Annotated in this window: 39 protein-coding genes and 2 pseudogenes (2 of these 41 only partly in view); 15 read left to right on the plus strand and 26 right to left on the minus strand. The window is 65.5% G+C overall.

Features of this window, described 5'->3' with window-relative positions; all coding sequences use genetic code 11:
* From FUT88_RS12050 to FUT88_RS12080, 7 genes are all read right to left on the minus strand, one after another.
* Positions 1 to 1,362 carry the 5' portion of a DUF2334 domain-containing protein gene (locus FUT88_RS12050; RefSeq protein ID WP_147215356.1) on the minus strand. It extends 354 nt beyond the left edge of the window, so the window shows 1,362 of its 1,716 coding nt (coding positions 1-1,362); it begins with the start codon at positions 1,360 to 1,362; the stop codon falls past the left edge of the window.
* Positions 1,363 to 1,385: 23 nt separating this feature from the next.
* Positions 1,386 to 1,838, minus strand: coding sequence for a hypothetical protein (locus FUT88_RS12055; protein ID WP_147215358.1), 453 nt, complete (start codon positions 1,836 to 1,838; stop codon positions 1,386 to 1,388).
* Positions 1,839 to 1,847: 9 nt separating this feature from the next.
* A complete protein-coding gene (wecB, locus tag FUT88_RS12060) occupies positions 1,848 to 3,107 on the minus strand; it encodes a non-hydrolyzing UDP-N-acetylglucosamine 2-epimerase (RefSeq protein WP_147215360.1) in 1,260 nt (419 codons plus the stop codon).
* A 247-nt stretch (positions 3,108 to 3,354) separates the two neighbouring features.
* Positions 3,355 to 5,088: an NfrA family protein gene (locus FUT88_RS12065; protein WP_147215362.1), complete on the minus strand. Its 1,734-nt coding sequence runs from the start codon at positions 5,086 to 5,088 to the stop codon at positions 3,355 to 3,357.
* Positions 5,085 to 7,196 (minus strand): glycosyl transferase family protein, encoded by a 2,112-nt coding sequence (locus FUT88_RS12070; RefSeq protein WP_147215364.1) that lies wholly within the window; start codon positions 7,194 to 7,196, stop codon positions 5,085 to 5,087. The genes FUT88_RS12065 and FUT88_RS12070 overlap by 4 nt, the downstream gene beginning before the upstream one ends.
* Before the next feature lie 740 nt (positions 7,197 to 7,936).
* On the minus strand, positions 7,937 to 9,775 hold the full coding sequence (locus tag FUT88_RS12075) for a methyl-accepting chemotaxis protein (protein ID WP_147215365.1): 1,839 nt from the start codon (positions 9,773 to 9,775) through the stop codon (positions 7,937 to 7,939).
* A 90-nt stretch (positions 9,776 to 9,865) separates the two neighbouring features.
* On the minus strand, positions 9,866 to 10,555 hold the full coding sequence (locus FUT88_RS12080) for a glycine zipper 2TM domain-containing protein (protein ID WP_147215367.1): 690 nt from the start codon (positions 10,553 to 10,555) through the stop codon (positions 9,866 to 9,868).
* Between the two features lie 269 nt (positions 10,556 to 10,824).
* Between FUT88_RS12080 and FUT88_RS12085 the strand changes: the two genes are divergently transcribed.
* On the plus strand, positions 10,825 to 11,757 hold the full coding sequence (locus FUT88_RS12085) for a 2-hydroxyacid dehydrogenase (RefSeq protein ID WP_147215369.1): 933 nt from the start codon (positions 10,825 to 10,827) through the stop codon (positions 11,755 to 11,757).
* Positions 11,758 to 11,789: 32 nt separating this feature from the next.
* Here FUT88_RS12085 and FUT88_RS12090 read toward each other — a convergent pair whose 3' ends face one another.
* The gene (locus tag FUT88_RS12090) at positions 11,790 to 13,046 is read right to left on the minus strand and encodes a branched-chain amino acid ABC transporter substrate-binding protein (RefSeq protein WP_147215371.1); all 1,257 of its coding nucleotides are present in this window, start codon (positions 13,044 to 13,046) and stop codon (positions 11,790 to 11,792) included.
* Positions 13,047 to 13,275: 229 nt separating this feature from the next.
* Between FUT88_RS12090 and FUT88_RS12095 the strand changes: the two genes are divergently transcribed.
* The 4 genes from FUT88_RS12095 (at position 13,276) to FUT88_RS12110 (ending at position 16,741) form a co-directional block, all read left to right on the plus strand.
* On the plus strand, positions 13,276 to 13,941 hold the full coding sequence (locus FUT88_RS12095; RefSeq protein WP_147215373.1) for a TetR/AcrR family transcriptional regulator: 666 nt from the start codon (positions 13,276 to 13,278) through the stop codon (positions 13,939 to 13,941).
* Between the two features lie 41 nt (positions 13,942 to 13,982).
* A complete protein-coding gene (locus FUT88_RS12100) occupies positions 13,983 to 15,428 on the plus strand; it encodes an MFS transporter (protein ID WP_147215375.1) in 1,446 nt (481 codons plus the stop codon).
* A gap of 95 nt (positions 15,429 to 15,523) precedes the next feature.
* Entirely contained in the window at positions 15,524 to 15,958 is a 435-nt protein-coding gene (locus FUT88_RS12105) for an HIT family protein (protein WP_027679964.1), read from the plus strand.
* Between the two features lie 153 nt (positions 15,959 to 16,111).
* Complete coding sequence (locus tag FUT88_RS12110) at positions 16,112 to 16,741, plus strand: PadR family transcriptional regulator (protein WP_051530934.1); 630 nt, start codon at positions 16,112 to 16,114, stop codon at positions 16,739 to 16,741.
* A gap of 251 nt (positions 16,742 to 16,992) precedes the next feature.
* On the opposite strand, the gene FUT88_RS12115 is transcribed toward FUT88_RS12110, so the two are convergent.
* The 4 genes and pseudogenes from FUT88_RS12115 to FUT88_RS12130 all read right to left on the minus strand — a co-directional run bounded on the left by FUT88_RS12115 (position 16,993) and on the right by FUT88_RS12130 (position 23,010).
* Positions 16,993 to 20,163 (minus strand): efflux RND transporter permease subunit, encoded by a 3,171-nt coding sequence (locus FUT88_RS12115; RefSeq protein WP_147215377.1) that lies wholly within the window; start codon positions 20,161 to 20,163, stop codon positions 16,993 to 16,995.
* Positions 20,164 to 20,174: 11 nt separating this feature from the next.
* Positions 20,175 to 21,362, minus strand: a complete 1,188-nt coding sequence (locus tag FUT88_RS12120; RefSeq protein WP_147215379.1) for an efflux RND transporter periplasmic adaptor subunit — start codon at positions 21,360 to 21,362, stop codon at positions 20,175 to 20,177.
* Positions 21,363 to 21,386: 24 nt separating this feature from the next.
* Positions 21,387 to 22,624, minus strand: a pseudogene (locus FUT88_RS27155) (TolC family protein).
* 32 nt (positions 22,625 to 22,656) lie between these two features.
* The gene (locus tag FUT88_RS12130) at positions 22,657 to 23,010 is read right to left on the minus strand and encodes a hypothetical protein (RefSeq protein WP_147215380.1); all 354 of its coding nucleotides are present in this window, start codon (positions 23,008 to 23,010) and stop codon (positions 22,657 to 22,659) included.
* A gap of 196 nt (positions 23,011 to 23,206) precedes the next feature.
* On the opposite strand from FUT88_RS12130, the gene FUT88_RS12135 reads away from it, so the two are divergent.
* Together FUT88_RS12135 and FUT88_RS12140 are read left to right on the plus strand one after the other, a co-directional pair.
* Positions 23,207 to 23,881 (plus strand): heavy metal response regulator transcription factor, encoded by a 675-nt coding sequence (locus FUT88_RS12135; protein ID WP_102065339.1) that lies wholly within the window; start codon positions 23,207 to 23,209, stop codon positions 23,879 to 23,881.
* Entirely contained in the window at positions 23,881 to 25,311 is a 1,431-nt protein-coding gene (locus FUT88_RS12140; RefSeq protein WP_261797126.1) for a heavy metal sensor histidine kinase, read from the plus strand. Before FUT88_RS12135 ends, FUT88_RS12140 begins: the two co-directional genes overlap by 1 nt.
* Positions 25,312 to 25,320: 9 nt before the next feature.
* Here the strand turns inward: FUT88_RS12140 and FUT88_RS12145 are convergent, their stop codons facing one another.
* Positions 25,321 to 25,683 carry a DUF2917 domain-containing protein gene (locus tag FUT88_RS12145; protein WP_147215384.1) on the minus strand — a complete coding sequence of 121 codons (363 nt, stop codon included), beginning with the start codon at positions 25,681 to 25,683 and terminating at the stop codon, positions 25,321 to 25,323.
* A gap of 253 nt (positions 25,684 to 25,936) precedes the next feature.
* On the opposite strand from FUT88_RS12145, the gene FUT88_RS12150 reads away from it, so the two are divergent.
* Complete coding sequence (locus tag FUT88_RS12150; protein ID WP_147215386.1) at positions 25,937 to 26,893, plus strand: TauD/TfdA dioxygenase family protein; 957 nt, start codon at positions 25,937 to 25,939, stop codon at positions 26,891 to 26,893.
* Positions 26,894 to 26,903: 10 nt separating this feature from the next.
* On the opposite strand, the gene FUT88_RS12155 is transcribed toward FUT88_RS12150, so the two are convergent.
* The gene (locus tag FUT88_RS12155; RefSeq protein ID WP_147215388.1) at positions 26,904 to 28,430 is read right to left on the minus strand and encodes a M20 family peptidase; all 1,527 of its coding nucleotides are present in this window, start codon (positions 28,428 to 28,430) and stop codon (positions 26,904 to 26,906) included.
* A 180-nt stretch (positions 28,431 to 28,610) separates the two neighbouring features.
* On the opposite strand from FUT88_RS12155, the pseudogene FUT88_RS12160 reads away from it, so the two are divergent.
* The 6 genes and pseudogenes from FUT88_RS12160 to FUT88_RS12185 all read left to right on the plus strand — a co-directional run bounded on the left by FUT88_RS12160 (position 28,611) and on the right by FUT88_RS12185 (position 33,400).
* A pseudogene (locus tag FUT88_RS12160) lies at positions 28,611 to 30,028 on the plus strand (PLP-dependent aminotransferase family protein).
* A gap of 71 nt (positions 30,029 to 30,099) precedes the next feature.
* The gene (locus FUT88_RS12165) at positions 30,100 to 30,555 is read left to right on the plus strand and encodes a DUF3005 domain-containing protein (protein WP_147215390.1); all 456 of its coding nucleotides are present in this window, start codon (positions 30,100 to 30,102) and stop codon (positions 30,553 to 30,555) included.
* 109 nt (positions 30,556 to 30,664) lie between these two features.
* Positions 30,665 to 31,876 (plus strand): type II secretion system inner membrane protein GspF, encoded by a 1,212-nt coding sequence (gene gspF, locus FUT88_RS12170; RefSeq protein WP_147215392.1) that lies wholly within the window; start codon positions 30,665 to 30,667, stop codon positions 31,874 to 31,876.
* Between the two features lie 3 nt (positions 31,877 to 31,879).
* Positions 31,880 to 32,386, plus strand: coding sequence for a GspH/FimT family pseudopilin (locus FUT88_RS12175; RefSeq protein ID WP_147215394.1), 507 nt, complete (start codon positions 31,880 to 31,882; stop codon positions 32,384 to 32,386).
* A complete protein-coding gene (gspI, locus tag FUT88_RS12180; protein ID WP_147215395.1) occupies positions 32,373 to 32,777 on the plus strand; it encodes a type II secretion system minor pseudopilin GspI in 405 nt (134 codons plus the stop codon). Before FUT88_RS12175 ends, gspI begins: the two co-directional genes overlap by 14 nt.
* Positions 32,777 to 33,400, plus strand: coding sequence for a type II secretion system protein J (locus FUT88_RS12185; protein WP_147215397.1), 624 nt, complete (start codon positions 32,777 to 32,779; stop codon positions 33,398 to 33,400). The genes gspI and FUT88_RS12185 overlap by 1 nt, the downstream gene beginning before the upstream one ends.
* Positions 33,401 to 33,409: 9 nt before the next feature.
* Here the strand turns inward: FUT88_RS12185 and gspK are convergent, their stop codons facing one another.
* Together gspK and FUT88_RS12195 are read right to left on the minus strand one after the other, a co-directional pair.
* The gene (gene gspK, locus FUT88_RS12190; protein ID WP_147215402.1) at positions 33,410 to 34,384 is read right to left on the minus strand and encodes a type II secretion system minor pseudopilin GspK; all 975 of its coding nucleotides are present in this window, start codon (positions 34,382 to 34,384) and stop codon (positions 33,410 to 33,412) included.
* Positions 34,381 to 35,124, minus strand: a complete 744-nt coding sequence (locus FUT88_RS12195; RefSeq protein WP_147215404.1) for a hypothetical protein — start codon at positions 35,122 to 35,124, stop codon at positions 34,381 to 34,383. Before FUT88_RS12195 ends, gspK begins: the two co-directional genes overlap by 4 nt.
* Before the next feature lie 508 nt (positions 35,125 to 35,632).
* Here FUT88_RS12195 and FUT88_RS12200 point away from each other — a divergent pair.
* The gene (locus FUT88_RS12200) at positions 35,633 to 36,868 is read left to right on the plus strand and encodes a substrate-binding domain-containing protein (protein ID WP_186829293.1); all 1,236 of its coding nucleotides are present in this window, start codon (positions 35,633 to 35,635) and stop codon (positions 36,866 to 36,868) included.
* A 112-nt stretch (positions 36,869 to 36,980) separates the two neighbouring features.
* On the opposite strand, the gene FUT88_RS12205 is transcribed toward FUT88_RS12200, so the two are convergent.
* The 10 genes from FUT88_RS12205 to FUT88_RS12245 all read right to left on the minus strand — a co-directional run.
* Positions 36,981 to 37,466 (minus strand): YbjN domain-containing protein, encoded by a 486-nt coding sequence (locus FUT88_RS12205; RefSeq protein ID WP_147215408.1) that lies wholly within the window; start codon positions 37,464 to 37,466, stop codon positions 36,981 to 36,983.
* Between the two features lie 32 nt (positions 37,467 to 37,498).
* The gene (locus tag FUT88_RS12210) at positions 37,499 to 38,203 is read right to left on the minus strand and encodes a hypothetical protein (RefSeq protein ID WP_147215410.1); all 705 of its coding nucleotides are present in this window, start codon (positions 38,201 to 38,203) and stop codon (positions 37,499 to 37,501) included.
* 11 nt (positions 38,204 to 38,214) lie between these two features.
* Positions 38,215 to 39,972, minus strand: a complete 1,758-nt coding sequence (locus FUT88_RS12215) for a putative porin (RefSeq protein ID WP_147215413.1) — start codon at positions 39,970 to 39,972, stop codon at positions 38,215 to 38,217.
* Positions 39,973 to 40,036: 64 nt separating this feature from the next.
* The gene (locus FUT88_RS12220) at positions 40,037 to 40,753 is read right to left on the minus strand and encodes a TonB family protein (RefSeq protein WP_147215416.1); all 717 of its coding nucleotides are present in this window, start codon (positions 40,751 to 40,753) and stop codon (positions 40,037 to 40,039) included.
* 13 nt (positions 40,754 to 40,766) lie between these two features.
* A complete protein-coding gene (locus tag FUT88_RS12225; RefSeq protein ID WP_147215418.1) occupies positions 40,767 to 41,180 on the minus strand; it encodes an ExbD/TolR family protein in 414 nt (137 codons plus the stop codon).
* 7 nt (positions 41,181 to 41,187) lie between these two features.
* Positions 41,188 to 43,038, minus strand: a complete 1,851-nt coding sequence (locus FUT88_RS12230) for a DUF2341 domain-containing protein (RefSeq protein ID WP_147215420.1) — start codon at positions 43,036 to 43,038, stop codon at positions 41,188 to 41,190.
* Positions 43,039 to 43,094: 56 nt separating this feature from the next.
* Positions 43,095 to 44,741: a ShlB/FhaC/HecB family hemolysin secretion/activation protein gene (locus tag FUT88_RS12235; RefSeq protein WP_147215422.1), complete on the minus strand. Its 1,647-nt coding sequence runs from the start codon at positions 44,739 to 44,741 to the stop codon at positions 43,095 to 43,097.
* Positions 44,742 to 45,057: 316 nt separating this feature from the next.
* A complete protein-coding gene (locus tag FUT88_RS26420; protein WP_261797127.1) occupies positions 45,058 to 46,737 on the minus strand; it encodes a filamentous haemagglutinin family protein in 1,680 nt (559 codons plus the stop codon).
* Entirely contained in the window at positions 46,734 to 57,368 is a 10,635-nt protein-coding gene (locus tag FUT88_RS12240) for a filamentous hemagglutinin N-terminal domain-containing protein (protein WP_222614262.1), read from the minus strand. The genes FUT88_RS26420 and FUT88_RS12240 overlap by 4 nt, the downstream gene beginning before the upstream one ends.
* 127 nt (positions 57,369 to 57,495) lie before the next feature.
* Positions 57,496 to 57,671, minus strand: the end of a protein-coding gene (locus tag FUT88_RS12245) for a FecR family protein (protein WP_186829294.1). 823 nt of this gene lie beyond the right edge of the window; 176 of the gene's 999 nt are visible here — the last part of the coding sequence; its start codon lies off the right edge, out of view; the stop codon is at positions 57,496 to 57,498.

Raw genomic sequence — 57,671 nt, forward strand, 5'->3', positions numbered from 1 at the left:
GTTATCGGATGTGTAATACACGACGCGCTGGTAGGTGTTCTTGAAGTACTGCGGCACGGCCTTGATGGACAGCGGAGACGATTGGTAATGCGGCGCCTCCCAGGCAAAGGGCGCATAGCCATTGAGCTGGAACTCCAGCAAGCCCGAAGACAATCGCCCAGCTGCCCATTGCGTCGAGTCTTCGTTCACCGGGCGGTTCTGCGTGGCGAGCCAGAATTCAAAGTCGTTTGCGCTGACCGCGTTGATGAGGTTCGGGATGTTGCTGTACTGGTGCGTGTAGCCGTGCATCAGGATCTTCCCGCCGCGCGGCAGTGCATGATTCAGCGCCGACTTGAGCCCCGTTGCATTGACCAGGTGGATCGTCTGCGACACGCCGCCGTTGTAGACGCCGTTCGGGTCCTTGTACAGCGGGATGGTGGCAATCGAGAACGGGATCTTCTTGCTGTAGAGGTAGTCCGTCAGCGTGTTGATGGAGCTGACCGTGTTGGTGGCGTTGACGTCTTCCAGGCGCACCAGCGCGCGGTGCAGCGTAGGCGCGTTGGTACCGAGGATGTCATGCAGCATGTCGCACATCGCAAGGTAGCGGTCACGCGGCCCGATATACGAGAACGGCATGTCGGCCACGTACCAGAAGTTGCCTGAACGGATGACGTACGGCGCTGTTTCCTGCGTCACGGAATTCTTGATCGTCACCACGCTGCTGGCCTTGGTGGGATCGGCCACCGACGTCACGCCAATGTCCGGATCCGCGCTGACCACGCCCGTCGTGGCATTGAAGGCGTAGTACTTGGTCATGGTCTGGTTCTTGTACGACACCGTATCGAAGAAGCCGGGGTTCGGCGCGCTTGCCGACGGTGCGGCGTTCATGCCGCGCAGCCCGACAAAGTTGATGCCGTAACGCGACGTGAACGGATACGCCGTATTCCAGGCGAGCTCCCACAGGTTGTACTTGAACCACACCACGGTCTTCTGCGTGGTGGTCACATCCGAGAGGAACGCCGCCGGTATGGGGTTGTTGTAGTAACTCCCCATGTAGAAGATCGCGGTGTACTGCTCGGTCATGCCGGCCGTGTAGTTCTGCACGGGCAGCAGCGTGATGGTGGTGTTGAAGTGCGCGAGCAGGTTGTACAGCATGATCGCGTACGACTTGCCCAGGTTGGTGTACTGATCGTTTGGCGGCGCGTCGTACAACACCAGCATCGGCGCCGGCGTGCTCGTGGTTGTCGTGCCGCCCACCGTCACACAGATGGTTCCGAGCCCGATCGTGCAGGTGGCCGCCTGCGCTGGCCCTGTCAGCGATAGGCCGAGCAGGCCGCCCGCAAAGACGAGCGCGCACAGGAACTTACGAAGCAATGTCTTCATGATGACTCTCCGACTCATGGCAATCATGGGCGATAGAACGAGCCGTCCGCTTGGCGGTAGAGCCCGAGGTTGAAGTTGGGGCCACGATCGTGGCCGCGGTCTGTACCTGTCGTCTCGTTTTCCGGTATGCCGGGACGGACTTCAGTCATGACCACCGTGCGTGGCGGTGGGACGACCTGTCCGTTCTCATCCATGACGCCATAGCCGTAGGCGCGTCCGCCTCCGGTCACGGGCCGGGGTGTTGCTGTTGCAACAAAGGTGCGCTGCTCGGGTAACGCAGCCGTGGCCGTCGCCTTGGAAGACGCGGGGGGCGGAGCTTTCTTGTCCGTCTCGGCGCCGGGGCTGCGCTGGTCTGTCGCGCCGGTCACGATGGCGGGTATGCCGCCATCCCCGGCTCCCGGCGGCGCGACGATCAGCCAACCGGCGACAAGTGCGGAGGCAACCAACACGCCGCCCCCGATTTGCTTCGCTTTCATCAAAGCCTCCTAGCCGTTCAGGCGGTGCTGTGTTGACGACCCTTGCGCGGTGGCACGCGCCGCTTCCAGATCGATGATTTCGGCCTCGGTGGCCGGCTTGCGAATGAGTTGCGGGCCGCGCGGCAACTTCTGCGGCTGCGCGGCGAAGGCGCGCTTCAGCGCATCGACAATGCGCCGGCAGGCGTGGCCGTCGCCATACGGGTTGTGGGCCTGCGCCATGCGTTCGTATTCAGCGGCGTTGCACAGCAGCGTTTCTGCTTCGTCGACGATGCGTTGCGTATCGGTGCCCACCAGCCGCGCGGTACCGGACGCCACCGCCTCGGGGCGCTCGGTGGTATCGCGCGTCACCAGCACCGGCTTGCCCAGCGCGGGCGCCTCTTCCTGGATGCCGCCGGAATCGGTGACGATCAGGTAGGCGCGGTCCATCAGGTAGACGAACGGCAGGTAGTCCTGCGGCGCAATGAGGTGAACGTTGTCGTGGCCGGAAAGGATGGCGTTGACCGGCTGCTGCACGTTCGGGTTCAGGTGCACCGGATATACGACCTGCACATCCGGATGACGCGCCGCCAGCACGCGCAGCGCCACGCAGAAGTTCTCGAACGGCTCGCCGAAGTTCTCGCGGCGGTGGCCTGTCACCAGGATCATCCGGCGCCCTGCCTCCAGGAACGGATAGCGCGCCGCCATCTGCGCCGACAGGTCGGCATCGTCGTCCAGCCGCTGCTTCACTGCAAGCAGCGCGTCGATGACGGTGTTGCCGGTCAGCGTGACCTGCTCCGGGTCGATGCCCTCGTCCAGCAGGTTCTGGCGCGATTCGGCCGTGGGCGCGAAGTGCCACGTGGTGACCGAATCGGTAACGCGCCGATTCAGTTCTTCGGGCCATGGCGACCAGATGTTGCCGGTACGCAGACCCGCCTCCACATGCCCGACCGGAATGCGCCGGTAGAACGCCGCGAGGCTTGCCGCCAGCGTGGTCGTCGTGTCGCCGTGGACGAGCACGACATCGGGCTTGTAGGCATCAAGCACGCCGTCGATACCGCCCAGCACGTTGGACGTGATGTCGGACAGCGTCTGCCCGGGCCGCATCAGATTCAGATCAAACTCCGGCACGATGCCGAAGAGTTCCAGCACCTGATCCAGCATCTGCCGGTGCTGCGCGCTTACGCATACCGCCGACGTAAAGCCTGCCTCGGCCTGCAATGCCTGCACCAGCGGGGCCATCTTGATGGCCTCCGGGCGCGTGCCGAATACGGTCAGAATTTTCCCTGTCATGATTCCCCCCAGTCGTCTGCATCGGCGCATGTAAAGCGCGACGACGAACGTGTCGCTTCTGACGCCGGCGCAGACTTCGCCATTGAGCGAAGGCCGTGCCAAGCGTCCCGCTTTGACGCGCCATGGCGCAGTGACGCCATCCTGCGGACGCCGCTGCTGTTTCTCTTCGTTACCCGTTTCCCTCGGCGGTCAAAAACGTTTCATCTGCGACACCTCTGACTGGGGTCTGCTTGAATCCGGCGTTGCCTTAGAACCAAAGAATGGCGCGCGCGACCACCCCCTTGGCTCGATCCGCGTGCGTCAATGGCAAGCGGTACTGCACGGTCAAATCGAGCCAACTGGCCGGCGCTGCGTAGTGCGACTCCCGAAACCAGTAGCGGAAGTTGATGCCTGGGCCGACACCGAGGGCCAACCGCTGCCCGACCGCCTTGTTGTCGTGATCGCCTGCCAGCACGATGTGCGGATAGACCGTCAGGCGATCGCTGATCGAGTTGAGCAGCCACGTGTGTCCGTAGCGCATCTCGGTGCTGATGATCATGCGGCCCTGGTTGAGGAAGTACGCGCCCTCCCCGAACACCTGCCAGGTCTGCCAGCGCGGCTTGGTCACTTGCAGGTCGAGGCCCTGATCGGTCGAGAAGCCGATGCGCAGCAGCGTGTCGTTGGTGGTCAGTTGCCCGATGCGGAAGAGACGCTCGGCGGTAAAGACAAGGTTGATGTCCTTGATCGGCTTGTAGCGCGCCCCCACCGAACCCTGCGCGGTCGGCAGGCCGGTGTTGCCGTTGCGGTCGTACACGCTGTCATAGCCGCGCACGAAGAGTTGGAAGATGCTGCCGTCGCGGTAGCCGATGCCGGGCGGCTGCCAGTACACCTCTGCGCCAGCCTGGCCTGCGCTCACGGTGTTGGGCAAACCGAATGCCGATGTTTGATACGCACCAGAGAGCACCACGCCGAAGGTCCGCTGCATCTGCTCGACTTCGCGCCGGTAGCCGAAGCGGCGGTCGGGCGGAAGGCGGTCGTCGCCGTTGCCACCGGTGTCGCTCTTCGCATCGGCATCGGCGTGGTCGAGGCTTTCCCGGAAGAGCTTGATGGCGGTCGGGTTGTCGCCCAGGCGCTTGGCTGCGTAGGCGGCATCGGCGTAGTGCGTCCAGTTGCCCTGCCCCGTAGCAAATCCGCGCTGGAACGCAGCCAGCGCTGCGCGGTCGTCACGCGCGCGCAAGTGGCTGTAGGCTTCGTTCAACTCGCGCTGGCCGACCACGCGCGGGTCATTGGCGGACGCCGCGTCGCCCTGCCCTTCGGGCGCCATCGCCTGGGCAAGCAGCGCCTTGGCATAGCGCTGTTGCGCCGGATCGGTCGCATGTTCGGCAGCCAGCGTGGCAGCCTGTGTCGCGCCGTCGCGGTCGCCGAGTTGCAGGCGCGATTGCGCAAGGCGCAGTTGCACGTCGGCATCGGGTTGGTCTTTCATGCCGCTGAGCGCATCGATGGCGGCCTGCGGATGCTTGGCGGAGTACGCACTGTCCGACCAGGCCAGATGCAGGTTGCGCTGCTCCTGCGCGGTCCAGTCGGTGCCTTGCACGGCGTGTGCAAAGTCCTGTTCGGCGACGGCGGGGTCGTTGGCCTTCTGCGCGAGGAACCCGTGCTGCGCATACACGCGTGGCTCGTCGGGATATTTCTGCAGCAACGCATCGGCCTGCGCGCGTGCCGCATCCAACTGGCCCTTGCGCGTGAGCACATCCAGCAGCAGCAGGTTCAACTGCAGGCTGTCGGGCTGCACAGCCAAAGCCGCGCGCGTGGCGGCCTCGGCATCGTCGAGCGTGTTGGCCTCGATGGCGCGATAGGCGCGGTCGGCGCGGAAGTAGGCATCGGGCTGCAACGGCGCAGGCTGCTCTGCCAGCGATACGCCATGACACAGCGCCCACACTGCCGCGGCAATCGGCCAGCGCAAACGGCGCACGGTTAAACGGTTGGCTCTCTCGTGTGTCATGCCACACCTCCCGCAACAGATGGGTTCGGCCGCGGGTCTGGCCCAGGGGGCAAGTCCGGCGGCACAGGAATCGGGGGGATGGTGGAAGCCTCGGGTGCGGGTGCCGTGCCGGCTGCAACGCCTGGGCCGGCGCCCGTCATGGATTCGACGGCCAGCATGGCCGAATGCGCCGCCGGGCCGAATACGACCGTGGTGCGGCGGTTGGGGTCGGCCATCTGCGCCAGCTCGGCCGACATCTCGTGATCGCATGCCATGAAGCACGCGACCTTGCGGCCGGCCGCACGGGCCAGCTCCTCCAGCACTTCGCCGTTGGGCAACTCCGACACGGCGATGTTGAGCGAGCCGTCTTCGCCGATCGAGAACGGCACCACGTGATGCCGCACAGCCAGGTCACGCGGCAGGCAATCGGCCAGCGCGCCGAGCACGACGTTGGTCAGGCTCACGCGCGGCAGGTCGACCTGCTCGGCCAGCGCATCGGCCAGCGTGTCGGGCGTGACCAACCCCTGCTCGACCAGCACTTGCCCGAGCCGGCGCCCGGTCTGGCGCTGGATGGCGAGCGCGGCATCCAGCTGCGCCTGCGTAAGCACTTCCCACTTGATGAGCGTTTCGCCCAGCTTGCAGCGCGTGCGGCCCAGCGCGTCGTTCGACAGATACGTGTGCTGCGTCTTGTCCCAGGCGATGGGCTTGCCGGTCAGGCAGTAGATCAGGAAGATCTTCCACGCCCGGCATACCGAGAAGAAATTGATGAAGTTGTTCACCACCAGCCGGGGCAAACACAGCACGCCTTGCAGCGGGCCGTTCAGCCGACCGACAAAGTACATGCGCTGTGCCAGGCGGTTGACGAGCAACGCAGCGTTGACGGCCAGCAGATCCTGCATCCAGATGCTGCCGACCACGAAGGTGCCATCCGGAATGGTCAACACACCCTTGGCCGAGAGCGCACCCAGCGCCAGGTAGTTCAGCGACAGCACGTAGGCCAGGATCGAGAACAGCGCGGTCAGCACCCCCTTGCGGTCCCGGAAGAACATGTAGCGCGTGATGAGGTTGCCGTTCCAGCCCATCTGCAGCCAACCCTGGAAGGCAATGCCAAGCACCCAGCGGGCGCGCTGCCGATAGGCCGTGCGGAACGTGCTCGGAAAGTACTCGCGCGTGGCCAGCAGCTGCGGGCGCGTGCCCTTGCGCCGCCCCAGGTGCCAGCGGGTGCGCGTCTTGCCCTCGGCGTTCTGCGCGGGCTCTGCGTTCTCGCAGATCGGGAAATGCACGAACGCTTCGCGCATGCCGAGTTCGCGCAGGCGGAAGCTGAAATCGTAGTCTTCCGTCAGCGTGCTGGTGTTGAAGGGTGAATCGCCGCGCACCTTCATCACCGCTTCGATGGCACGGCGGCTGTAGCACAGCGCCACGCCCGCCCCGGGCACCGTGCCGGTCAGTGCCTGGCGCGCCACCAGGTCTTTCTGGTGCGTTTCGGAGAAATCGTCCATGTACGTGCCGGCCACCCACTCGTACCACTTGCGTTCAAGCGAGAGCACCGGCAGCTGCACCAGGTCCTGATCGACGATGAAGTAGTTGAAATACTTCAGTTCCAGCGGGTGGATGACGTCTTCGCAGTCGTGCATGATCACGCCCGCAAAGCGGATGCCGTGGCCCGCCTCGTGCCGGATGATGGTCTGGATGATGGTGTTCAGGCAGTCGGCCTTGCACGTCGGGCCATCGTGCGTGACGGCAGCACGCACCACGCGGCCCGGGTAGCGGCGCACCATGCGCTCGACTTCTGTGGTGGTCTCCGCATCGTTGCGGTACGCGCCGGCAAAGATGATGAAGCGCGTGTACTCCATCGTCGCCAGGGTGTTTTCGACCATCTTCGCGATGACGTCGTACTCCTTCCACGCCGGCACCATGATGGCGAGCCATTGCTCTTCGCGCTCGCGCAGCGACTGCGCCGAGATCGTGACAGGCGTGCGCCCACGCTGCGGCCACAGCCACAGCTCTCGCACCCAGTAGAAGGCATCGAGGAAAAAATCGTCGGCCGTGCTGATGAAGATGACGAGCGTGGTCGCCACCGTCAGGGTGTTGAGCAACGCCAGGTAAAGCTCCCATGACAGTTCGCTCATGGCTGCTCCCCTGCCGCGGCCCTACGGGCGCGTTGCCAGTGTCCGGCGTACCCCCCGCCTTGCGCTGTGGCGCTCATGCTTCCCCCAAGGTCTTTTTCGACATGCGGCGCAACCGCTTTGCACCGCGGCATCCGACCCGATCGCCTGTTGCCGATCCGGTTGATGTGTCGCCCTCTAGCCTGCTTCTCGCGAGGGGGAACGCGAGGACCATACCAACGCCCGCCAAGGCGCGCGGTTATGCGGTGCAGCACGCCACCTACGTCTTCAGACGCGTGCCTGACACGCCGGGTTGTTGCATGCGTGAACGCAAGATGCGGGCGGCGAGGGTGGCAAGTTCAACGCCACGGCATGCAACGCCATCGGATAAGGTGAGTCGTTCGTCCGGGCAGAGGACAAGGCCTCCCTACGAATGACGGAGGCGCGGGGGGACCACGTGCAGGGCGTTTGGGTTAGGCGAGCAGGAAGCGCATCCCGCCGGCACGGGGCGCATGTTGGCGGATGGACTGCGGCACGCAACGGCACACGTGCTGCAAAGCCTTATGCGTAAAGGATCTGCCGGAGGAATGGCGCGCCTGAGCGCGCAGACCGCTCCGTCTGCCCGAATGCCGGCGACGTGATCGCGCGAGTCGCCGGCGGGGCTGACAACATCGGCCCAAGCAATTGCGCAAATCGGTTGCAGCGCTGAAACACAAAGCCGCGCTCAGGGCGCGGCTTGTCGGATCGGCGTGTCGGCTTGTGCGTCAGAACTGTTCCCAGTCGTCGGCATCGTGGGAGACCGCAGCCAAGGCAAGCTTGCCGGGCTTGGGCTCGGCCGCCACGGCAGGCGCTGCCTTCGCATTCTGAACCGGCACAGCGGCGGGCTTTACCGCCACAGCCGGGCGCTTGCGTGCCGCACGCGCCGTCGCAACGGCAGGTTTGCGCGCCGCCGGTTTAGCGATGTGGCCCGGCACGGCGGATGCAGCCGATGCAGTCGATGCAACAGGCGCCGCCTTCGCGGCCACGGGCGCCAGCACAGGTTCAGCGTGGGCACCCGCCGCAGGCAAACGGAACGACGCCACCGCCTCGCGCAGCACGCCGGCCTGTTCTTCCAGCGATTGGGCAGCCGCCGCTGCCTCTTCCACCAGCGCGGCATTCTGCTGGGTCACCTCGTCCATCTGCGTGACGGCCTGATTGACTTGTTCGATACCAGCGCTTTGTTCGTCCGATGCGGAACTGATCTCGCCCATGATGTCGGTCACACGCTTGACGGCCACGACCACTTCGTCGATCACCGCGCCGGCCTCGGTCACCAACGTCGAGCCGTTCTCAACGCGGCCAACCGAATCGCTGATGAGCTCCTTGATTTCCTTCGCTGCCGTGGCCGAACGCTGCGCCAGGCTGCGCACCTCGCCGGCCACCACCGCAAACCCACGGCCCTGCTCGCCTGCGCGCGCAGCTTCGACTGCGGCATTCAGCGCAAGGATGTTGGTCTGGAAGGCAATCCCTTCGATCACGCCGATGATGTCGGCAATCTTCTTGCTGCTGTCGTTGATGCCCGACATCGTCTCGATCACGCGGCCCACCACTTCACCGCCCTTGACGGCGATGTCCGATGCGTTGCCCGCGAGCTGGCTGGCCTGACGCGCGTTGTCGGCGTTCTGGCGCACGATGCTCGTCAGCTCTTCCATGCTCGACGCGGTTTCTTCCAGAGACGACGCCTGTTCTTCGGTGCGTTGCGACAGGTCCATGTTGCCGGCCGCGATCTGCTTGGTCGCGCTCGCGATGGATTCGCTGCCGCCGCGCATCGTCACGATGGTGCGGATCAGGCCGTTCTGCATGTCGATGAGACCTTGCGTGAGTGCACCCATTTCGTCCTTGCTGCTGACGGTGATGCGCTCGGTCAGGTTGCCGTTCGAGATCGCGCTGAAGTGGCCCAGCATCTTAGACAGCGGCACCGAGATCGCACGGTGCAGGCCGAATGCGCAGCCCAGCGCCGCCGCAATGCCCACCACGATGGCGCCGACGATCAGCATCAGAAAGGCATGCGAGCGCGCGGCCGCGCTTTCGTAGGCTGCCTTGGCCTGTTGGACTTGGCTGCGGTCCAGCGCGTCGGCAGCGGCAGACAGCGCCACGGACAGCGGCGGGATGACGGTCATCACCACCTTGTCGGCGGTCGCGGCATCGCGGGCACGCAACGCGTTCATCAACGGCTCGATGCCGTCATGGAAAAGCGCGTTGCGCTTGACTTCCATGTCGGCGGCCAGGCGCGTTTCATCTGCGCTCATGGGCAGCGCCTTGTATTGCTTCCACGCGTCGTCAGACTTGGCGCGGTAGCCGTTCGCCTTGTCCAGGATGGCCGGTACATCGGCCGCATCCGGATGGAAGACAGCGCGATCCAGTGTTGTACGGACGATCGCCGCATTCAGCTGCGACTTGCCGACCAGCGAGGTCGAAGCGAGCTGATTGGAATAGATCTCGTTGATGTTCGCGTCAGATGCGCGCATTCCGACCACGCCGATGGTGCCGGTGGCCACCAGTAGCGCGGCCAAGAGCGCCAGCGCTGCGTTGAGTCGGAAACGGATGGAAAGTCGATTGAGCATGGGAATCACCGCGGGGTTATCGCCTCCGCTATATCGGTCGGCCCGCGCCGTTTCTGAAGCCGGTGCGGGCACCTCCCATGCGCGATGTGGCTAGTACGGCACTGCCATGTTGTTTTCGATGCGGGCGCGATCGCCCACGCGCAGGCCGTTGGGGTTGTTCTGCGTGAGCGTGATGCGCGAGTTGTCGTTCAGCCGCATCGTCACGCGGTAGGTCTGGCCGACCACCGTATTGCCTTCCACGGCGTTGCCCGCCATGGCACCCGCCACCGCGCCGCCGATGGTGGCCACGGTGTTGCCGCGTCCGCCGCCCACCTGGTGGCCGAGCAAGCCGCCCACCACGCCGCCGAGCACGGCACCCACGCCGCTCGCCTGGCCGCGCACGGGCACCGCTTCGACATATTCGACAACGCCGTAGCGGTTGTCCGCCGGCGCTTGATAAGACGGGTCGCCGTTGTTCGGATACGGCGAATAGTTCGGCTGCGAGTATGTCGGCTGCGGCTGCGGATAGGGCTGGGGAGCATTCTGGCCGTAGCTGCCGTAGCCGTTGCCGTACGTGTTGTCGTACCCGCTCGTATAGCCGCTGCTGTAGGTGGTCGGGCCGGTGCTGTTGCCGTACGCATTGCTGCCCGCGGCATAGCCTGCCCCGTAGCCCGCGCCGTATCCGGGGTAGGCCGGCGCTGTCACGCAGCCTGTCAGCCCGGCTGCCACGGCCGCCAATGCGGTCGCTGCCACCCAACGCGCTGCCCGCCCTGCACGGTCCGACTTGTTCGTTGCTTGCATGATGAATCCCGTCTTGTGAGCGAGGCGTCTGGGCCCGACCGGCAGTCTCGTCTGCGGCCTGCGGCCATGCGCCTCTTGCCGCAAAGTCTATGCCGCCGCCTTGCAAACCCGTGCAACCAAAACCGCTCATCGGTAACGGGGTGTAACCGCATGGCCGGCGTGGCTTTGAGCAAGGCCCAGGAGCGCGCGTTATCATCGCCAAGCGCCGTGCGACGCACCTCCCTGCGGGGTCCCGCCCGTTCATGCCGCCCGCCCTCTCTCCTGATCCCATGTCACCCACCCTGCTGCTCCTCATCGCGATGACGCCCGACAACGTGGCGCAGATCGCTGAACATTTCCACGTCATCCATGCGCCCACCCGGGCCGAACGCGACGCCGCCATCGCCCGCCACGGGCAGGATGTCCGTATCGTGCTCACCAATGGCTCGACGGGCCTGACGGGCGCGGAGATGGCTGCAATGCCCAAGCTGGAACTTGCCTGCGCGCTGGGCGCCGGCTACGAGAACATCGACGTGGAGGCCGCCCGGGCGCGCGGGGTGGTGGTAGCCAACGGCGCCGGCACCAACGACGCCTGCGTGGCCGACCACGCCTTTGGCTTGCTGCTGGCCACCGTGCGCGGCATTGCCAAACTCGATCGATCCACACGCAACGGCGTCTGGCGCGACGACATTCCACTGCAACCCGGCGTATGCGGCAAGCGTCTGGGCATCGTCGGCCTGGGCACCATCGGCATGCAGATCGCGCGCCGCGCAGCAGGGTTCGACATGCAGATCGGCTATCACAATCGCAAGCCGCGCGAAGGCGTGACGTACCGCTACTTCGATGCGCTCAAGGACATGGCGGAGTGGGCGGACTTCCTGATCGTTGCCACGCCCGGCGGCGCGCAGACCAAACACCTCGTCAACCAGACGATCCTGGAAGCGCTGGGCCCGAACGGCTACGTGGTCAACATTGCGCGCGGCAGCGTGGTCGATACGGCGGCGCTGGAAGCCGCCATCCGCTCAGGCAAGCTGGGGGGCGCGGGGCTGGATGTGTATGAGAGCGAGCCCAAGCCGCCGGCCGGGCTGCTGGACCTGGAGCAGGTCGTGCTGACGCCGCACATTGCCGGCTGGTCGCCGGAATCGGTGCAGGCGACGGTGGATCGATTTCTGGAGAACGCCCGCGGACACCTGGCGGGCACAGGCGTGGTGTCCCCGGTCTGAGGAATTGACCCCGGGACACCTCCATCACGCGGTTACGACGCCGGACGCTTCATCTGGCACGACGTCGGCTGGGCCGCGAGGTGCGGTTCCAGCGTGACGTCGGTGCGCCAGCCGTAGCCGGTGTTTTCCTGGTCGTACTTGATCTTCTTGCCGTCGGCCTTGACCCAGGTGGTCACGTACAGCGTCTGCTGGGCCTGGTGGTCGGTCTTGCGCATCTCGATCGGGCCGTTGAGCCCATCGACCGTCATGCCTTCCATCACCTTGGCCACCTTGGCCGGCTCCGCCGAACCGCTGGTCTTGATGGCCTTGGCCAGGAAGGCGATGCCGGTGTAGACATCGGCGTTGAAGAAGTCGTCGTTGTACTTCTTCTTGAAGCCGTCGAGCACGGCGCTCGTCTTCGCGTTGCCGTCGTTCGGGGCGAAGTAGCTGATGACCTTCACGCGGTCGGCGCCGGAGGCCCCCATCGCCGTGGGCACACCCGTGGTGCCTGCGTAGTACGTATAGAAGTTGGTGGCGAGGCCCGCATCCTTCGACGCACGGATCAGCAGCGCCAGGTCGCTCCCCCAGTTGCCGGTGATGACCGTATCGGCGCCCGATGCCCGGATCTTCGCGACATACGGCGAGAAGTCCTTCACCTGTGCCAGCGGGTGCAGGTCTTCACCCACCACCTGGATGTCCGGGCGTTTGCGCTTGAGGTATTCCTTGGCCGCACGCGCCACTTGGTGCCCGAACGAGTAGTTCTGGTTCAGCAGATAGACCTTCTTGATGTTCGGGTCCTTGGCCAGGTAGCTGGTCAGGGCCTCCATCTTCATGTCGGAGTTGGCGTCCAGACGGAAGTGCCAGTAGTTGCACTTGCTGTTGGTCATGTCCGGATCGACCGCGGCGTAGTTGAGATAGATGATCTCCTTGCCCGGGTTGCGGTCGTTGTACTTGGCGATCGCGTCCTGCAGCGCCATGCCCACGCTGGAACCGTCGCCCTGCGCGACGTAGCGGATGCCCTGGTCGGTGATCTGCTTGAGGATCGTCAGGCTTTCTTGCGGCGACACCTTGTTGTCGAAACCGACGACTTCAAACTTGGTGCCGTTGCCGCTCCAGTTCTGCTGGTTGGCCAGATCGGCCGCGTATTGCCAGCTGCGCAACTGGTTCTGGCCCAGCGCGCCCATCAACCCGGATAGCGGATCGATCCACGCGATCTTGACGGTCTCTGCGTGGACAGTGCTCGGGCCGAATGCGCCTGCGAATGTGCCAACTGCCGCCGCCGCGCACAGCGCGAGTCGGAATGCCTTCATGCAAATGTCTCCTGATGTCTTATCGTTAGACGCCGTGCAGAAGGCATCGTCGAGCATGGTTCCTGCACTAAACCGCAAACCGAGGCTTACGGTAGCTCGATCCTTCCATACACAAACGTATGTGCATGGTAGGAGTGCGTTTGTTGCCGTGTCAACCCGCGCAAACCTGGGGGCCTCAGCATGATTTAAGCGCTGGACAGCCCGGTCAGCGAGGCTAGAATCCGCCTTCATGCCCAAGCCTTCCCTGCTGATCGACGAACGCGACGCTGCCGTCGACGTCGATGCCGAAACCTCTGTCCCTGCCGCACCGCGTGCGCAGCTCACGCCCGACGACTGGGTGCGCGCCGCCACGGATCTGCTCGTCACCAAGAGCATCGATGCGGTGCGCGTGGACGTGCTCGCCAAGCAGCTGGACGTCACGCGCGGCAGTTTCTACTGGCACTTCAAGAACCGCGACGACCTGCTGCACCAGGTGCTGCAGGACTGGAGCGAGCGCACACGCATCGGCCCCAAGCTTGAGCGGCAGAACCCATCGGTGCAGGGCCTGGTGCGCGATCTGCTCGCGTTGCCGTTTCGCGGACGCAGCGCGCGCCGCACGGCCATGATCGAATTCGCGATCCGTGCCTGGGCGCGGCGCGATCCAATGGCGCAAGAGGCGGTCGAAGCCGTCGACGAACACCGCATGGACTACTACGTCCAGCATTTCCAGGCGATCGGCTTTACGCGCAAGGACGCCAAGACACGCGCCTTCATGCTGTACGCCTACCAGTTATCGGAGGCCACGCTCTGGCACCAGGGCAGCAAGGCCGACAAGGACGCGCGCCGCCGCTTCTTTGAAGACACGCTGCTCGCCGGCGCACCACAAGACGGCTCCGCCGCACCTTCGCGGGAATAAATCGTGCTGCGTCGTGCGCATTCCTCTCCGAGTGCGCCGCGATGCCCGAATCGCCAGCCTTCCACACATCCGATCTGCCCAGCCGGCTCGATCGCCTGCCCTGGAGCCGCTTTCACACGCGCGTGGTCATTGCGCTGGGCATCACGTGGCTGCTCGACGGTCTGGAGGTGACACTGGCCGGTGCCGTGGCGGGCGCGCTCAAGCAAAGCCCTGCCCTGCATCTCACCAACGCGCAGGTCGGTCTCGCCAGCAGCGCCTACCTCGTCGGTGCGGTGTTCGGCGCGCTGCTGTTCGGCTGGATGACGGATCGGCTCGGCCGCCGCAAACTGTTCTTCATCACGTTGGGCGTGTACATCCTTGCCACGCTGGCGACGGCGTTTTCGTGGAGCTTTGCCAGCCTCGTCGTGTTTCGCGTGCTCACCGGCGCGGGGATCGGCGGCGAATATGCGGCCATCAATTCGACCATCCAGGAGCTGACGCCCGCACGCGTGCGCGGCTGGACGGACCTCGCCATCAACGGCACGTTCTGGGTCGGGGCGGCGTTGGGCGCTGGCGCCTCGTTGTGGTTGCTGGACCCCGCACACATGAGCGTCGATATGGGCTGGCGGCTGTGCTTCTTCATTGGCGCAGTGCTGGGGCTCATCATTCTTGTCATGCGTTTCTGGATTCCAGAAAGCCCACGCTGGCTCATCACGCGCGGCCGGCACGAAGAAGCGCAGGCCATCGTGCGCGACATCGAAAGCGAGATTGCATCGCGCGGCCATCGCTTCGATACCGCGCCACTGCCCGCATTGCGCATGCGCAGCCGCGGCCATCCTCGCTTGGCGGAAGTGGCCCGCGTGCTCTTCGTGCAGCACCGGCAACGTGCGCTGGTGGGCCTCGCGCTGATGGCAGCGCAGGCGTTTTTCTACAACGCGATCTTCTTCACGTACGCGCTGGTGCTGACCGATTTCTATGACGTGCCCGCAACGAAGGTGGGCACATACCTGCTGCCGTTTGCGCTCGGCAATTTTCTGGGGCCGCTGCTGCTCGGGCGATTGTTCGACATAGTGGGCCGGCGAACGATGATTGCCGCCACGTATGCGATCAGCGGCCTGCTGTTGCTGGTGAGTGGCGCGCTTTTCAAGGCCGGTGTGCTCGATGGAACCACGCAGACGATCGCGTGGACGGTGGTGTTCTTCTTCGCATCGGCCGCCGCCAGCTCGGCGTATCTGACGGTGAGCGAGACCTTTCCGCTCGAGGTGCGCGCGCTCGCCATCGCGTTGTTCTACGCCGTGGGCACCGGGATGGGCGGTGTGGCGGGGCCTGCGCTGTTCGGCTGGTTGATCGACACGCACTCGCGCGGTGCCGTGTTTGGCGGCTACGCATTCGGCGCGGTGCTGATGCTGCTTGCAGCTGCAGTGCAGGCCCGCTGGGGAACGGCGGCCGAGCGCAAGCCGCTGGAACATGTGGCTGCGCCGCTATCAGTCGACGACAGGCCGGCTTGATCTGTGCCAAACCTGCGCAACGCGCGTCGCCGCCGGTCGCCTATATACTTTCGCGCAGCGCTTTCCCGTGCATTTCCCGCCTACTGGAGACACCCATGCCTGACGCGACTTACGACAACCAGAACATCTTCGCCAAGATCCTGCGTGGCGAGCTGCCGTGCATCAAGGTGTACGAAGACGATCACACCATCGCTTTCATGGACATCATGCCGCAGGCCGACGGCCACGTGCTGGTGCTGCCCAAGGAAGGCGCAGCGGAATTGTTCGACCTGTCCGACGATGCCGCATCGGCCGCCATCCGCACCACGCGCAAGCTGGCGCGCGCCGTGCGCGCCGCATTCACGCCGCCGGGCATTGCCATCTTCCAGCTCAACGGCAGCGCTGCCGGGCAGACGGTGCCGCACGTGCACTTTCACGTGCTGCCGCGCTACAGCGACACCCCGCTGCAACCGCACGCCCGCGTGCAGGCCGACACCGACAAGCTGAAGGCCCAAGCCGAAAAGATCATCGCCGCACTGCAGGCCGAATAAGCTTCGCCCCACACGCCGAGGCCGCACCAGCCGGCCTCGCGAACCTCCTCCCTTTTCAATCTCGCCCCGCCTCGCTGTACCGACTCCGCATCGTTCTTGCGTTTACCCAGCCGTTGCGTATATTCGTCGACGGATATACGCAACCGAGCAAATATGAAGCGTCCGACCAGTCCGTTGGCCCTTGCGGTCCTTGTGCTGCTGTTTGAAAAACCGATGCATCCGTATGAGATGGCGTCGACCATGCGCGCACGGGGTAAGGAGAAAAGCATCAAGCTGCGCTACGGCTCGCTGTACACCGTGATCGATTCGCTGGAAGCCGCCGCGCTGATCGTGCCAACCGAAACCGTGCGAGATGGCGCTCGCCCAGAGCGGACCGTCTACGCCATCACCCCTGCCGGCCGCGCCGAGATGAACGACTGGCTGCGTGAATGGATCGCCCGGCCGGAGAAGGAATACCTGCGCTTCGAAGCCGGGCTATCGCTGCTGCCCGCACTGCCGCCCGATCACGTGATCGACCTGCTGCGCGACCGCCTGGCGCGCCTCGATCCGCTCATCGCAGAAGTCGATGCCGAGCTGACGACGGGTGCCGCGCAGGAAGTGCCGCAACTGTTTCTGATTGAGTCCGAATACCAGCGCGCGCTGCTGCTGGCAGAACGTCAGTTCGTGATCGGACTCATCACCCAGATGGAGGCCGGCACGCTGGGCGGGCTGGACCTCTGGCGCGGCTGGCATCAGCAGCGCGCGGCGGCCGAGAAGACCGCCTCCACTACCGGGCCGGCCTGAGCCGGTCCGCCGTCAACGCAGTGAAACCGGAGTCGTCATGCAAACCTCATCGCAAACCGTGCCGCGCGACACGCATTCGCCATCCATTCCGTTCGACCCGAATGCCGAGAAGGCCCTGAGCTGGTATGGCTGGGGCTCGCCCATCGGGGCAGGCTTGTTCCTCGTAGCGGTCGGCGCATGCGCAGCGCTGCTGCACATCGCGGCCTGTGGCGTTGAGCGCGGCACACCGAACCAGAAAGGACGCACCGCAGTCAGGCGGATGACGCTTCGGGCGCGGGTGCGTCCGCGCTTCCTGGCTGCGCGTCCCGTCGATAGGCCAGCCGATACAACACCGGCAGCACCAGCAGCGTCAGCGCCGTCGACGACAGAATCCCACCGATCACCACCGTGGCCAACGGCCGCTGCACTTCCGCGCCCGTACCGGTTGCCAGCGCCATCGGCACGAAGCCCAGCGACGCCACCAGCGCGGTCATCAGCACCGGACGCAGGCGCGTAAGCGCGCCCTCACGTACGGCCTCGTCGACGGGCTTGCCGCTCTCGCGCAGGCTGCGGATGAAGCTCAGCATCACCAGCCCGTTGAGCACTGCCACGCCCGACAGCGCGATGAAACCCACCGCCGCGGAAATCGACAGCGGAATGCCGCGCAACGCCAGCGCCAGGATGCCGCCCGACAGCGCAAACGGAACGCCGGAAAACACCAGCAAGCCGTCCTTCAGGTTGCCGAACATCATGAACAGCAGCGTGAACACCATGGCCAGCGCCAGCGGCACCACGATCTGCAGGCGCCCGGTGGCCGACTGCAACTGCTCGAACTGCCCGCCCCACGCCATCCAGTATCCGGCAGGCAGGCGCACCTGCGCATCGAGCACCGCCTGGGCCTCTTCCACAAACGAAGCGATGTCGCGCCCGCGCACATTGGCGCTGACGACGATGCGGCGCTTGCCGTCTTCGCGGCTGACCTGGTTGGGGCCGGTCACCTCGTTGAGCGTGGCCACATCGGATAGCGGCACGTAACCCTGCCCGTTGGGCAGCGCCAGCGGCAGGCGTCCCAGCGCAGCCGGATCGCTGCGCGCGGCTTCCGGCAGCCGTACGACGATGCCGAAACGACGGTCCCCCTGGAATACGGTGCCCGCATCCTTACCGCCGATGGCAGCGGACACCGTGTCCTGAATCGCGCCGATGGAGAGGCCATAACGCGCGGCCTTGTCGCGGTCGATGTCGACGTTCAAAAAAGGCAGGCCGCCGGTCTGTTCGATCTTCACCTCGGCAGCGCCGGCCAACTTGCCGAGCTGCGCCGCAATACGCTTGGCCTGGGCTTCCAGCACGCCCATGTCGTCGCCGAAGAGCTTGACGGCCACATCGCTGCGTACGCCCGAAATCAGTTCATTGAAGCGCAACTGAATCGGCTGCGAGAACTCGTACGCGTTGCCGGGCAGCGCTTCGACCGTGGTGCGAATGTCCGCGAGCAACTGCTCCCGGTTGCGACGTTTGCCATCGGCGCCGGTGGGCCAGTCGCGCTCGGGCTTGAGCATGATGTAGCCGTCAGAGATGCTGGGCGGCATCACGTCGGTCGCGACTTCTGCGGTGCCGGTGCGCGCAAAGACACGCTCGATCTCGGGAAACTTCGCCTTGAGCGTGCGCTCGATCTGCATCTGCATGTCCAGCGATTGCGCCAGGCCGGTGCCGGGCACGCGCATGGCCTGGATGGAAAGATCGCCTTCGTTCAGATTGGGCACAAACTCCGCGCCCAGGCGCGTGGCGGCCACCACCGAGACCGACACCGCCACCGCGGCAAACGTCAGCACCACGGCAGGCGCAGCCAGCACCCGTTCGAGCAGCGGCGCATACATGCGGCGCGCCCAACCCATCAGGCGATTCTCTTTCTCGGCCACGCGTTCGCCAATGAACAACGCCACGGCGGCCGGTACAAACGTGATGGAGAGAATCATGGCCGCAGCCAGCGCCAGCACCACCGTGATCGCCATCGGGTGGAACATCTTCCCTTCCACACCCGAGAGCGCAAAGATCGGCAGGTACACCACCATGATGATGAGCTGGCCATACAGCAACGGGCGGCGCGCTTCGCGGGCGGCTTCAAATACCTCGTCGAAACGCTCGGCACGCGTGAGTGGTCGACCTCGCAATTCCTGCGCATGCGCAAGGCGCCGCACGCAGTTCTCGACGATCACCACCGCGCCGTCGACGATGATGCCGAAGTCCAGCGCACCCAAACTCATCAGGTTGGCGCTCACCTTGGCCGACACCATGCCGCTGAACGTCATCAGCATCGACAAGGGAATCACCAGCGCCGTCAGCACGGCTGCACGCAGGTTGCCCAGGAAGAGAAACAGCACCGCCATGACGAGAATGGCGCCTTCCAGCAGATTCTTCTTGACCGTGGCGATGGCCTTGTCGACGAGCACCGTGCGGTCGTACACCGACTCCACGCGAATGCCCGCCGGCAGCGTCTTGCGAATCTCCTGCATGCGCTTGTCCACGGCCTGCGAGACGGTGCGGCTGTTCTCGCCCATCAACAGGAACGCCGTGCCGAGCACCACCTCGCGCCCATTGCTGGTCGCCGCGCCCGTGCGCAGTTCGCTGCCGCTTTCGATGCTGGCGACGTCGCGCAAGCGCACCGGCGTGCCGTTGGGGCTGGCGAGCACCACGTTGCCGATGTCGGCCGCATCGCGCAACTGGCCGGGCGCACGCACGAGGTACTGCTCGCCCTTGCGCTCGATATAGCCTGCGCCGACGTTCGCGTTGTTGCGGTCCAGCGCGGTCACCACATCGGCCAGCGTGAGCTTGTACGACGCCAGGCGTTCGGGGCTCGTCGCCACCAGGAATTCCTTGGCAAAACCGCCGATGGTGTTGACCTCCGTCACGCCCGGCACATTGCGGATCTGCGGGCGGATCACCCAGTCCTGCAGCTCGCGCAAGTCGGCGGGGGTGTAGGCGGTGCCGTCGGGCTTGCGCGCATTGGCGTCGGCCTCCACGGTCCACAGGTAGATCTCCCCCAGGCCGGTGGAGACCGGCCCCATGCTCGGCGAAATGCCGTCGGGCAACTGTTCCTTTGCGGCCTGCAGGCGTTCGCTCACCAGCTGGCGCGCGAAATAGATGTCGGTGCCCTCCTTGAAGATCACCGTCACCTGGGACAGGCCGTAGCGAGACAGCGAGCGCGTCTGCTCCAGCTTCGGCAAGCCGGCCATGGCGGTTTCGAGCGCGTAGGTGATGCGCTGCTCGGTTTCCAACGGCGAATAGCCCGGTGCCGGCGTGTTGATCTGCACCTGCACGTTGGTGATGTCGGGCACCGCGTCGATCGACAGACGCGTATAGCTGTACGCGCCGAACGCCGCGGCGGCCAGCACGGCCAGCAGCACCAGGCAGCGCTGGGCGATGACCGTGCGCAAGAGGCGTTCAAACATGGCGCCTCCTTTCAATGACCGTGGTCGGCGGACTTGCCGGCTTCGGCCTTCAGCACGTAGCTGTTGGTCGCGGCGTAGCGCGTGCCGGTGGGAAGCCCTTCGAGAATCTCCGTCCAGGTGCCGTCGGTGCGGCCCGTTTTGACGGGGCGCACTTCAAAGCCGGCGGGCACGGGCACAAACACCGAGGGTTTCTCATCGACGGTCTGCACGGCGTCGGCGCGCACGGCCACGGGCACCTGCACGCGCCCCGATTCGACCGACACGTTGACGAACATGCCGGGCCGCCAAGCGAGCTTCGGGTTGTCAAGCGTGACGCGGGCGGGCGCGGTGCGGGTCTGTTCGCCCAGCAATGCGCCAACGTAAGAGACCTTGCCTTGCACGGCGGTGCCCGTGGCCGTGGCGCGCACGGTGGCGGCAGCGTTGGTGGTGACCGCCTCCAGGTCCTTGGCCGTGACGGAAAAGTCCGCCCACACGGTGCGCAGGTCCGCCACCGTAAAAACCGCTGTCTCCGCCTGCACGGCCTCCCCCTGCGACAGGTGCTTCGCGACCACCACGCCATCAAACGGCGCACGCAACTCGAAGCGATTCAGCGCCGACCCCGCCGGCGCTGCGCCAATGGCCGTCAGCTTCTGGCGGGCGTTGTCGGCCGCAATGCGCGCTTCCTGCAGCGATGTGCGCGCCTGCTGGTAATCCTGCTCGGCGGCGATGCCCTGCTCCCAGAGACGCTTTTCGCGTGCGTGTGCTTCCTGCGCGAGCGCAAGGCGCTGCTGGGCGGCCTGCAGTTCGCTGCGCTGATCCGACAGCGCGGGGCTGGACAGCAGAGCCAGCAGTTGGCCGCGGGTCACGGGCTGGCCCAGCTCCACCGCCACCTTCTCCGCCACACCGGCCACGCGCGGCACCACGTGGGCGGTGCGGTCTTCGTTCAGGCGGATCTCGCCGGGTAGGACAACCTCTGTTCGCAACTCGGCAGCCCCTGCGGTGTCCACGCCGATCTTGGCATTGGCGATGGCTTCGGCCGTCATGGCAAGCGTCTCGGCGTGGGGTGCCTCGGCCTGCTCGGTGGCGGCTGCAGGCGCCGCTTCAGCTTCGGACGTGCCAGTCTGGCGCGCGCCCATGCCAAGCCATAGCCCGGCAGCGGCCAGCGCGCCTAACACGACGATGAGCGCGATGGCGCGCCGTTGTTGCGGTGGAAGTGTCATGTCTGCAGAAAGAGAAAGGCCGCACTACCGGCCGAGGATGCGATCGATGCCGGCAGCCGCCTGATGCGCGCGCGACAGCGCAGCCAGGTATTGCGCGCGCGCCTGGAACAGCGTGCGCTGGGCGTCCAGCACATCGAGAAAGTTGAACTTGCCGGCATCAAAGCCGATGCGTGCGGCGTCATATGCGCGCTGCGCGCCGGGCAGCACGTCTTGCCGCAGCGACTGCACGGCGGCGCGCGCCGCGTCGAGCCGCGCGACGTCTTGCGCAAGCGCGGCGTTCTGTTCAAGCTGCAGGGCGCGGTAGTCTTCAAACGCCTTGTCGGCCAGACGCTGCGCTTCAAGCTGGCTGCCCCGGTTGCGATCAAACAACGGCAGCGGCACGGCAATGCCGAGCACCGCCATGTTGTTGTTCGCGGCGCTGTCGCGCTTGGCGCCCACCGTGAGCGTTACGTCGGGCACGCGTTTGCTGCGCTCCACGTTGGCAAGTGCCTGACGGCGGTCGATCTCCAGACGGGCGCGGATAGCGCGAGGCGTGTTTTCCAACGTGCCGGTGGCCTGACGCGCTTCGGGCGGCACGACGGGCAGCGTCTCTGCGCTCCCGTCGGCTTCGGGCGCGGCAGAAGGCGCGCCCCAGAAGGCCGCCAGGGCAGTTGGGCGACCCGCAACTCGGCATTCGCATCACGCAGTTCGATGGCGGCGCTGGCGCGCGCTACGCCTGCCTTGGTCTGCTCCACCGGCGACACCTTGCCCGCCTGCACGCGACGCGCGGCGGCGGATTCTGCCTGGGCGGCCAACGCATCCGACGCCTGCGCGAGCGTCAAGCGCTCCTGGGCGATCACCAAGTCGAAGAAGGCCCGCGTGACATCCGCGCGCAACTCCGCCTGCAGCACGGCAGCATCCTGCGCGGTGGCGTCGCGTGCCACTTCTGCGGCGCGTGTGCGGGCGCTGCGTTTGCCGCCCAGTTCCAACGGGATATTCAGTTGCGCCGTCATCGTGGCGCGGTCGCGGCGGACGTCTTCCGTCGTGAAGGCCGCTTCGGGATTGCGCAACCGACGGGCCTGGTCGAGCGCACCCTCGCTGGCCGCCACTTCATAGCCCGCGGCGGCCAGCGCCGGATGTGTCTGCACCGCGCGCTCAACGGCTTGCTGCAGCGTCACCCGCTCCGTTGCCGCAACCGCTGATGCACCGGGCATAGAAAGGGCCACCGGAGCAACGGGGTCAGTCGCCGCAGCGGTGGCCAACGGGGCAGCCAAAAGACACATGAGGGCTGCCCCGACGGACTGGACACGGCGCATTACGCAATCGCACCGTCGGTGTAGGGATCCGGGCTGCGCGGGCTGCTCAGGCCGCCATCGGTGTAAGGGTCACGCGCACCGACGCGGGCATCGAGCACCGTTTGCGCTGCACCGTCCGTGTACGGATCACGCACGCCGCCCTTGGCGCCATCGGTATAGGGGTCGCGCGTGCCGGTCCGGGCGCCATCGGTGTACGGGTCACGGGCGCTGGTCTTGGCCAGCGGCGCGGCCATCGACTTGGCCTGCGGCGCGCAGCAGGCATCGTGATCGCCTTGCGCGGCCACGGCCGTGCCGGTTGCCAGCATTGCGGCCAGTGCAGCCAAGGGAAGCACGCGTTGGAATCGAATCGCCATGAGGATCTCCTTGAAAAGGCCTGACATCAGCAAACAAGGGGGATGGGGGGGCGATGTCAGTGGGGCCAGTCTAGGGAGCGGTGCACCACGCGGGCATGACTCGAAGATGACAAACTTGTCATCTTTGTGCCCGGGCCCAAGGTTTTGGCATATCGTGGCGGCATTGGCGCAGACACCCGGCGCGCCACTTTTCACCATGCGACTGCTCATTGTTGAAGACGAGCCCAAAGCGGGCGATTACCTGCTCAAGGGCCTGACGGAATCCGGCTTTGTGGCCGACCTCGCCCGCACCGGCCCCGATGGCCTTTTCCAAGCCATGGAGCATGACTACGACCTGATCGTGCTCGACATCATGCTGCCCGGCATGGACGGCTGGCAGGTGCTGCAGGAACTGCGCCGCCGCAAGAGCACGCCGGTGCTGTGCCTGACCGCGCGCGACGAACTGGCCGACCGCCTGAAGGGCCTGGAACTGGGCGCAGACGATTACCTCGTCAAACCCTTCGCCTTTGCCGAGCTGGTGGCGCGTGTGCGCACCATCCTGCGGCGCGGCCCGCTGCGCGAAAGCGAGATCCTCGAAATTGCCGACCTGACGATCGACACGATCAAGCGCCGCGTGACGCGGGCAGGACAACGCATCGACCTGACCGCCAAGGAATACGCGCTGCTGCATCTGCTGGCGCGGCGCGCGGGCGAGGTCCTCTCGCGCTCGCTGATCGCCTCGCAGGTGTGGGATGTGAACTTCGACAGCAACACCAACGTGGTGGACGTATCGATCCGGCGCTTGCGCGCCAAGGTGGACGATCCGTTCGAGCACAAGCTGATCCACACCTTGCGCGGCATGGGCTACGTGCTGGACGCGGTGGGCCGTTGATGGCGTCGCTCGGTGGTTCGCTCATGCGCTGGCCCGCATCGCTTGCGGGCAGGCTCGTGCTGGCGTTTGTGGTGGTGGCATCGGTCACGCTCACCGCAGCTGGCACGTATCTGTACTTCGCGCTCAACGCACAGCTGCGCGCGACCGACGATGCCATGCTGATCGGCAAGATCGCCCAGCTGCGCCACCTCGCCAGCGAGGCACCCAGCGCCGACGATCTGGTGCGCACCGCACACCGCTATACCGATGTGGTGTCGGGCCACGATGGATTGATCCTCCGCATTGCCACGCCCGAAGGCCGCACGCTGGTCGAGGTGAACCCCGAGGGCGAACACGTGACGATGCCGCCGGTGGTTGGGGCTGCGGTGCCGCCGTCGGAGTCGTCCGTACAGACATGGACATCGATGACCGGCATGGCCTCGCGCGCTGCGGCGGCTGAGGCCCGGCTGGGCCAGAACAACGCGAAAGTGATCGTGCTGGTCGCGCAGGATGGCGACAGCCGCGCCGCATTGCTGACCCGGTACCAGCGCCACATCGTGTTTGCCGTGATGGGCGGCGTGGCGGCGGTGGCGCTGCTGAGCCTGCTGCTCGTGCGGGGCACGCTGCGCGGGTTGGCGCGCATCGGCAGTCAGGCTGCGGCCGTGGTGCCGAGCCAGCTCGACACGCGTCTCACGCTGCAGGGCGCGCCGCGCGAATTGGCCGACCTGCTGGCATCGCTCAACGCCATGCTCACGCGCCTGCAGGACGGCTTTGCGCGGTTGTCGCAGTTCTCTGCGGACCTGGCGCACGACTTCCGCACACCGCTGGCGAATCTGGTGGGCCAGACCGAAGTCACGCTCGCACACCCGCGCACGGGCGAGGAATACCGCAGCGTGCTCGAATCCAACCTGGAGGAATACGCGCGCCTGTCGCACATGATCGAAGACATGCTGTTCCTGGCACGCGCCGACCATGCACGCGTGGCGCTGTCCATCGAGGCGCTGGATGCGCGCCACGAGGTGCAGGTGCTGGTCGACTATTTCGAGGCAGTGGCCGCCGATCGCGACATCGCCATCGACGTGCGCGGCGATGCGCAGCTGCACGCAGACGCCACGTTGCTGCGCCGGGCGATCAACAATCTGCTCGACAACGCGCTGCGTTACACGCCCCCGGGCGAGCGCATCGACGTGACGATCGAGACAGCGCCGCAGGGAATCGCAATCGCGGTGCGCAACCCAGGGCCGGGCATTCCGCCGACCGCGCTGCCGCTGCTGTTCGATCGGTTCTACCGGGGCGACCCCTCGCGGGCGCAGTCTGGGGCGCAATCAAGCCAGTCGACCGGGTTGGGACTGGCCATCGTCAAAACCATCATGGACCTGCACGGCGGTAGCGTGCAGGCCAGCAGCCCGCCGGGTGGGCGGACCGAGTTCCGGCTTGTGTTTCCGGCTTGACGCGAGGCTTCAGGTGCCAATCCGCTGCGCCGACGGCGTACGCGCGGCATCCTGCCCGTCGTCGCGCAGAATCTGCCGATATGCCGCCACGACCATCGCACCGATAAAACGCAGCAGGCGGCGCGGCGCGTTGATGTCTTCGGTCACCGAAAAGCGCGCCGGCATGCCGCCGACCGGCTCACCGGACAGCCAGAAGCGCACGCCCGCCGGCACGTCGATCGACTGGCCGGGCTTGAGCCAGATGTCCTGGCGCTGATGCTCTTGCGTGACCCACAACAGCCCGGCTTGCGCGGCGATGGTTTGGGCCCGTGCCGACCGCCAGCTCACCGGCACGCCCGGCCGGTCCAGTTCGAAGATTCTGATTTCGCGCATGATTGAGACTCCTGTGCCGGGGTTCGTGGTGGATTGTTATGGGGACTGCGGATCGGCACGGTTCCATCTTGCGCGGCCATTCGAGCCGTTGACATGAACAGTTGCGAACAGTTTGGCTGAACTGTTCAGCATCTTTCGCGAACAGTTCATCGGCATGGCCGACAGAACTGCATTTGGATATGTCAAACCGTTCGTTCTCGGCCGGGCGCGGGCTGGCTAGCATGGTCCATCGCAATCTTTTGCCGGAGCCGCCATGCCAGACGATCACAACGCCGCCATCGACACCACGTTCGGCACCCTGCGCGTACGCCGCGTGGCCGGACATATCGGCGGAGAGGTGCTCGACCTCAAGCTCGGCGCCGACTTGGCGGAAGACACGTTCGCGAGCCTGTATGCGGCGCTGCTCAAGTACAAGGTGTTGTTCTTTCGCGACCAGCAGCAGTTGGACGATGACCGGCACCAGGCCTTCGGCAAGCGCTTCGGCCGCATCGTTGCCCATCCGACCGTGCCGGCGCCCACCGGCACGCAGCTGTTTGAACTCGACGCGTCGAAGGGCGGCGGCCGTGCCGACTCGTGGCACACCGACGTGACGTTTCTCGATGCGTTTCCGAAGGTCTCGATCCTGCGCGCGGTGACGATTCCGGCTTACGGCGGCGACACGGTCTGGGCCAACACCGCCCGCGCCTACGAACAATTGCCCGACCCGCTCAAGCAGCTTGCCGAGCAGCTGTGGGCCGTGCACACCAACGATTACGACTACGGTGCCGAACGCACGCAGATCGACAGCGCACGCCTGCGGCACCACCGCGATGTGTTTACCGCCTCGGTATATGAAGCCTCGCACCCGGTGGTACACGTCCACCCCGAGACCAGCGAGCGCGCCCTGCTGCTCGGGCATTTCGTCAAACGCTTCACGGGCTTGACGGGCAGCGAATCGACGCGGCTGTTCGAACTGCTGCAGAACCGCGTGACACGGCTGGACAACACCGTACGCTGGCAATGGCGCCAGCACGACGTCGCCATCTGGGACAACCGCGCCACGCAGCACTACGCCATCAACGATTACGGCAACCAGCCGCGCCTGGTACGCCGCGTGACCGTGCACGGCGACACGGCCATCTCAGTGGACGGCAGCCGCAGCACGCAACTGCGCCGCCCCGAAGCCACCAACGACGCGCACATCGACACGCTCGTGGCCAACGCCCACTGACCCACTGATATCAAGCCCCGGCCGCCTGCTGCACCAACCGGTGGTAGAACCGGATCAGCTCCACCAGGTTGGCCTCGGTGATCCGCTCGTTGGTGCCGTGAAAGCGCGGCAGGTCTTCCGGCTTGGCGCGCACCGGCGAAAACCGATACACGTGGTCGGCAATCTCGATCATGTGGCGCGAATCCGTCGCACCGATCATCAGCCCGGGCGCCACGACGGTGCCCGGGAACAGCTCGCGCACCGTCTTGTTGATCAACTGATATGACGCCGACTGTGTGGGCGACACCGGCGAGGCTTCGCTGGAACCCGGCAGCCGGGTCAGCTCGAACTTGCCTTTGGGCGCGGCCGCCTTGGCGGCGTCTTCCACGTGCGCGGTGACGGAGGCGATGGTGTCGCCGGGCAGCAGGCGGAAGTTGACCGTGGCCTCGGCGCGGCCGGGCAGCACGTTGTCCTTGTTGCCGGCCTGCACGATGGTCAGCGCGGTGGTGGTGCGCAGCATGGCGTTGGAACTGCCTGACGCCTCCAGTTGCTTCTGTACCAGTGGCCCGAACAGCCACAGGTTGGACAGTGCCACGCGGCTGAAACCCTGCATCTCGGGCGCCAGTGTTGCAAACATCTCCTGCGCAACACCGCGAATGCCGGCGGGCAACTGATCGTCATCCAGCCGCTTGAGCGTGGCGCTCATCATGGCGATGGCGCTCTGCCCGTGCGGCGGCGGCATCGACGAATGCCCCGGCGTGGCCCCCACCTTGAGTTGCACGGAAAGAAAGCCCTTCTCCGCCACGCCAATCAGCGCCGCCGGTTTGGTGAGCCCCGGCAGCACGCCTTCGGTAATCAGCAGCCCTTCGTCGATCACGAAGTCGAGACGCTCGCCGCGCGATTTGAGCAGTGAGGCGATCTGCTTGGCGCCGCGATCGCCGCCCACTTCCTCGTCGGCACCAAAGGCCAGGTGGATGGTGCGGCGCGGCTTGAAGCCGCTGGCGGCCAGCAGCTCGATGGCCTCCATCTGCGAGATCAGGTTGCCCTTGTCGTCCCACGCGCCGCGGCCCCAGACCATGCCGTCTTTCACTACGCCGTCGAACGGCGGCTGGGCCCAGTCCCCTTCGGTGCCCGGGGCGATCGGCACGACATCTTGGTGCGCCATCAGCATGATGGGCTTCAGCGACGGGTCGGAACCCTTCCAGGTGTAGAGCAGCGCAAAGTCGCCCACCTGCTCGCGCTGCAGCACGGCGTGCGCCTTCGGATAGCGGGCCTCCAGCATGGCGTGCAGCTGGCGGAACTGGTCGGCATTCAACTGCGCATCGGTGGCGCTCGACACGGTGCGCGCGCGCACGGCTTCGGCCAGGTGCGCGGCGGCCGCCGGGCCGTCCACCGCAACCGGCGTAACGGCGGGCACATCCAGTTGGCGCGAGCTGTGCCGCCACGTGTTGACGGCGACGGCTGCGGCCAGTGCCAGCACGACGGCGGCAACCGCCAACAACAAGCGGCCGACAACGCGGCCTGCCATCCCATTACGTCGCTTGAACGAAGCCTTCATTCGTCTCCCCTCTCCTTCGGTATGCGCAGTTGTTGAACCTGGAACGCAAGTATCACTGCAACTCGGTGCATTCGCCACTTGCCGGAGGGCTGGGTTTCCCAGGATTACAATGCGCTGAACAGTTGTGAACAGTCTTTCCCGACTGTCCCGTAGCTTTCACGCTCTGCTCCCGTCTGCGCCATGAAACTCCAGATCGACCCCGCCACCCGCGTTCCCATCTCCGACCAGATCGTGGCCGGCGTGCAGGCATGGATCGGCGGCAATGACGTGCGCCCCGGCGCCAAGCTGCCGTCGATCGGCAACTGGCGGCGGACTACGGCATCAGCCGCTTCCCCGTGATCGAGGCGTATGACCGGCTGGTCTCGCTGGGGCTGCTGGACTCGCGCCACGGCTCCGGTTTCTACGTGGCCGAGAGCAACCTGACGGGGCGAGACGGGCGCGGCTGGTCCGACCCGCGCCGGGCGGAGGCCGAGTCCAAACACATCTTCGAGCAGTTCAGCTACCCCGACGGCATGCTCAAGCTGGGCGGCGGGTTCGTACCAGCCGACTGGCGCGATGTCGATGGCCTCACGCAGGCCATCCGCCAGGTGTCGCGCACTGACACGCACGCGGTGATCGACTATTCCTCGCCGCTCGGCAACACCGCGCTGCGTCATCAGGTCATGATGCGTGCGCGCCAGCTCGGCATCCAGGCCGAGCAGTCCAATGTGCTGATCACCGCCGGCACGAGCCAGGCCATCGACCTGGTGATGCGGCACCTGCTCAAACCCGGCGACACGGTCTTTGTGGAAGACCCGGGCTACTACACCGTGTTCGGGCTGCTGCGGCTGCACGGCGTGAAGCTGGTCGGCATTCCGCGCCGCAGCGACGGGCCCGACGTGGAAGTCACGGAAGCGATGCTGCGCGAGCACCGGCCCAAGCTGTTCTTCATCAACAGCGTGCTGCAGAATCCCACGGGTTCGGTCGTGTCTCCGCCAGTGGCGTTCCGCCTGCTTGAACTGGCGCGGCGCCACGGTTTCACGTTTCTCGAAGACGACATCTTTGCCGACCTCCAGGCCGATCCGACCGCACGGCTTGCCACGCTGGACCAGCTCGATCATGTGATCTATGTGGGCGGGTTTTCCAAGACCGTGTCGGCATCGCTGCCGGTGGGTTATCTGATTGCCAAGCGCGAGCTGGTGCATGACCTGACCAACGTGAAGATGCTGACCAGCGTGGGCGGCTCGCGCTTTGCCGAGGCCGTCGTCAGCACGTTGCTGGAACGCGGCGCCTATCGCAAATATGTGGAACGGCTGCGCCAGCGCGCGGGTGACTCCGTCATCGCGTCGCTGGATGTGTTGGCCGATGCAGGCTGGGAGGTCTTTCATCATCCGTCGGGCGGCAACTTCCTGTGGGCGCGCGTGCCCCATGTGGACGATTCGCGCGATCTGGCGGCCACCGCGGAAAAGCATGGCGTGACGCTCGCCCCCGGGCATTACTTCCGGCCGAACCTCGAGGTCTCGCCGTGGGTGCGCATCAACAGCGCCTATGCGACGGAGCCGCGTGCGGTGGCGTTCCTGCAAGAAGCCGGGCGCCGGCCTGGCCGCAAGCGCGCCTGACGCAAGGCCGGGCACGCACGTTGCGGCGCTGTCGAGGTTCATGCCGCATGCAGCGGCGCAGGAGCCCGATCATGCACAACGCCGAATACAACGAAGCGCAGCCCCAGCCCGAAGAACCCGTGACGCGCCGGCCCGAAGGCGCCAAGCTGACGCAACCGCCACCCGATTCGCCGCGCAACGACCCGCTTGCGCGCGCCTCCCGCCGCATCCTTTCCGTCGACGCCGCAGGCGCCGAAGCGACTGACAACACCGTCGATACAGACGGCAAGGGGCTGGAGGCTGCGAAGAGCGCGTCACAGTGGCAAGACAACGTCATCTACTCCAACGCGTCGCTCGACAACAGCCGCCCCGAACCCGACCCCGCAGCGCCCATCGCCGGGATCGACAGCCGGCCCAGCCAGGGCCAACCGACCATTGCGACGCAGCCCGGCCAGCACGTGGTCATGCGGGGCGTGGTCGATGAAACCGCCCGCAACGGCACGCGGGCGGCACAGCGGTTTTCATTGGAAGACGACGAGCAGCCTTAGCATGGGGCGTTGACACGTCCGTGCAAACTTTCCCACACCGAGGCGCCATCTTTCTGCCCTAAAGTCGGTCCGGCTTTGCTGATGAACCCGCAATCGCTCGTTCAAGCTCATGCCGACCTTCCGTTACGAGGCCGTTACGCCGGCCGGACAACTTCGCCGTGGCGTCATCGACGCGGACGGCAGCCGCGGGGCGCGCACGCTGCTGCGCTCGCGGGGCATGACTCCGATCGACGTATCGGCGGTGGCGGAGCGCGCCGCGGGCGGCCGCCTCGGGCTGTTGGGCCAGCGGCTGGGCACGACAGAACAGGCGCTGTTCACGCGGCAGCTCGCCAGTCTGCTGACGGCCGGCCTGCCGCTGGACGAAGCGCTCTCCGCGCTCGCCGCTGAAGCCGAACGCGACTATGTGCGCGACTTGGTCAGCACGCTGCGTTCGGAGGTGGTCGGCGGCCAGTCGCTTTCCGGCGCATTGGCGCGGCACCCGCGCGACTTTCCCGACATCTACCGCGCCCTCGTTTCCGCAGGCGAACACACGGGGAAGCTGCACGTGGTGCTCGCACGTCTGGCCGACTACATCGAAGGCCGCAACGCCCTCACGCAAAAGATCAAGCTGGCCTTCACCTACCCTGCCGTCGTGACCGTCGTGGCATTCGGCATCGTGGTCTTCCTGCTGACTTATGTCGTGCCGCAGGTGGTGGGCGTGTTTACGACGACCAAGCAGAAGTTGCCGACGCTAACCGTCGTCATGCTCGCGTGCAGCGACTTTGCGCGGGACTGGGGCTGGCTTGCGGCGCTCTTTGCCGCCGGCGTGGTGGTGAGCATTAAGCGGCTGCTGAAGAGACCCGGCCCTCAGCGGGCATGGCATGGCTGGCTGCTGGGCGCGCCGCTGGTCGGGCGGCTCGTGCGGGGCTACAACACCGCGCGCTTTGCCAGCACGCTCGCCATCCTCATCAGCGCGGGGGTGCCGATCCTGCGCGCGCTGCAGGCGGCGGGAGAAACGCTGAACAACGTCGTCCTGCGCCATAACGTAGAAGACGCCATCAGCCGTGTCCGTGAAGGCACCTCGCTCTCGCGTGCGCTGGCCCAGGCCAACCGGTTTCCGCCGGTGCTGGTGCATCTCATCCGCTCGGGCGAATCCACCGGCAACCTCGCGCCCATGCTCGACCGTGCCGCCGAAGGCGAAACGCGCGAGCTTGAGCGCCGCACCCTGTTCATCACGAGCCTGCTGGAGCCGGCGCTCATCCTGAGCATGGGCGTGATGGTGCTGCTGATCGTGCTGGCGGTGCTGATGCCGATTCTCGACATCAACCAGATGGTGCGCTGAAACATGAGCCTGTGGCCCCGTATCCGTATCCGTATCCGTATCCGCGGCCGTGACCGCTCTCGTGCTTTCACGCTGCTGGAGATGCTGGTGGTGGTCGTCATCATCGGCATCGTGATGGGTGCAGTGGTCGTCAACGCGCAGCCGAGCAAGCGCAATGTCCTGGAGCAGCAGGCCCAGCAGCTCGTCTTCCTTCTGTACGCCGCCCGCGACGAGGCACGCCTGCGCGCGCAGCCCATCGTCTGGGAGGCGACACCGCAGGGCTACCGCTTCCTCGTGCGCGAACGTGATACCTGGCAGCCGCTGCAGGACGATGTACTGCGCGGTGGCGCGTGGCGCGAGCCGCTGTCGGCGCTGTCGTTCATGCAGGCGGGGCGCGCGCCGCAGTCCGGCACCGTGCGGGTGCTGTTCGGTCGTGAAGCCATCGAGCCCGCCATCACGATTCGCCTCACGCGCGACGATGCCCAGGTCGATATCGTCACCACGGGGCCCGGGCGCTATGTCGTGCAGTAGCGCACGCGGCGGCAATGGGTTCACGCTGCTTGAGGTGCTGGTGGCGCTTGTGATCGTCGCCGTCGCATTGGGCGCCTGCCTGCGGGCGACCGGCATGCTGGCCGATTCGAGCGCCGGCATGCGTGAACGCACGCTGGCGCAGTGGAGTGCCACCAATCATCTTGCGCGCATGCGACTGATGGGCGTGTTGCCGCCGCCCGGCCTGCAGCGCACGCAATGCAGTCAGGGGCGCATCGCGCTCGTCTGTGAAGACACCATGATCACGCTGGAGAACCCCGCGTTCCACCTCGTCGTCGTGTCGGTCTATCGCGCTGATGAGGGCATCGACACACGCGTGCGCCTGGCGCAGGTCGCCACCGTGCTCACTGCCCCCGCCAGTCCGGCCCTGTGATGCGGCGCGCGCGTTCGCCCCGCGGCTTCACGCTCATCGAAATGGTGATCGCCATCACCATCCTCGCGATCATTGCGTTGATCTCGTGGCGCTCGCTGGACGGCATCATCCGCGGCCAGCACGCACTGGCAGACAACCTGCAGGAGACGCGCGCCATCGATCAGCTCTTCGAGCAGCTCGATACGGATTTTGGCGAGGCCGTACGAGACGATGACCTTGGCGAACCCGCAGTCGCGTTTGGCGGGGGCGACCTGCGTATCGTGCGATGGCTGCGCGAGGCCACACAGCCCACGCGCTGGCAGGTTGTCCGGTATCGCCTTGAAGGGGATGCGCTGGTGCGCGAAACTTCCGCGCCGCTCAATGCCCGTGGCGCTGCGCGCGACGCCATCAAGGAGGTGCTGCCGGAACGGCTGGTGCTGGTCGAGCACACTTCGGCGCTGCAGGTGCGTGGCTGGTCCAGGCAGGGTTGGCTCGCCTCCCCGCCGGATGCATCGCAACCGGCGTCTCTGGCCGCCGTACCGGGCATGCTGCGGCGCATGTCACCGAACACCGTGACCGGGCTCGAAGTGACCATCACGGTGAGCAATGCGTCCTATACCAAGGTGGTGCTGCCAGACCTTTGACGCAGAGCCTTAGCCGTCGATGCCGGGCATGGCAGGCTCCCGCACCCACAGCACCGTTGTGCGATACCGCTCACCGATGCCTTCGCGCAGGATCAACGCGTCGAGCAAGCGCGTCGCGCGCCCGTTGCGCAATCGGCTGTGTGCGATGAAGTAGCGGCTGCGCGTCTCTAGCAAGACGTCTTGCTGCTCGGGCAATGCCGGCGCAATGGCTTTCAGCCGATTGGTCAGATCGGCCGCATCACGAAACCACGCACGCTCGCGGCTCGACACCAGCGCCGCTGCCTGCCCCGGCGACAAACCCTGGATGGCCGCCTGAAGCACCTCGGGCGCCGCCGTGTTTGGATTGATCGACGTGGGCTCGGGCAACACGACCACGTATGGCGCCAGCTTGCGAACGCCGTCGGGGGAATAGCCGGGAATGCGCAGCAGGTCTTCGGGCTGCTCCAAGGGCAACGCCGAGGATGTCCTCGCATCCAAACCGCGCAGGATGGCCGTCGCCGTCAGCATTGCCAGGGACGGATCGAGATCGGCCCTGGTGAGCAACTGCTGATACACGCGCACACCCTCGGGCCGGATGCCCGGTGGCTTGCCGCCTTCGGCCGCCGTCACGAGCGTGTTGAGGTTGAAGCGTGCCTGCGCATCTTCGATGGTGCCGTCGACGCGCATGTCGTTCACAGCGTTGAAAGTCTGCACTGCCGTCTTTCCCAGTACGGTCGCCACAGGCAGGTCATGCACGGGCAACGCCCAGCGCTGGCCAAGATGATCGGCCGGCGTGGTGCGGGCGTTCTCGCGCAACAGCAGGCGCGCCCATTCAACTGACGCACGCTGCATCCAGACGCTATTGGTGCGCAGACGCTGCGCTTCCACCGTGCGAATGGCGGCGCGCTGGCCGGCAAACATCGTCGCCACGAGCGTGACCGCCATGGCCACGACCAGCAGCGCGGTGACCACCGCTGCGCCGCGCTGCTGCGATGCGCGCGTCATGCCTCGCTCCGCCGCAGGTAGGCCCAGAATGCACCCACGTCATCCGCGCTTACGGCGGGCTGCGTGTCCTCCAGATAAGACTGCGACAAGCTCACCTCCTCCATATGGAACAGATGCTGTTGTGATGGCAGCAGCGTTGCGCGCGGGTGGGCGTAGTGCGCGCGAAAGAAGCGCGGCGGCGATGCGCGCGGCACATGCAGGTCATGCACGTCGCGCACCGAAGAATCGAACCAGAAATGCAGCCAGCGCCCACCGCGCTGCCGCCCCGCCAAAATGAAACCGGCATACGACAACAAGATGTACGGCACGCTCGCGGGCTGCAGTGCTTCGTACGCCCAGAGGTTGCGCAGCGTCGCGTAGTCCAGTAACGCAATGAAGCGCGCAATGGACAGCGAAGGCGCATGCTGCGGCCGCTTCATGAACGCGAAGTGCCACTGCCATTGCGAAAGGAAGCGCTCGCGGTTGCGCTGCGCGAGCGCGATATCGGCCTGCTGCGCGACGGTGATGTCGGAGGGCGCCTCACCATTGCGCACCAGCGGGCAGCGCAGCCGCTCGCCGCTGATATGGCTGAAGCGCGGCTTGAGCTTGTCGCTCTTCGAGCCAATCACATACAGCGCCCCGTGGCAGATGGGGCAACGCGCGCGGGGCACGTGTTCTGCCCTTGCCAGATGACCAAACTCCTCGAGATACATCGCTACCGTCAACATGCGTTCTTCGGTCGGATGCAAAGCCAGATTCATGAATGGACCTCATGGTTGAATGACTCCGCAGCGCTCCCCTTCCTGTAAGGCTTTGCATGATGCAAAATGCCCCGCTCTGCTTTGGAACAGGATCGAAAAGCAACACGCATCCCTGGCTAACCACGCCATGCTTGTATTCAATTGAATTTCAATCAGAATGCAGTCGTGCAATTCAATTGTTTGGATTGCATTCCGCATGCATGCATGGCGCAATGCCATGCGTCCGTCACGCCTGAAACTCAAACGTACCGTTCGCCTCTAATTGACGAACGCCGCCCCGCAAACCCGCATAACGCATCTAGTTTTCGGCTTTCTTTTTCGCCCGATCTCATGACCAAGGCGCATGAGCCGGCTCCATCGTTTCTTCATCTGCTTATCCCGCCTGATTCATGCGCGGCATCAATACTTTGCATGCCGATGTGAATCAACGCATGGATGCACCGTATGAATGCGCATCGGCAAACAACAACACTTGTATTTGCTGATACCCATTCCTCTGGAGCACTCCATGAAGCTGAAGCAAGTCATGATTCAAGCCGCCTGCGCCGCACTGGCCATGGGCTCGGCCGCCGTGGCATTTGCCGGTACGCAACCGAACCCGAGCCCGGCATCGCCGGTCGTCGTGGGTGGTGGCGCGTCGCTGCCCGAGTTTCTGTACAGCTCGGAAATCGCCGTGTTCGGCCCGAACCACATCTACGCCGTGACGGGTAGCGGCGGTGGCAAGACCGCGCTGACCACCAACAACCCGGCTGCGTTCAACGCTGCCTACGTCACGCCCCGCACCGACACGACCGTGCACTACGCCGGCAGCGACTCGGTCCTGAGCGCTTCGGACATCAGCGCCTTCTCGCCGCGCGCCGGCACGGACGGCGCCCTGGTGCAAATCCCGTCGGTGGGTACGGCGGTTGGCATTCCGTTCAAGAAGACCGGCCTGTCGACGCTGACGCTGAACGACAACCAGCTGTGCGGCGTGTTCTCCGGCAAGATCACCGACTGGAGCGCGATCACGGGCGGTGCTGTTTCGGGCCCGATCACCGTTGTGTACCGTTCGGATGGCAGCGGCACGTCGGAAATCTTCACGCGTCACCTGAATGCCGTTTGCACGACGGGTGCTACGGGCAATTCCAACGTGGCCTTCGTGACGAGCACGAAGTTCACCGACAGCTTCCCGGGTGGCGTGGTGCCGTCGAACTTCGTCGGCGGCAACCTGAGCGCCGGCGTGCGTGACGGTGTTGGCGCAGGCAACGCCATCGGCTACCTGAGCCCGGACTACATCAACAAGACCCTGGCTCCGCTGTCGACCGTTGCGACGCAAAACCTGACGGCTGCCAGCCTGGTGAACAGCAACAACGGCGTGACGTACACCCCCAGCTCTGCCAATGCCACCACGGCCCTGAGCAACCTCACGCTGCCGACGCTGTCGTCCAACCTGGCTGATCCGAACACCTGGGCATTGACCGTTGCCAACCCGGCAACCGGCTACCCGATCGCCGGCCTGACCTACCTGGACCACGTTCAGTGCTACTCCGACGCCACAGTGCTGAACAAGATCCAGACGTTCCTGGATCGTCACACCACGTACTCGGGCACGAACAGCAATGCCGGCCGCATCCTTGGCAACGGTTTTGCCCAACTGCCGAGCGCTCTGGTCAGCCTGATTCGTGACAACCTGCTCAACAACGTGAACGGCAAGAACGTCAACATCGGCAACACCACGGCTTGCGCAGGCAAGGCTGGTCGTTAATCGATAGCGACACGGGCACCGGTTCGCCGCTGTCATGAGGTTTGGGCCCGGCAATGCCGGGCCTTTTTCATGGTGATGCCAATGCAGCATCCAAGCAGAACGACTAGCCGCGTTACTGCACAACGGCTTCCGAAGGCTGTGCGGCGACGGCATCCAATGCAGTGGTCTGCGTTGCCGGCTCATCACGGTAGTTGCGCAGATACACGAAAAACTCGCCCATCATCTGCATCCACAGTCGGATCTGCGTGACGAGGTGCTCGGTGGAGATGCCACCGGCAGCGATTACGTCCATCTCCAGCACCACGAAATCGCCATGCTGCGCCAAACGCGCAAAGCGTCGCGAGCGGTGCCAATCGGCAATCAAACCTTCGGGCAACGTACCGCCCTGCACGCGCAGCGGGCAGCTCAGCGTGAGGTCCGCATAGTGGCCCGGTTCGATGGCGTTGCCCCACAGAATCTGGAAGCTGATGCCATGGCTGGCGCTGGTGAGGTACGTGATGCCGCCCTGCTCGATGGCGTTGACGGCGCCGCCGGCGGCCTTGATGGCGTCGGAGACATCGTTGGGGGAAAGCGTGGTCAGCATGGACATGGTCGTCATGTGCGTAAGTCCAACAGGAAGGAGAGGAACACTCAGGGCGCCTTGGGCGCTTCTGCGTGTGGGGCGGAGGCGTCAGACACGGGCGCCGGCGTCGTAACAGCGCGCGGGTCAAAACGCCCGTCGTACAGCTTGTCGCCATACTCCTGCGCGATTTGCTCGTACTTGACGCGCGACCTGGTGGCGAACGGCTGGCGGGCGGCGATGACGGTGGTCACGTCCATCGATTCATACGCGTTCAGGACTTCCTGGCCGACGGCGTAGAGCTTGGCGTTCTTGGCCTCGCATTGCTGCAAAGCCGTTTGCTGTGTGACGGATGCGGAGACCAGCTTCTGCCGCTCGGCTTCGCTGGCGCGGGCGCGGCGCAGAAGTTCTTCGTACGCAGCGCGCAGTTGCGTGATCTGCGTGTTGGCCTTGTCGGCCACGGTCTGCGCTTCGCGATGCGCTGCGGCACTGCCTTCGCTCAGTTGGCGGGTGCGGGCACGTTCTGCATCGAGCTGGGCGCGCAGGTCGGCCAGTTCCTTCTTGGAGGCATCAGACGCCGGTGCGTTGCCGCCACCGGCTGCCTGCAATTGCGCGAGCTGCGCTTGTGTTTGCTGTAGCTGCGTGGTGGTCGCACGTAACTGCGCACGCAGGCGCTCCTCCATGCTCGGCTGTTGCGCCAGCGCGATGCAGGGCGCCAGCGAAGCCATTGCCAGCAACGGCAGCCGCAAGCGCGAAGCGATTCGGGTCTCGTCCACGGCAAATCCCCTTAGAACTTGGCGTTGAAGTCGAGCTGCAACGTGTCGATCGACAGGCGCGGGCCGGTGACTTCACGCGTGGAGATCCAGCGGCCGGTAAACCATGCGTTCTTGTCCACCGCATATGAGCCGCCGAAGTAGTAACCGCGCGCATTGGTGCCGCCGCCGTGGAACGTCGAATCGTTGTAGCCGTCGGGCATGGAGTCGGCCTCGATGCGCTTGTAGCCGGCGAGGATGTTCCAATCGCCGCGAGCGGTCGGCGCGGGCTTGCCAAAGGTCGCCTGGAACATGTACGCGTTGCCGCCGCTGCGGAAGTCGGAGCGGCTGGTCCCGCCCGTGCCGCCGAAGTTGTTGACGATGCCGTTCGGCCCCGCGCGATTCCACATCTTGTCCGGGTCGTAAGCCAGGTTGCGGATGTAGTTGCCGTCCAGCCGCAAGCCGTAGTTGCCCATGACCTTCGTGTCCCAGCGGGCGTTCAGGTCCAGCAGGTGGAACTCGGAAGCCAGGCCGACGTACTGCGGCATCGGCGTGTTGGCCGGGTCGAGCGGATTGAGCGCGATGCTGCGCAGGAGCATCAGCGTGTTGCCCTTCTGCATAAACGCGGGGCGGGACCAATCCGTGCTGCAACTGTCCTGGCCGGCATACAGCGCACACGGCTGTGACACCTGGCCGCCCACGTTGTTGAAGTTGTAATACGCGACCGCACCGCGCAGCGTATTGCGGCTGTCGAGCTTCCATTCCGCGCCGGCCTGGGCCGCGAACAGCCACTTGTTCTCGCTGGCGCTCTTGTCCTGGCTGCGGCTCGGGAAGCCGTCGGCGGAATACTCGAGCGGGATCACGCCCACCGTGCCGAACAGCGTGAGCGAATCGCCGCGCAGCGTCTTGCTGAAGTTGGCGGCAATGCCGTCAAAGTTCAGGTCTTGCGAGAACAGCGTGTCGGTCGACCAGAACGGATTGCCGAAGCGCCCGCCCGTGATCGTCACCCAGTCTGCCGGCTTGTGCGAAATCCAGGCCTGATCGAGCCACACGTTCTTCTTGCTCAGGCCGCCGCCCAATGTCTGCGTGGTCGACACCGGGTTGTTGTCGCTGCCCGATGCCAGCCGCACACCGGCCTGCGTGCTCTCGGAGATGTCCGCGAAGATGCCCAGCCGCGCACGCACCTTCCATTGGTTGCGCCGGTTCTGCGAGGTGTTGAGCAGCGGCGGCAGCTTGGTGTTCGTGTTGGTGTTGACGTCGAAACCGCTGCCGGCGTTGATGGCTGCCCAGTCGATTTCGATGTTGCTGTTCTGGCTGGAGAGGAATCGGGACTCATTGCGCACGCGCACATCGCCTTCGACCCGAATGCCCTGCGTCCAGGCGGGAATCGAATCCGGCGCGGCCCAGCGTTCGGACTTGGCCTGCGCGAGCACTTCGGTCTTGACCTCGTCACGAATCTGATCGCGCACGGTCTGCGGTACATACGGCACGCGCACATCGCCGGGCTCAGGCTTGACGCCGGCCGCGGTTTGCGTGGGTTGCGCCGTGGCTTGTGCGGCGACCTGGCGCTGCAGCTGCTGCGTGGCTTGGGCCTCTGCGCGGGCCTGTGCGAGCAGTGCTTCGCCCACGTCTTTCTTGAGCGCACCGCTCTGGATCAGGCCGCGGATCAGCTTGACCATTGTGCTGTCGCCCGTGGTGGCTTGCGCGTGTACGGTGCCCGATGCAATCAGCAGACCGACCGCCGAGGCCAGCGCCGCAGCGCGGAAGGGATGAGTGATTGGGTTGAGTGCCATGTTGTTGGAAGAGGTGCGTTGCATGCTGGAGTGCCGGTTCGACTGCCAAGCCGGCATGTCGTTGTTAACCGGCGGGCCGCTTGCCTTGCAGCGTCACGCGCTGCGGAAACTGCAGCGATGCCGGCGGGCGTTCGTCCACCTTCTCGATGCTGCGCAGGGCGGTGAGCACGGCCTGATCGGTGTCGGCATTGCCGCTGCCGTGTACGAGTTCGACGCGTGTGAGGCGGCCGTTCGGGTCGAGCCACACGTTGACCTGCATCAGGAAGACGAGGCGGCGCGCACGCTCATCGCGTGACAGAGCCTGCTGCAGCACGTAACCGAAATAGCGGCCGTACGTGGCATTGCCTCCGCCAGCGCCGCTGCCGCTCATGCCGCCGCCCTTGCCTGCGCCAATGCCGAAAGCGTCCGTGCCGGCCTGGCCGTCGGCGTACATCGTCACGGGGTCGGACAGGTCCTTCGCGGGGTTGGGCGTGTCCTCAGCCGGCTTGGGTTCTGCCGGCGTGGGCTCGGGCTTGGGCTCCACCACTTCGGGCTTCACCTTTTCGAGCTCGGGCAATTTCTCCGGCTGCGGGGGCGGCGGCGGAGGAGGCGGCGGCTGCAACACCAGCATGGGCGTGGAAGGCGCCTCGCGCTTGGTGCTGGCCGTGCCCGCCAGCAGATACCACACCACCGCCACCGCAATCAGCGCCACCACGGCGCCGATTGCATAGCCGCCCCAGCGCCGCCAGAAGGCGGGCGGCGCCTCGGCCGTGGATGTGGACGGATTCAGGTCGAGCTGCATGATCGCGCCGCCCTCATGCCGCCGGCTTGCCGGTCACCAGACCGATCTGGTTCAGCTCGATCCTGCGCAGCAGGTCGAGCACCTCCACCACCTTGGCGTATTGCACGGAGGCATCGCCGCGCACGATCACGGGAAAGTCCGGCGTGACGGCTTTCTCGGTGCGCAGGCGGTCTTCCAGCTCGGGCAGCGTCACCGGATATGCATCCAGGAACACCTGCCCGTTGTTGTCGATGGTGATGGCCTTGGTCTTGGGCTTTTCCAGCGCAACGCTGGCGCTGGCCTTGGGCAGGTTGACCTTGATACCGGGAATGCTCGCGTTGCTGGTGAGGATGAAGATCACCAGCACCACCAGCAGCACATCGACAAACGGCGTGATGTTGATGCCGCTGGAGCGCTTCTTGGGGCCAAAGCGGGATGCAGTGGACATGGCGCCCTCACTCGCGGTGCGGCGCGGCCGGGCTGGCCACGAAGCCGCCGCCCGGCGCATCGGTGCGGTGACCGGATGGCGCGCTGTGCGCGGCGGTGTCGCCCATCACGATGGTGGCGCGGCCGTCGCCGTGCTCTTCAGCCAGGCGCGTGGCGAACTCGTCGACAAACACGGCCATGTCCGCCGCGATGGCTTCCGAGCGGGAGGCGAGCCAGTTGTAGCCGAACAGCGCCGGTATGGCCACGCCCAGGCCCGCTGCGGTACACAGCAGTGCCGCTGCCATGCCGGGCGCCACCGAGTTGATGTCCACCGCGCCGGCCATGGCCGCCACCACGAACACCAGCATGATCCCGATCACCGTGCCGAACAGGCCCACATACGGCGCGCCTTCAATGGTGGTGGACAGCCAATTCATGCGGCGTGCCATGCGCTCGTTCTCGCGCACCATCACACCTTCCATGGCGGCGCGAATGGCCGCAATCGTGGCGGCCGACACCGCGTTGATGTCAAAGCCGCGCTCGTGGCGCAACTGCATCTCGCGGATGGCGATTTCGTACAGGCGCCACAGCGACGAATCCTGCCGTACATCCGCGCCGACCTTGCCACCGCGCACGAGTGAATCGAGCGATGCACCAGCCGTCTCGCGAAACACCGCCATGAACCGCGCATTGGCACGCGACACCGCGCTGTAGTAACGGCTCTTGGTAATCATGATGGCCCATGAACCGGCCATCATCAGCCCCAGCACGCACACCACCACCCATGCATCGACCGGCATGGCCGCGAGGATGAAACCGAAGTGGCTCTTGCCGGCCTGCTGCTCATCCGGGCCCATCACCACGAGGCGCGACTCAGCGCCCTGCGCGATCGCATCGGCCTGGATCAGCCCGGCGGGGCGTGCGGTCTTGGACAGGCGAAGCTCATCGACCGCCCCGCTGAACGGGTTCAGGCCCGAGCCACCGGGGGCGTCGGCACCGACGGCTGCGGCGCTGTTGAGCGCCGGCATATGCGCCGCGAGGGTGGCTGCTACTGCACCGTTCACATACAGATGCACGCCCTGCTCATCGGCAGTGGCCGCCACGTGCGACCACTGTGCATCACGCACCGGTTGGCCTGGTGCGCTGCGCTGGCCGTTCACCTGCACGAAGGGCACACCGTTGTCCACACCGAGCACGAATTCGTTGGCGCCATCGCGGCGTGCGTAGATGACCTGCCCGGCCGCCAGCTTCTCGGGCCGTACCCAGGCCGAAACGGTAAAGGTGCCGTTGGCCTGCGTCGTCAGCGACGGCGATGCCGGCAGCATCAGCGGTGTGCCGTTGAACTGTGCGCCTTTGCCGATCACCGCGCCGTCCAGCGTGGTCACGGGCGTTTGCGCGTGATTGCCATAGGCGGTGGTATCGCGCGGCGGTGCGCCGGTCTCACCAAAGTGATAGACGAGCGTGTAGTCCGGATCAAACGTCAGCTGGCCATTGCCCGCAGCCGGTGCCTTGCGGTTGCCGTAGTACATCCAGATGTGCTGCGGCGCGCCGGTCGTCACCGTCGGCACATCCACCCACACCAGCGCGATGCCCAGCAGCGGGTCGAACTGTTCGATCTGGTGGTTCAGCACGGTCTTGTCGTCGCCGGCGATGAAGCGCAAGTCGGCCCCGTTCTCGCTCGTGCCGTCAAAGCTGAAGTTGCCGGTATGCAGGCGCACCAGCACGGGCGTGCGGCCGGCATCGCCCTTGAGCGCGCCGCCTTGCGGGCCGGCGTCGATGGTGATCGGCTTGCGATACGCCCAATCGGGCTGCCACCACGCCAGCGCGGTGCCGGGCAGGAAGACGCTCAGCAGCGTGAGCAGGAACAGAATGCGTCGCATGGCAGAAACTCTCCGGAACAAAAAAGGACGTGGCTCGGTGATGGGTTCAAGGCGGCTCAGTAACTTGCGTTGACGCTGAAGTTGACGCGCGGTGAATGCGCCCGCGTGCTGGGGCCGTCGCGCAGCGGATAGCCGAACTCCAGGCGGCCGCGCACGTAGTCGGTCAACTTGAAGCTGGTGCCGAAGCCCAGCGATGCGAGCGTGAAGCTGCTGGCCTGCTCCACCTGCGGTTGGCGCAGGCGCAGGTAGGCCGCATCGGTAAAGAGGTAGAAGCGCAGTTCATCCAGTGCAGGCGCGAATTTGTTGAACGGTGCGGTGCGCCATTCGAGCGAGGCAAGCGCGCCATAGTCGCCCGTGGCCTCCGCCGACAGATAACCGCGCACGCTGCTCATGCCGCCAGCGGCAAACTGCTCGCTGGAAACGAGCGGCGAATCCGACAACTGCCCTGCCACGCGCACCACCGCTTGCGAGCCGCCCTGGAAGGTGTGCGTCTCGGTGGCGTCGGCCTTGAAGACGAGGAAGCTCGAACGCGCATTCACGCGTTTGTAGTCGTAGGCCTCTTCACGGCTGCCGTAACCGAACAGGCTGCGCGTGCCGGCGGTGGCGGTCAGGTTCAGGCTGAGCGTGTCGCGCTCGGTCTGCCGATAGCCGGTGTAGTAGAACGAGATGGGCGCGTACTTGAGCGGCACGTGGTCGCTCGTGCTGCCGAAGCGCAGGCTCTCGGCGTTGTCCTTGAAGTCGATACCGACGCCGAGCTGCTGCCACCACGCGCCCGCCATCGGCAGCACGTAGTTGGCCTTGACGCCTACTGCATGGCCCTTGCCGAGCACGCTGGTACCGCCAACCGTCGCGACGTTGCTGTCAGATTTGTAGCCGGAGAACTCCAGGCTCCAGTTGGTATCGGGGATCGGCGCCGTGTAAGCACCCGACCACACCCGCGCCTGGCTGAAGTCTTGCGGCGCACCGAAGAACGATAGCGATGCGCGATGGCCGAGCTGCCATAGGTTGTCATGGCTCACGGAGGCCGTCATGCGCAGCGGGCGCGTATCAGCGCTGTGGTCGTTGTTCAAACCAATGCTGGCATGCACCGGCGATTTGTCATCGACCTTGAGGTCAACATCCATCGTGCCGGGCAGCGCGCCCTGGCGCACCACGGGAATCACCTGGCGGTCTGCGCGGTTGAGCGTTGCCAGCTCGTTCTGCGCCTGCGCAAAGTCGGGCACCTTGCCTTCCTGCAGCGCCGGCACCGCTTCACGCACGATGCGGGGCGAGGTGTACTCCGCGCCCGTTACACGCACGCGGCCCACGCGTGTTTCGTTCACCTGCAGGATCACCACGCCGCCGGTCACCTGCTGTTCGGGCAGATCGACATAGACGGATTGATAGCCCTTGGCCTGATACACCGCCAGCAGCGCAGCACGTGCGTCTTCAATGTCCTTGAGCGTGCGATCGGGCCCGAGAAACGGCGTGACGGTCTTCTCGATGGTGCGCACGTCGAGCATCGTGTTGCCGCGCACGACGTACTCGTTGATGTTGACCTTGCGTTGCGGTGTGGGCTCGGCGGAGGGTGCAGCAACCGGGGCGGCAGCGGGCGCCGTCGGCTCTTGCGCCAGAGCCACGCCCGGGGTGAGCAGCATCAGAACTGCCAGCCGGACACTCCCCACAGACCTGCGTTGGTGGCTGCGTTGTTTGAATTCGGACATGCGTTGGCTCGGTGCCGATTCGGCATCATTCGTGTGTTGTGCGCCGGCTGGCTGCGTCGTTCGTCAGCCGTCGGTCTTCACAGGAATGACGTTTGCTGAAACGCAAATCCGCAAACATTTTGTGATGTCACGCAAAGTTCATGGAGCGCCGCGTGCGTTGTCATGACGACATCGCACGCGGGCCATGAAGGCGCATGGAGATGGACGCTGCGGCGCATCCACATAACGCGGTGCGCTGTAGCTTCAGGAGGCATCGCGCGCTGTATGACCACACGATGACGCACCGATGAAGAACGCTTGCCTACCGCTTATGGCATCACAGGTTTTTACGCTCGGCAGCGGTGAGCCGCATCTTCTGGCGCTCGTTCAACTCGCCATTGCCGATCATCTGGAAGGCGCTGCCGGGGTCGTAGCTTGAGCGGTCCTGGCGTTCGGGCTCCGGGGCCTTCGGTGCGCCATTGCCGCCCTCTGTGCCCGCTCCGCCCGTGCCACCGTAGCCCAGCACCTGCACGGTGATGATGGAAGGCAAGCCGTTACGCGCTGCAGCCTGCTGCTGGCGCATCACGTCTTGCGCCGCCTGCGTAGCCGAATTGGCTGCAGCGCTGGCCGAGTTGAGCGCCCCCACGTTGACCAGCGCCACCGTCGGAATGCCGCGCGACTCACCTTGCGCCTGGATGTTGGCCGCATTCACCACGCGCAGCGCCGCCACGTTGATGTCGCCTGACACGCGGATGCCCGCTTCGCCGGGGTCCACCGTGCCGAGCGGCGCGATCAGGTCCACATCACCGCGCGGCACGTCCGGAATCGGGTTCAGCGTGGCAATGCCCGCACCAGAACTCGGCACCTGCGGCGACAGCGTGACGTTGCCCATGCTGTCATACACACGCAGCGGCGGGGTGTAGAGCAGCGACGTTTTCGACCCGCGACCCGCGTTGATATCGCCTTCGGCCGACCACACGAGAATGCCGCCGCCAAACGTGGTCATGATGCGCGACAGGCCCAGCAGCACGCTGTCTTTGGAATAGACCTGGATGTCGCCCGCGCCCTGTGTGAGCAGGCCGGACGTGGCCGGCGGTACCTGCCCCTCCACACCCACGATCAGCTTGCCGCCCGGCGTGAGCGTCTGGATGGCGCCGCCGAAATCCGTGCGAATTCCCGAGGGCCCAAACATCGTGATCGTGCCCTCGCGCTGGATCGGCCGGCCTTCGGCATCCTTGTCGGGGAACAGCGATGCGATGGCCTGGCGCCCGCGCAGGTAACTGCCGAAGCGGCGGCTGCCTGGGTCGTTGTATTCGCGGCCGCCTGCGCGCAGTTCACTGAAGTACACCGAGCGCGCGAACACGCGTTGCTGCTCCGCCGGCAAGCCCAGGTAGAACGCGAGTGCGCCGTCTTGCGGGCCGGTGTAGCCGAAGCGCGTTTGCAGCCAGTCGAGCAGTTCCTTGTCGTACGTCTTGACGACCTTGCCTGCCTGGTCGGCCAGCGGCGCATTGGGGTTGGCCAGATTGGCCGCGTCGAGGTAGCGGCGCGCGAACGTCGTGAAGTCCGCGCCTGCTGCGCCCGCGCCGGCCATCACGCTGATGCCCGCGCCACTGCTGCGGTCGCCCGCGTTGACGGAGATTCCCATGCCGATGCGACCGATGCTTTCCAGCAAACCCTTGTCCGCCTGATACAGGTTGCGGCCCGCGGTGACCTCCAGCGTGCCGGGGCCCGCCACACGGAAATTGCCGAAGAGGATGTCGCGGCCTGCAGAGACGACGGAGATGTCGTTGGGGTTGTTGTTGAGGAGGAGGTTGCCGGTGGAAGTCGTGGCGGAGAAGCCGGTCGGCGTGGATGTGCCTGGCGGGGTGCCGGCACCCACGATGTCTCTGCCGGCCAGAATCCAGGTCGGCTTGGCTGCGACATACCAGTTCTTCAGAGATTTCGGCGAAGCATTCTGGCCGCCATTGGTGAAATCCAACATCTCGCCGGTGCGCAGTCCGACAATGTCGCCATTCACCGCATAGAAACGTGCTGGCTCGCTATCGTTCGCGTGCAACGTGCCGGAAGCCGTATCGGGGCCAAATGCGAACAACGCTCCACCGCTTCCGCGCGAGGCAGCCGTGCCGTCGCGCTGGTGTTGTCTACCAACGGCAGAGTGCCAGCGCCAATGCCATAGCCAATGAAACCTGGGTTGAACGGCGTTACGAGCGCATTTTGCGATGCGCCAGACTGGGTGATCCCGTAGCCGTTTGCATACAGCGAGCCGTTGGCCAGAATTTCCAACTGGCCGAACGGAGCGGGCGCGAGCACGAGCGACGTGTTGGCAGCGCTACCACTTCCGCCGCCGTAGTACACGTTGCCTCGCGCCGCGCTTGCCCGCAGCGTGCCCGGATAGACGAAGCGACCGTCCGTTGCGGCGCCGACGCCCGCCGCCACCGAGGAATCAAGGCTCTGCGTGGTGGGTGTGAGGTTACCGCCAGCGGAGAACAGGTTCAGCGCCGTCTTGTCGGTCCACAGCGAGAACCAGCTGTAGCCACCACCCGTTTGTGGCGTCAGCGTGCCGCCCAACGTCGGCAGATACGGCGTGGCATTCATCTGCGTGAGGCGGCCCGCATCCCCGACTGCAGCGAGCACCAGATCCCCACGGCTCGACATATTGACCGTCGCATCGCCCGGCACAATCGTCAGCCCGCCCAGCGGCGTTGCTTTGGTGGCGGCAAAGACATCCTCCCCGCGCGGGTCGTTTGGAATAGCGGATCCATATGTCAGCTCCAGGCGACCAATGGCGCCCGCTTCCACGCTCAGGTTGCCGCGCAGATTCGTCAGCACACCATTGATATCGGGGCTATTGAGGTATGACTTGCGGAAAGCCGAGTCCAGCGGATTGATCGCGCCCTGCGTATCGAGCTGCAGATCGCCACCGCCCGTCAGCACCGGCTTTCCGTCCGTGCCAATTCGCCCCGTGCTGGCCACGGCCACATTCAGTGCTTCGCTTGTCGGCTGCGATCGGACACCAGGGTCCGATTGCACACCGAGGTCACCGCCCGCAATCACCTGAACGTTGCCGCCACCCAGTGCGCCAATTCCCGTGAAGCCGACGAGCCTTGGGGAAGCTGCCGCGCTGCTACTCGGCGCCGAGAACACGTACGTGCCGAAATTCACCCACCACGCCGTCGGCAAGCCGGACCCCGTGCCGCCCTGGCGCCAAAGCCAATCGCCAGGGTTGTTGCTGAAGGTCGGACCAATGCCCAACGTATGCCCCGTGATGGCACCTTGCGCCGACAGCACAACATTGCCGCCGCGCTCCGGATACCACGCCTGATACAGGCTGGTTGCCGGATCGCCGTTGACGAACGGTTCATATGCAGCACCGTCAGCGCCAAGGACCGTATTGCCGGTTGTGCGCTCGGTGCCGCGTCGCTGGTTGTAGGGGTTGTTGCCACTGCTGTCGAGCAACGATGCGGATTGCGTTCCGGCCGTGTAGACGCCGTAGGTGGAACGCATGTCGATGCTGCCGCCGCTGACGAGGTCCAGGTCGCCCGTGCCAGTGCGCAGGACACTGAAAAGCGGGAAGCGTGGGATCAACGTCGTCTGCGCCGGTTCACTCGAGCAGTAGTCGCCAATGTCACAGAAGAACAGCAGGTCGTCTGGTACAGGATCACCGGCCTGCCCAAAGGGGGAGCCATCCTTCCACACCACGCGCGCCGGTATTGACTGCGCCACCGCAGACAGATGCGCATCTCCCAACACGAGATGACCGGATTGCCCCGCATCAGGTCGCACCGCGCGGCTGTCTGCTGCGCTGATATCCGCCCCGCTCACCAACCGCATCGACCACGACTCAGTGCCCGACTTCAACATGGGCGCAATCGCCCAGTTGCTGCCCTGCGAACCGTTCACCGTATCGCGCAGCTCGACAAACTTGACGTCGCCGGGCAGCTTCACATCGGCTGAGCCGGGGATCAGCGCCCCCACTGGCAGGGCCAATGCACCGTCCAGCGCAATGCCGGGTGTGCCCAACGGTGCTGCCATCGACACACCCTTCGGCCAGACAACCGAAGCCACCGACACGGGCGCGGCGACCACGCTGCCTGCATCCAGCACCATGCCGGCCGCGAGCGCGGTGTCCTGTCGCAAGACCGTACCGGCGGGGTACACCACATTGCCAGTCGCATCGCGCACGGCGGCACGCAGCACCGTGCCGGCAGTCAGGTTCAACGGCTGGCCCAAGGTCAGGCTCGCAGGCACCGTCGTGTTGGCCGGCAGCGTGAACGAGCGCAGCGGCACGTCGTAGTTGAGCATCGTGCCGGGGGCAAACAGCGTGCCGTCGGCCAGCGTGATGCCGCTGCGGGGCACGATGATGTCGTTGCCGTAGGGCTGCTTGCCGGAGGTCAACAGCCAGCCTGCATCATCCTGCGTCGCCGGCGGCGGCGCAAAGCCATCGTTGATGCTGCCGAGCACCTGCAGCTTTCCGCCTGCACGAATCACCAGCGCGCCGGGTTCGCCCGAACCACGCACGCCCGGATCGACATTCGGGCCATAGCGGTAGCTCGAGAAATCCAGATCACCGCGCACGAGCAGATTGCCGTCCGGCGTGGCGCTGACGATCTCAACGCCGGGCCGCAGGTGGTATGCGCCGCCATAGGTTTTCAAGCCAGCCAGGCGCGCCTGCAGATCGGTGTTGTTCCATGCGGCATTGATGAAGTTGCGGCTGTCAGCATCGACGCCGTCCATCCAGCCTTGGGTGATGACCTGATTGGGCTTGCCATCCACCGTGGGCGCCGTTTCGAGCGGCGCGTTGTCGTAGCGGCGGAAACCCTGCACGGCGATGCTCCTTGCGCCGCGGATGTCGACCGCGCCAGACGCGTCGATCGCCATGTCGCCCTGGGCGTCCGCACCGATGCGCGGCGCGCTGAGCGTGACCGTGCCGCGCGCCACGTTGTCAGCGGCGCGCACATCGATGACCGCACCGGGCGCCAGTGTCAGGCGCCCTTCTGTGGCGCGCAGCTCAACGATGCCGCGGTTGGGCGCGTCGATGGGCAAACCGTAGCTGTCGACACGCAAGCGCGTACCGTGGGCATCCAGCACGGAACCCGCGCCGAGCGTCAGCCCATTGCGCGCCGCCAGACGAATCGTGCCCGGCTGCTCGCCACTGGCATCGACACGGCCGTTGACGGTCAGGCTGCCGCCGTCGAGCGAGATGCTGATTGCATTCGCCTTCAGCTCGTCACCAATGGAGAGATCGCCCTGCTTGATCTGGAAGCTGCGTGAGCCGGTGACGCCGTTCGTCGTCAAGCGCTGGTTCAAGCCGGCGAAGTCGTTCAGCACTTGTGCGCGCACATCGACGCTGCCGGCTTGCCAGGGCACATCGGTACCGCCCGCGTCGTAGCGGCCGCTTGCTGCGCCACGAATGGTGCCGGCCAGATCGACGTGGCCGGCTGCCGCATCCAATGCGGTGACTGACACGCTGCCCGCATGGTTGTTCTGTGCGGAAACATCGATGACCGCCCCCGCTGCCTGGCTCACGTTGCCGTGTGTGCTGTCGATCAGCACATCGCCGCCGGCGCTGTACTTGGTGACGTCGTTCATCGGCACGGCGCGCCCCGCTACGTCGATGCGCGATGCGTCGGCCAGCGTGACGCCGTTGTCACCGGAAATCGTGAGCTTGCCGCTCGGCAGCACGATGGCGCTGGCCACGTTGACGGTGTTGCCCTTGAGGCCGATCTCAGCACCGAATGCATCCGTGCTGACAGTACCCGCCCCCGTTGGCGCGGCAACGTTGAGCGCCCCGCCTGCCGTGAAGCGGCTGATGGAGCCCGACTCGCCCGTCAACAGCGGTGCGATGAGATTGAGATTGCCCCCGCTGTACTGGTAGCCGGTACCCGCTTGATATGCGCCCTGCGATTGATACACCGACAACGTATTGCGGTTGTTTGCCGTGATCTTGTCGCTGGCCTGCACATTCATGTTGGCAAAGCCGAGCACAAGGCGGTCCAGCGTGAGTTGCGTGTCGGGCTGGCTGAACGGGCCGTAGCCGAACACCACGTCGCGGGCGACGATGTTCAGCGTGCCGCTGCCGGTGCCGGCACCATCTGCGATGACGCCGCCCGGTTTTGCACTCGACGGCGCCTGATTGGACGCCCGAATGACGCCATCGCTCACGCCATTCCACACCAGCTTGTCGGTCGTGATGGTGGCAACGTCGCCGGCATTGCCCAAGCCGTAGATGGCTGGCGTATTGAGCACGAACGACGCCAGCGACGATTTGCCCGTCACCGGGTCAATCGTATTGAGCGCCGTGGTGCCGTAGAAGTTGACCGACTGCGAGGCCGTCAGCACGAGGTTTTCCAGCTTGGGCACGCCAATGCCCGTATTGCCTGCAAGCAGGCGGCTGAGCAAATCCTGATTCAGGCGCAAACCGTTCGGAAGCACGTTGGCGGCAGCATCCAGTGCTGCCTGCTCGCCGATGTTGATGCTGGGCATCGAGAGCGTGAGGTACTTTGCGCCGTAGCGGGCGCCGTCGCTCAGCGTCAGTTGACCGTTGCCGCGGGTAGAGAACAGCAGTGACCCTTGCCCATACAGTTCGGCACGGCCAATCGCAATACCTTGCGAATCCCCGCCGATGTTTCCCTGAATGACATTGAGCAGTCCATTCGACACCGCGACCAGATTGGAAGCCGAGCTGTAGACGTAACCGTCTGTAGATGGATAGGGCGTCTCCGTTCCCTGGCCCAGCGTGCTGATGCGTGCACCGTCTTCAACAGTAATGCCACCTGCCTGTGAGATCAGCAGAATCTCGCGTGCCTTGAGTTCTGCTCCGGTACGCAACGTCACGAAGTCGGCATTGCCATCCAGAACGCGCGTGCCGTTGGCGCTCATTTGAGCGCCACCACCGATCAGTAGCCTGGGCGCGCCAATAGCGTTTAACGCGCCAGCGTCGATGGAGGCGAAGCCCGCGGTTGGGGTGGCGCCGGGTGCTGTCACCTCGATCATCCGGCTTCCGGAGTTGGTCGCGCTGTCGACCTGCAAGGCTCCCGCATAGCCACCGGCTGCGCCGTCGAAGCGTGCAGTGCCGGCAAACGTCAACGCCGGTCGATCCGAAGATGAACCGCTGTAGGCCAACTGCAACGTCCTGGCATCCGCAGGCAACTGCGGCCGCGGCGTGCCGAAACGCTGGGCATCGGCGAGTACAAAATCAGCGTAGCTCGTTTCGTTGTATTGCGAATACGTGCGCACCACGTCGCCCGGCGTGAGAACGATCTGCGTGGGCAGCGCTGCCTGCACACCGGTGTTAGCCGTGCTGAGCACACCACCCGTGAGCCATGATCCGCTGCCGACAGCGCTGACGCCAGTCGCAAGCGGGTTGGTATTTCCCACCTCGACGCGATATGCCCCTGGCAGCAGCGCATACGACGCCGGCAGGAGGGTGTAAACGCCAGGAGCCAGTCCTGGAATGCCTGCGCCAATGGTGATCTGCCGCCCAGCCGCCGCGGTGCTCGCGCCGGCATCAAAGGGGGCATAGTCGCTGCGATAGCCCGGCACGATGGCGTAGACACGATTGCCGGCAGCGCTATACGTCAGCGCCGGATTCGCGTTGACCAACGGCGTGGTCAGCACGTTGACCGATCCCCCGCGACCACTGATGAATCCCGCGCCAAGAATCGCTCCGCCGCCGGACATGTCCAGCACAGCCCCCGGGGCCACGTCGAAGCTCGTGCCTGTCAGGCGAAGCACGCCTGAATAGAAGGTATCAAAAACTGCACCCTTTACCGGGGCGCCGTTATAGGTATAGGTGACGCCGTCAGAGGTGCCGCCATACGGCAAAACCAGTCCTGCACCGCTCACTGAGGTCAGGCTGCCGGGTAACAGATTGATGTGCCCCGATGTCGGCCCTTCGCTGGCAGCCGTTGCACCCAATGCGATATTGCCCAGCGGGGCACGCACAATGCCGCCCTGCTCGATCGTCGGCGCGAACACGCGCAACGTGCCGAACACGCTGTCCGGCATAGCGGGAGTGTCGGTTCCATTGCGGCCGAATGTGATGCGCTCGGTTGCGACAAGTCTTGCATCGGCCGCGCTCACCGGGTACACCTGTGCCGCATTCAACGTGACCTGTCGCGATCCGCCCGCACCCAACTGCACACGAATGTCTCCGGTGCTGTTCAACGTGGTGGTATCAAAGCCGGCACGCGCGACCTGCACGGGCGCCGCGGGCGGGCGTTGTTCGACGTTGCCGTAGGCTCCGGCGGTATACGCAAAGACAAGGTCGATCAAGTCCGCGTCCACATTCAGAGACGCCTGACTCGCGATCGGTGACACGTTCTGCAGCCGGAACCGGTCGACGTTGTCGACCGCGGTACCTCCCACAATGGGATACAGCGCCCCTCCCGCATTCAGCTTGACGGCCGTGCGATCGAACCGCACGTAGGGTGCCGACAGATGCACGGCAGAAACACCGTCCTTGCTCGACAGGTTGTTGCTGCGGATCTGCAAGCTACGGCCCAACGACAGATTGACCGGGCCGTCAAAGGTCACCATGTCGGCATAGGCGGAAAGCGCATCAAAGCCCCCCGTGCGCACGCGGTCGCTGCTGATGCGTGCTTTGCCAAACGCCAATGCCGAACTGGTCGCGCCGGGCAGCAAGTCCGCCGGCAATATCGCCGGCTGGCTAGCACCGATCTCCAGCTCGCGCGGAACGAGCATGCCAGGCAGTGGTTCCATCCCTGCACCGTAGCGATACTGGGGCGTCTCCAACGTGACGACGAGTGTGCCCCCCGCCGCGCCGTTGCCGCCAGCAAACGCCCGCATGACGCCATCTGCGTAGATGCCGTTGTATGAGGCGAGCGCAATGGTGCCGCCGTCGCCTGCCACCTGCACGGGGCGCGTCGCTGCACCGACCGGGACGGTCTGGCCAGAGCCCTCCTGCACATCGACGGTCGCACTTGCACCGGAGGCATCAAGCATTGCACCGGGGCGAATGACGATGAACGCGTTGGCTGCCGGCTCATTGCCCCCGTTGCTACGCGGGCCGTTCGGGCCAATGGCGATGGTGCCGCCGTTGCCTGCCACGCCGTACCGGCGGCCGAACTGGTCGACTGCCGTGACGGCACGCGCGGCGACGTCTAGGACAGCGTGATCTCCAATCCAGATTGAGCGCATCGGGTCGAAGTAATCGGCGCTGCCCGTTTCGACGTCCGCACCATTCATCTGCAGCACCTTGATCGTGCCGCCCGGCGCCGTAATCGAACCATCAACGGTGATCTGCCCCGGCGTCTGCAACGTCACCGTCTGGCCCGGGTCCACCACAATCCGCGCACCTTCGCCGACCTGCAGGTGCGATCCCACCGTCTGGTTCAGGCTGCTGTTCGACTCCAGCGTCAGGCTCGCCCCGCCGCGCTGGATCAGCTTGGCGTTGACTGCGTCCTCCTGATACACCGGCGGCGTCCACAGCGTGAGCACCTCGGCCGGGCGTGCACCGGTGGCGACCTTGCGCGCGGCGTCGGGCACGAAGTAGACCGGCATTTCCACATTCAATGCCGTGCCCGGCGCGACGTTCAGACCGCGGTACCCATTCACGTCATAGGCGGAGAAACCCTGGCGGAAGAAATCGGGCGTGAGCAGCAATTGCCCCGCCTGTGCGCCCGTGCCGTCGGAAATGAGCACCTTGTCGGCCGCCACCGTGAGCGTGCCGCCACCGCTCACGCCGTAGCCTTTGAGCGTGCTGCCGAGTTGCAGCGTGCTGCCATCCGCCGTTGCGGGCGCAAACGGCGGCGTGTTGGCGGTCAGCGTCACGTTGCCGCCCTTGCCGCCGCGCACGGTGCCGCTGGCGAGAATGCCCGCGCCCGATGACACATCGATCGTGCTGCCGCCGGCCAGCGCAATGCCCTGCACGCCTTCCATGCTGACGTTGCCGCCGTTGAGCCATGCCATGCCCGCCACCGCGGTCGGATCCAGCGCGCCGTTCACCCACAGGCCGCTCACATCCACCGTCGCATCATTGCCGAGCGCAATGCGCGACTTGCCATCCTTGGTGAGCCCCGCCGCTTGCGTGGCAGGGTTGGCAGCACGCAGCACATTGCTGAACGCAACGTTGCCGCCGTGCGCCACCACGTCTGCATTCACGTCGATGGACGACGCAGACACCGACACCGTGCCGCCATCGGCCAACGCCAAGCGCTTGTCGATCGACACATTGCCCTGCGTGGCGATGGTCAGCCCACCCAGCCCCATGTCGTTCAGGCGCTGCGCATCGAGTTGGATGGTGTTGACGCGGTCTGCCGGCAGCGCGTCCTTGAGTGAGATCGGTGCCGCCGCCACGTCACCAATGCGCACTTGCGTGTCGTAGGCGCCAGCAAGTCCGTACGCGTCGTAACGGCCGATGCGCAGCGTGGCCGGAATGGCCACGGCGGTCTGCGCCTGGCCGTAGCCATCGGCCGCGCCGGGCACGTGCGCCTGGTTCTGGCGCGGCCCGTTGTAGACGGCGCTGACGATGTCGCCATCCACCACCGCCGTCGGCGTGGAGAGGATCAGCTGGCCAGCATCGCGCCCAGCCGTATAGCCGTTCTCCAGCTTCTGGCGCGGTGCGATCAACGGGCTGTAGTAGTACTCGGTGGTCTTGTTGCCCCAGCGCGGATGTGCTGCTTCAAAACCCTGATAGACGCCGCTGTACAGCACGTCCATCGGCGCGGACGATGCATCGTAAAGCTGCCCGTCACGCCCCTTCAGGAAGGTCTGGCGCAGGTAGCCGCTCTGCACATCCAACGAACCGCCCGACAGGTTGATCGACGACCCACGCTGCGTGACGACTTCCTTGCCGCCGAGCGTGACGGTGCCGCCCTGTGCCGCCCACTCGCCGATGCTGTGGCCGGCGTTGTCGAGGTAACCACCCACTTCCAGCAGGCCGCCGGCGGTGTAGTAGCGGTCCTTGTCATAGACGCCGGGCTTGGCCGGCACGTAGATGAGGCGGCGGCGGTCGATCCAGACCGTCGCGTTGTTCAGCGCGCCGCTGTCACGGTTGCCGGGGGCATCGCGCTGCTCGTTGCCCTGCACGTTCACGGCAACGTTGTTGGATTCCATCGACACCTGCACGCCCACCGCGCCGCCCACGTCCAGCCGCGCGCGGTCATTCACCAGCGTGCGGCGTGCAGCGCTCACCTGGATCTGCCCGCCCGTGGCGAGCGAGAGCGAGCTGTCGGCAAAGAACACGTCACCGCCCGAGACGATCTCGATGCGCGATTGGTCGCGCCGGTCCGACAAGCGCGAGAGGTTGTCGAACACACCTTGCGCGGTGTCCGCACGCACCTTGTCCTGCGCGGCGGCTTCCTGCAGCAGCGCGTTGCGCTGGCTATCGAGCGCGGTGCTGCCGTCCTGCTCGATCAGAATGGCCGTGGTTGCGCCCTGCCCCATCGACACGCGCCCCTGCGTATCGGTGGCCGAGTTCAGCAGATGGATCGTGCCGCGCGTATTGACGGTGCTGGTGGAGACCGCCACGCCGTTCTGCACGACATCACGCCCCGCCAGCGTGATGTCGCCCTGGTTGGCGACGATCAGGCCGTTGTTGACGACATGGCCCGCCGTGCTGTTGGCGACGAACTGCGGCGCAATCTCGTTGCCGCGCGTGGTGGACGACGTATTGCCGTCCGTGCCCACGCCCTTGCGGATGATGAAGTTGTCGCCCGCGGCCAGTTGCGTCTGGCCCTTGGGCGTGGTGATCGTGCCTGCGTTCTCGACTTCAGTGCCCACCAGCAGCACGTAGCCGCCGCCCTGCGTCACGGACTGCGGTGTCTGCGTGGTGATCTGCGCACCGGCTTCCACCTTGACCTTGCCGCCCGCGTTCGTGAACGTGGGCGTGGCATTGTCACCGTACAGGCCCTTGCGAAACTGCTCGTCGGTGATGTTGGCAGCGGCAGCCACGAGGTTGCGCGTATTGACCTGGCTGCTGCCCGTGAAGACCACACCGTTGCGGTTGACGATAAGCACCGTGCCGTCGGCCTTGATCTGGCCGCGAATCTCGCTCGGCCGCCCATTCGGATCGTTCACCCGGTTCAGTGCCGACCAGTTGGACTGCTGCTGGAATTCCACCGTCGTGTTGCGGCCGACGTTGAAGGTCTCCCAGTTCAGCACCGCCTTGTCGTCGGTCTGCCGGATGGCCACGTTCACGCGGCCGTCCTTGTTGGACTGCACCGGCGCATTGGCGTTGACCCAGCCACGCGTGAGCGAATTCGTGTCGACTTTCAGGCCGCCGTCTGCCAGACCGTCCGGCACGTCGGAGGGGCCGGTGAGCGCGGCTTGCCGCGCCGCATTCTGTGCCGCCTGTTGTGCGGCGATGGCTGCGGCCACACCGTTGAGGTTGGCAAGCGACTGCTGCAACTGCTGGCGCGCCTGTTGCGATTGCTGCTGCGGATCGTTCAGCAGCGCGACCGGCGTGCCGTTGGGCAAACGCCCCGTAGCGGCCGCCGTGTTCTGCGCCGCACCGCGCTCGGCAAACCATGCGCCGCTGAAGGCGCGCGGCGCTGCGTGCGCATTGGCCGCCAGCAGCGTCAATGCGGCGGCATGCACGAGCGGCTTGAGGCGCCACGCATGACGCTTGCGCTGGCGGTGCAACGCAGTATTGGCAAAAGAAGACTTGGCGGACGGGCTCGGCTGCATGTCGGGTGGCGAACGGACGATCGAACGGCGGCCACACTCACCTTGCGGCCTCTCCTGCTATGACGAAGGTCACAGCGCCAACCCGCAATGACAGAAACATGTCAGCGGCGCATGCTCGCCGCCCGGCTTATCCCAGCAGCACGATGCCGCCGGGCAGCTCCGTCACCTTGGCGCCCAGCACTTCGCGCATCTGCGCAAACACCGTGTCCAGCTTGTCGATGCGAAAACGCCCATTCAAGCGGCTGCGCTCGAGCTTGCTGTCCACCACCAGCACGTGGCCGGGGCGATACCGATTGATCTCAT

This window comes from Ralstonia sp. TCR112, from assembly GCF_007997035.1.
Lineage (GTDB): Bacteria > Pseudomonadota > Gammaproteobacteria > Burkholderiales > Burkholderiaceae > Ralstonia > Ralstonia edaphi.

Bases quoted from the DNA above. Each gene is read 5' to 3' on its own strand.
- FUT88_RS12055 (WP_147215358.1), bottom strand. From the start codon at position 1,838: ATGAAAGCGAAGCAAATCGGGGGCGGCGTGTTGGTTGCCTCCGCACTT.
- wecB (WP_147215360.1), bottom strand. From the start codon at position 3,107: ATGACAGGGAAAATTCTGACCGTATTCGGCACGCGCCCGGAGGCCATC.
- FUT88_RS12065 (WP_147215362.1), bottom strand. From the start codon at position 5,088: ATGACACACGAGAGAGCCAACCGTTTAACCGTGCGCCGTTTGCGCTGG.
- FUT88_RS12070 (WP_147215364.1), bottom strand. From the start codon at position 7,196: ATGAGCGAACTGTCATGGGAGCTTTACCTGGCGTTGCTCAACACCCTG.
- FUT88_RS12075 (WP_147215365.1), bottom strand. From the start codon at position 9,775: ATGCTCAATCGACTTTCCATCCGTTTCCGACTCAACGCAGCGCTGGCG.
- FUT88_RS12080 (WP_147215367.1), bottom strand. From the start codon at position 10,555: ATGCAAGCAACGAACAAGTCGGACCGTGCAGGGCGGGCAGCGCGTTGG.
- FUT88_RS12085 (WP_147215369.1), top strand. From the start codon at position 10,825: ATGTCACCCACCCTGCTGCTCCTCATCGCGATGACGCCCGACAACGTG.
- FUT88_RS12090 (WP_147215371.1), bottom strand. From the start codon at position 13,046: ATGAAGGCATTCCGACTCGCGCTGTGCGCGGCGGCGGCAGTTGGCACA.
- FUT88_RS12095 (WP_147215373.1), top strand. From the start codon at position 13,276: ATGCCCAAGCCTTCCCTGCTGATCGACGAACGCGACGCTGCCGTCGAC.
- FUT88_RS12100 (WP_147215375.1), top strand. From the start codon at position 13,983: ATGCCCGAATCGCCAGCCTTCCACACATCCGATCTGCCCAGCCGGCTC.
- FUT88_RS12105 (WP_027679964.1), top strand. From the start codon at position 15,524: ATGCCTGACGCGACTTACGACAACCAGAACATCTTCGCCAAGATCCTG.
- FUT88_RS12110 (WP_051530934.1), top strand. From the start codon at position 16,112: ATGAAGCGTCCGACCAGTCCGTTGGCCCTTGCGGTCCTTGTGCTGCTG.
- FUT88_RS12115 (WP_147215377.1), bottom strand. From the start codon at position 20,163: ATGTTTGAACGCCTCTTGCGCACGGTCATCGCCCAGCGCTGCCTGGTG.
- FUT88_RS12120 (WP_147215379.1), bottom strand. From the start codon at position 21,362: ATGACACTTCCACCGCAACAACGGCGCGCCATCGCGCTCATCGTCGTG.
- FUT88_RS12130 (WP_147215380.1), bottom strand. From the start codon at position 23,010: ATGGCGATTCGATTCCAACGCGTGCTTCCCTTGGCTGCACTGGCCGCA.
- FUT88_RS12135 (WP_102065339.1), top strand. From the start codon at position 23,207: ATGCGACTGCTCATTGTTGAAGACGAGCCCAAAGCGGGCGATTACCTG.
- FUT88_RS12140 (WP_261797126.1), top strand. From the start codon at position 23,881: ATGGCGTCGCTCGGTGGTTCGCTCATGCGCTGGCCCGCATCGCTTGCG.
- FUT88_RS12145 (WP_147215384.1), bottom strand. From the start codon at position 25,683: ATGCGCGAAATCAGAATCTTCGAACTGGACCGGCCGGGCGTGCCGGTG.
- FUT88_RS12150 (WP_147215386.1), top strand. From the start codon at position 25,937: ATGCCAGACGATCACAACGCCGCCATCGACACCACGTTCGGCACCCTG.
- FUT88_RS12155 (WP_147215388.1), bottom strand. From the start codon at position 28,430: ATGAAGGCTTCGTTCAAGCGACGTAATGGGATGGCAGGCCGCGTTGTC.
- FUT88_RS12165 (WP_147215390.1), top strand. From the start codon at position 30,100: ATGCACAACGCCGAATACAACGAAGCGCAGCCCCAGCCCGAAGAACCC.
- gspF (WP_147215392.1), top strand. From the start codon at position 30,665: ATGCCGACCTTCCGTTACGAGGCCGTTACGCCGGCCGGACAACTTCGC.
- FUT88_RS12175 (WP_147215394.1), top strand. From the start codon at position 31,880: ATGAGCCTGTGGCCCCGTATCCGTATCCGTATCCGTATCCGCGGCCGT.
- gspI (WP_147215395.1), top strand. From the start codon at position 32,373: ATGTCGTGCAGTAGCGCACGCGGCGGCAATGGGTTCACGCTGCTTGAG.
- FUT88_RS12185 (WP_147215397.1), top strand. From the start codon at position 32,777: ATGCGGCGCGCGCGTTCGCCCCGCGGCTTCACGCTCATCGAAATGGTG.
- gspK (WP_147215402.1), bottom strand. From the start codon at position 34,384: ATGACGCGCGCATCGCAGCAGCGCGGCGCAGCGGTGGTCACCGCGCTG.
- FUT88_RS12195 (WP_147215404.1), bottom strand. From the start codon at position 35,124: ATGAATCTGGCTTTGCATCCGACCGAAGAACGCATGTTGACGGTAGCG.
- FUT88_RS12200 (WP_186829293.1), top strand. From the start codon at position 35,633: ATGAAGCTGAAGCAAGTCATGATTCAAGCCGCCTGCGCCGCACTGGCC.
- FUT88_RS12205 (WP_147215408.1), bottom strand. From the start codon at position 37,466: ATGACGACCATGTCCATGCTGACCACGCTTTCCCCCAACGATGTCTCC.
- FUT88_RS12215 (WP_147215413.1), bottom strand. From the start codon at position 39,972: ATGGCACTCAACCCAATCACTCATCCCTTCCGCGCTGCGGCGCTGGCC.
- FUT88_RS12220 (WP_147215416.1), bottom strand. From the start codon at position 40,753: ATGCAGCTCGACCTGAATCCGTCCACATCCACGGCCGAGGCGCCGCCC.
- FUT88_RS12225 (WP_147215418.1), bottom strand. From the start codon at position 41,180: ATGTCCACTGCATCCCGCTTTGGCCCCAAGAAGCGCTCCAGCGGCATC.
- FUT88_RS12230 (WP_147215420.1), bottom strand. From the start codon at position 43,038: ATGCGACGCATTCTGTTCCTGCTCACGCTGCTGAGCGTCTTCCTGCCC.
- FUT88_RS12235 (WP_147215422.1), bottom strand. From the start codon at position 44,741: ATGTCCGAATTCAAACAACGCAGCCACCAACGCAGGTCTGTGGGGAGT.
- FUT88_RS12240 (WP_222614262.1), bottom strand. From the start codon at position 57,368: ATGCAGCCGAGCCCGTCCGCCAAGTCTTCTTTTGCCAATACTGCGTTG.